Annotated in this window: 47 protein-coding genes (2 of these 47 running past the window's edge); 26 read left to right on the top strand and 21 right to left on the bottom strand. The window is 68.2% G+C overall.

All coding sequences use genetic code 11. The features are described from left to right. Positions 1 to 738: the start of a TerC family protein gene (locus tag NGK62_RS20635; RefSeq protein ID WP_059376066.1), read on the bottom strand. Its footprint begins 840 nt before the window's first position; the window shows 738 of its 1,578 coding nt (coding positions 1-738); the start codon lies at positions 736 to 738; the stop codon falls past the left edge of the window. Between the two features lie 737 nt (positions 739 to 1,475). On the opposite strand from NGK62_RS20635, the gene NGK62_RS20630 reads away from it, so the two are divergent. The 5 genes from NGK62_RS20630 (at position 1,476) to NGK62_RS20610 (ending at position 5,824) form a co-directional block, all read left to right on the top strand. Further along, entirely contained in the window at positions 1,476 to 1,823 is a 348-nt protein-coding gene (locus NGK62_RS20630) for a hypothetical protein (protein ID WP_251880088.1), read from the top strand. Between the two features lie 179 nt (positions 1,824 to 2,002). Then, positions 2,003 to 2,716: an MgtC/SapB family protein gene (locus NGK62_RS20625; protein ID WP_119449206.1), complete on the top strand. Its 714-nt coding sequence runs from the start codon at positions 2,003 to 2,005 to the stop codon at positions 2,714 to 2,716. A 122-nt stretch (positions 2,717 to 2,838) separates the two neighbouring features. Beyond that, positions 2,839 to 3,606 (top strand): endonuclease/exonuclease/phosphatase family protein, encoded by a 768-nt coding sequence (locus tag NGK62_RS20620; RefSeq protein ID WP_059376059.1) that lies wholly within the window; start codon positions 2,839 to 2,841, stop codon positions 3,604 to 3,606. Further along, entirely contained in the window at positions 3,603 to 4,796 is a 1,194-nt protein-coding gene (clsB, locus tag NGK62_RS20615; RefSeq protein WP_251880086.1) for a cardiolipin synthase ClsB, read from the top strand. The genes NGK62_RS20620 and clsB overlap by 4 nt, the downstream gene beginning before the upstream one ends. Continuing rightward, positions 4,793 to 5,824, top strand: a complete 1,032-nt coding sequence (locus NGK62_RS20610) for a lysylphosphatidylglycerol synthase domain-containing protein (RefSeq protein ID WP_251880084.1) — start codon at positions 4,793 to 4,795, stop codon at positions 5,822 to 5,824. Before clsB ends, NGK62_RS20610 begins: the two co-directional genes overlap by 4 nt. On the opposite strand, the gene NGK62_RS20605 is transcribed toward NGK62_RS20610, so the two are convergent. The 4 genes from NGK62_RS20605 to NGK62_RS20590 all read right to left on the bottom strand — a co-directional run bounded on the left by NGK62_RS20605 (position 5,814) and on the right by NGK62_RS20590 (position 9,408). Further along, on the bottom strand, positions 5,814 to 6,923 hold the full coding sequence (locus NGK62_RS20605) for a DUF748 domain-containing protein (protein ID WP_059376051.1): 1,110 nt from the start codon (positions 6,921 to 6,923) through the stop codon (positions 5,814 to 5,816). The two genes, NGK62_RS20610 and NGK62_RS20605, sit on opposite strands and share 11 nt — an antisense overlap. Before the next feature lie 82 nt (positions 6,924 to 7,005). After that, positions 7,006 to 7,344, bottom strand: coding sequence for an ElaB/YgaM/YqjD family protein (locus NGK62_RS20600; RefSeq protein WP_251880081.1), 339 nt, complete (start codon positions 7,342 to 7,344; stop codon positions 7,006 to 7,008). A 46-nt stretch (positions 7,345 to 7,390) separates the two neighbouring features. After that, positions 7,391 to 7,591, bottom strand: coding sequence for a hypothetical protein (locus tag NGK62_RS20595; RefSeq protein WP_251880079.1), 201 nt, complete (start codon positions 7,589 to 7,591; stop codon positions 7,391 to 7,393). A 44-nt stretch (positions 7,592 to 7,635) separates the two neighbouring features. After that, positions 7,636 to 9,408 carry a thiamine pyrophosphate-requiring protein gene (locus tag NGK62_RS20590; protein ID WP_251880077.1) on the bottom strand — a complete coding sequence of 591 codons (1,773 nt, stop codon included), beginning with the start codon at positions 9,406 to 9,408 and terminating at the stop codon, positions 7,636 to 7,638. A 160-nt stretch (positions 9,409 to 9,568) separates the two neighbouring features. Between NGK62_RS20590 and glgA the strand changes: the two genes are divergently transcribed. Genes glgA through treY form a run of 8 tightly spaced genes read left to right on the top strand, consistent with a single transcriptional unit; the run spans position 9,569 to position 28,569 of the window. Next, entirely contained in the window at positions 9,569 to 11,125 is a 1,557-nt protein-coding gene (gene glgA / locus NGK62_RS20585) for a glycogen synthase GlgA (protein ID WP_251880075.1), read from the top strand. 24 nt (positions 11,126 to 11,149) lie between these two features. Next, a complete protein-coding gene (locus NGK62_RS20580) occupies positions 11,150 to 14,332 on the top strand; it encodes an alpha-1,4-glucan--maltose-1-phosphate maltosyltransferase (RefSeq protein WP_251880073.1) in 3,183 nt (1,060 codons plus the stop codon). Between the two features lie 18 nt (positions 14,333 to 14,350). Further along, the gene (treS, locus tag NGK62_RS20575; protein ID WP_251880071.1) at positions 14,351 to 17,704 is read left to right on the top strand and encodes a maltose alpha-D-glucosyltransferase; all 3,354 of its coding nucleotides are present in this window, start codon (positions 14,351 to 14,353) and stop codon (positions 17,702 to 17,704) included. Continuing rightward, complete coding sequence (glgB, locus tag NGK62_RS20570; protein WP_251880069.1) at positions 17,701 to 19,899, top strand: 1,4-alpha-glucan branching protein GlgB; 2,199 nt, start codon at positions 17,701 to 17,703, stop codon at positions 19,897 to 19,899. Before treS ends, glgB begins: the two co-directional genes overlap by 4 nt. Positions 19,900 to 19,905: 6 nt before the next feature. Next, a complete protein-coding gene (gene glgX / locus NGK62_RS20565; RefSeq protein WP_251880068.1) occupies positions 19,906 to 22,014 on the top strand; it encodes a glycogen debranching protein GlgX in 2,109 nt (702 codons plus the stop codon). Next, on the top strand, positions 22,011 to 23,789 hold the full coding sequence (treZ, locus tag NGK62_RS20560) for a malto-oligosyltrehalose trehalohydrolase (RefSeq protein ID WP_251880066.1): 1,779 nt from the start codon (positions 22,011 to 22,013) through the stop codon (positions 23,787 to 23,789). The genes glgX and treZ overlap by 4 nt, the downstream gene beginning before the upstream one ends. After that, complete coding sequence (gene malQ / locus NGK62_RS20555) at positions 23,786 to 25,879, top strand: 4-alpha-glucanotransferase (RefSeq protein ID WP_251880063.1); 2,094 nt, start codon at positions 23,786 to 23,788, stop codon at positions 25,877 to 25,879. Before treZ ends, malQ begins: the two co-directional genes overlap by 4 nt. Before the next feature lie 2 nt (positions 25,880 to 25,881). Then, entirely contained in the window at positions 25,882 to 28,569 is a 2,688-nt protein-coding gene (treY, locus tag NGK62_RS20550) for a malto-oligosyltrehalose synthase (RefSeq protein WP_251880911.1), read from the top strand. A 114-nt stretch (positions 28,570 to 28,683) separates the two neighbouring features. Here the strand turns inward: treY and NGK62_RS20545 are convergent, their stop codons facing one another. Both NGK62_RS20545 and NGK62_RS20540 read right to left on the bottom strand, forming a co-directional pair. Next, entirely contained in the window at positions 28,684 to 28,863 is a 180-nt protein-coding gene (locus NGK62_RS20545) for a hypothetical protein (RefSeq protein ID WP_059376020.1), read from the bottom strand. 158 nt (positions 28,864 to 29,021) lie between these two features. Next, the gene (locus NGK62_RS20540; RefSeq protein WP_251880061.1) at positions 29,022 to 29,936 is read right to left on the bottom strand and encodes an EAL domain-containing protein; all 915 of its coding nucleotides are present in this window, start codon (positions 29,934 to 29,936) and stop codon (positions 29,022 to 29,024) included. A 310-nt stretch (positions 29,937 to 30,246) separates the two neighbouring features. On the opposite strand from NGK62_RS20540, the gene NGK62_RS20535 reads away from it, so the two are divergent. Both NGK62_RS20535 and NGK62_RS20530 read left to right on the top strand, forming a co-directional pair. Next, positions 30,247 to 32,373, top strand: coding sequence for an FUSC family protein (locus tag NGK62_RS20535; RefSeq protein WP_251880059.1), 2,127 nt, complete (start codon positions 30,247 to 30,249; stop codon positions 32,371 to 32,373). Between the two features lie 113 nt (positions 32,374 to 32,486). Continuing rightward, entirely contained in the window at positions 32,487 to 33,320 is an 834-nt protein-coding gene (locus NGK62_RS20530) for a universal stress protein (protein ID WP_251880057.1), read from the top strand. A gap of 10 nt (positions 33,321 to 33,330) precedes the next feature. On the opposite strand, the gene NGK62_RS20525 is transcribed toward NGK62_RS20530, so the two are convergent. The 3 genes from NGK62_RS20525 to NGK62_RS20515 form a co-directional block, all read right to left on the bottom strand. Beyond that, entirely contained in the window at positions 33,331 to 34,272 is a 942-nt protein-coding gene (locus NGK62_RS20525; RefSeq protein ID WP_251880055.1) for a 2-hydroxyacid dehydrogenase, read from the bottom strand. A 164-nt stretch (positions 34,273 to 34,436) separates the two neighbouring features. Next, positions 34,437 to 34,589: a DUF3309 family protein gene (locus NGK62_RS20520; RefSeq protein ID WP_013393887.1), complete on the bottom strand. Its 153-nt coding sequence runs from the start codon at positions 34,587 to 34,589 to the stop codon at positions 34,437 to 34,439. Positions 34,590 to 34,637: 48 nt separating this feature from the next. Further along, positions 34,638 to 34,805, bottom strand: coding sequence for a hypothetical protein (locus NGK62_RS20515; RefSeq protein ID WP_013393888.1), 168 nt, complete (start codon positions 34,803 to 34,805; stop codon positions 34,638 to 34,640). A 124-nt stretch (positions 34,806 to 34,929) separates the two neighbouring features. Between NGK62_RS20515 and NGK62_RS20510 the strand changes: the two genes are divergently transcribed. Next, complete coding sequence (locus NGK62_RS20510) at positions 34,930 to 36,000, top strand: DNA topoisomerase IB (RefSeq protein ID WP_251880053.1); 1,071 nt, start codon at positions 34,930 to 34,932, stop codon at positions 35,998 to 36,000. Here the strand turns inward: NGK62_RS20510 and NGK62_RS20505 are convergent. Further along, positions 35,986 to 36,237: a hypothetical protein gene (locus tag NGK62_RS20505; protein ID WP_118932438.1), complete on the bottom strand. Its 252-nt coding sequence runs from the start codon at positions 36,235 to 36,237 to the stop codon at positions 35,986 to 35,988. The genes NGK62_RS20510 and NGK62_RS20505 overlap by 15 nt on opposite strands. A 160-nt stretch (positions 36,238 to 36,397) precedes the next feature. Between NGK62_RS20505 and NGK62_RS20500 the strand changes: the two genes are divergently transcribed. From NGK62_RS20500 to NGK62_RS20490, 3 genes are all read left to right on the top strand, one after another. Next, positions 36,398 to 36,727, top strand: coding sequence for a four-helix bundle copper-binding protein (locus NGK62_RS20500; protein ID WP_059376006.1), 330 nt, complete (start codon positions 36,398 to 36,400; stop codon positions 36,725 to 36,727). A 77-nt stretch (positions 36,728 to 36,804) separates the two neighbouring features. Continuing rightward, positions 36,805 to 37,146, top strand: coding sequence for an ElaB/YgaM/YqjD family protein (locus tag NGK62_RS20495; protein WP_054454257.1), 342 nt, complete (start codon positions 36,805 to 36,807; stop codon positions 37,144 to 37,146). An 83-nt stretch (positions 37,147 to 37,229) separates the two neighbouring features. After that, on the top strand, positions 37,230 to 38,117 hold the full coding sequence (locus NGK62_RS20490) for an SDR family oxidoreductase (RefSeq protein ID WP_251880051.1): 888 nt from the start codon (positions 37,230 to 37,232) through the stop codon (positions 38,115 to 38,117). Between the two features lie 15 nt (positions 38,118 to 38,132). On the opposite strand, the gene NGK62_RS20485 is transcribed toward NGK62_RS20490, so the two are convergent. Both NGK62_RS20485 and NGK62_RS20480 read right to left on the bottom strand, forming a co-directional pair. After that, a complete protein-coding gene (locus NGK62_RS20485; RefSeq protein ID WP_059376001.1) occupies positions 38,133 to 38,753 on the bottom strand; it encodes a DUF4142 domain-containing protein in 621 nt (206 codons plus the stop codon). A 16-nt stretch (positions 38,754 to 38,769) separates the two neighbouring features. After that, positions 38,770 to 39,360, bottom strand: coding sequence for a hypothetical protein (locus tag NGK62_RS20480; RefSeq protein ID WP_251880049.1), 591 nt, complete (start codon positions 39,358 to 39,360; stop codon positions 38,770 to 38,772). Between the two features lie 160 nt (positions 39,361 to 39,520). Between NGK62_RS20480 and NGK62_RS20475 the strand changes: the two genes are divergently transcribed. Then, complete coding sequence (locus tag NGK62_RS20475; RefSeq protein WP_059375997.1) at positions 39,521 to 39,844, top strand: DUF378 domain-containing protein; 324 nt, start codon at positions 39,521 to 39,523, stop codon at positions 39,842 to 39,844. A 15-nt stretch (positions 39,845 to 39,859) separates the two neighbouring features. On the opposite strand, the gene NGK62_RS20470 is transcribed toward NGK62_RS20475, so the two are convergent. Further along, positions 39,860 to 40,093, bottom strand: a complete 234-nt coding sequence (locus NGK62_RS20470) for a hypothetical protein (protein ID WP_251880047.1) — start codon at positions 40,091 to 40,093, stop codon at positions 39,860 to 39,862. A 166-nt stretch (positions 40,094 to 40,259) separates the two neighbouring features. Here NGK62_RS20470 and NGK62_RS20465 point away from each other — a divergent pair, with 166 nt between their 5' ends. After that, entirely contained in the window at positions 40,260 to 40,643 is a 384-nt protein-coding gene (locus tag NGK62_RS20465; RefSeq protein WP_059375993.1) for a hypothetical protein, read from the top strand. 2 nt (positions 40,644 to 40,645) lie between these two features. Here the strand turns inward: NGK62_RS20465 and NGK62_RS20460 are convergent, their stop codons facing one another. Beyond that, positions 40,646 to 42,022, bottom strand: a complete 1,377-nt coding sequence (locus NGK62_RS20460; protein WP_059375991.1) for a sigma-54-dependent transcriptional regulator — start codon at positions 42,020 to 42,022, stop codon at positions 40,646 to 40,648. 273 nt (positions 42,023 to 42,295) lie between these two features. On the opposite strand from NGK62_RS20460, the gene NGK62_RS20455 reads away from it, so the two are divergent. Further along, positions 42,296 to 43,198, top strand: coding sequence for a sigma-54 interaction domain-containing protein (locus NGK62_RS20455; protein WP_251880909.1), 903 nt, complete (start codon positions 42,296 to 42,298; stop codon positions 43,196 to 43,198). Between the two features lie 184 nt (positions 43,199 to 43,382). Next, complete coding sequence (locus NGK62_RS20450) at positions 43,383 to 44,822, top strand: RNA polymerase factor sigma-54 (protein ID WP_444861181.1); 1,440 nt, start codon at positions 43,383 to 43,385, stop codon at positions 44,820 to 44,822. 11 nt (positions 44,823 to 44,833) lie between these two features. Here the strand turns inward: NGK62_RS20450 and NGK62_RS20445 are convergent, their stop codons facing one another. From NGK62_RS20445 to NGK62_RS20435, 3 genes are all read right to left on the bottom strand, one after another. Continuing rightward, a complete protein-coding gene (locus NGK62_RS20445) occupies positions 44,834 to 47,842 on the bottom strand; it encodes a GAF domain-containing protein (protein ID WP_059375986.1) in 3,009 nt (1,002 codons plus the stop codon). 84 nt (positions 47,843 to 47,926) lie between these two features. Next, on the bottom strand, positions 47,927 to 48,637 hold the full coding sequence (locus NGK62_RS20440; protein WP_251880043.1) for a DUF2325 domain-containing protein: 711 nt from the start codon (positions 48,635 to 48,637) through the stop codon (positions 47,927 to 47,929). 82 nt (positions 48,638 to 48,719) lie between these two features. Then, positions 48,720 to 50,027, bottom strand: coding sequence for an MFS transporter (locus tag NGK62_RS20435; protein WP_251880041.1), 1,308 nt, complete (start codon positions 50,025 to 50,027; stop codon positions 48,720 to 48,722). Positions 50,028 to 50,131: 104 nt separating this feature from the next. Here NGK62_RS20435 and NGK62_RS20430 point away from each other — a divergent pair, with 104 nt between their 5' ends. After that, complete coding sequence (locus tag NGK62_RS20430; protein WP_118932446.1) at positions 50,132 to 51,022, top strand: LysR family transcriptional regulator; 891 nt, start codon at positions 50,132 to 50,134, stop codon at positions 51,020 to 51,022. Positions 51,023 to 51,167: 145 nt separating this feature from the next. Further along, positions 51,168 to 52,823, top strand: coding sequence for a mucoidy inhibitor MuiA family protein (locus NGK62_RS20425; RefSeq protein ID WP_251880039.1), 1,656 nt, complete (start codon positions 51,168 to 51,170; stop codon positions 52,821 to 52,823). Positions 52,824 to 52,828: 5 nt separating this feature from the next. On the opposite strand, the gene NGK62_RS20420 is transcribed toward NGK62_RS20425, so the two are convergent. Next, a complete protein-coding gene (locus tag NGK62_RS20420; RefSeq protein ID WP_118932448.1) occupies positions 52,829 to 54,139 on the bottom strand; it encodes a ferredoxin reductase family protein in 1,311 nt (436 codons plus the stop codon). A 189-nt stretch (positions 54,140 to 54,328) separates the two neighbouring features. Beyond that, entirely contained in the window at positions 54,329 to 55,555 is a 1,227-nt protein-coding gene (locus tag NGK62_RS20415) for an EAL domain-containing response regulator (RefSeq protein WP_059375971.1), read from the bottom strand. Positions 55,556 to 55,796: 241 nt separating this feature from the next. Between NGK62_RS20415 and NGK62_RS20410 the strand changes: the two genes are divergently transcribed. Next, positions 55,797 to 56,930 (top strand): 3-deoxy-7-phosphoheptulonate synthase, encoded by a 1,134-nt coding sequence (locus NGK62_RS20410; RefSeq protein ID WP_059375968.1) that lies wholly within the window; start codon positions 55,797 to 55,799, stop codon positions 56,928 to 56,930. 36 nt (positions 56,931 to 56,966) lie between these two features. Here the strand turns inward: NGK62_RS20410 and NGK62_RS20405 are convergent, their stop codons facing one another. Beyond that, positions 56,967 to 57,545, bottom strand: the 3' portion of a protein-coding gene (locus NGK62_RS20405) for an NAD(P)/FAD-dependent oxidoreductase (protein WP_251880037.1). 654 nt of this gene lie beyond the right edge of the window; 579 of the gene's 1,233 nt are visible here — the last part of the coding sequence; its start codon lies off the right edge, out of view — the gene reads right to left on this strand; the stop codon is at positions 56,967 to 56,969.

Below are 57,545 nucleotides of genomic sequence, written 5' to 3'. Positions count from 1 at the left end.
GCCCAGGGCGTGCGTGCCTTTGACGCGGTTGCGGCGCGCCAGCTGATTGAACAGCTCGATCAGGATCGAGAAGCCGATCGCGGCGTACAGATAACCCTTGGGCACGTGGAAGCCCAGGCCTTCCGCCACCAGGCTGAAGCCGATCATCAGCAGCAGGCCCAGGCACAGGATCACCACCGTCGGGTGGCGGCCCACGAAAGCCATCAGCGGGCGGCTGGCCAGCATCATCACGGCCATGGCCACGATCACCGCGATCATCATGATGCTGAGGTCCTGCACCATGCCCACGGCCGTAATCACCGAGTCCAGCGAGAACACCGCATCCAGCACCACGATCTGCAGGATCACCTGCCAGAACACGGCATGCTGCGGCTTCTGGCCCTGCTCGTGGCCGGCGCTGCCTTCCACGCGCTCATGCAGCTCCATGGTGCCCTTGAAGAGCAGGAACAGGCCGCCCAGGATCAGGATCAGGTCGCGTCCGGAGATCTCCGCGCCCAGCAGCGTGAACATGGGTTCGGTCAGCGTGACCACCCAGGCGATGCTCGCCAACAGGCCCAGGCGCATCACCATCGCCAGCGTCAGGCCGATCAGGCGCGCGCGGTTGCGCTGCTCGGGCGGCAGCTTGTCGGCCAGGATGGCGATGAACACCAGGTTGTCGATACCCAGCACAATTTCAAGCACGACCAGGGTCGCCAGGCCCAGCCAGGCGGTGGGGTCGGACATCCAATCGAAAATCATCGAGGTTCCATGCAAATCGGGACCGGGCGCCATGCGGCGCCGGCCAGGATCAAGGGGAATGCGCCGCGGATGCGGGCATGAGGCTCAGTGCGGGCGCGAACGGCCCCAAGGACGGCCGGCGGAGCGCGACCGCCCAGGCGCGGCGTGGCCGCGGCGGCGAACATGGAGTCGGCTTGCGGGCTGCGCGCCCGGGCCGTGGCGGGAAGATGGGGCATCGGGCGCCGGCTTGCTTGCGGCGCCCTGCTAGGGGGTGGGTCTTCAGTCATAGATGGCGGACGGCTCAGGCTGCCGGGGCAGCAAACGGATAGAGCGCCCGCCTTGCTCTCTTTCTTACGGGAAACTGAATACTACATGAATCCGTTCTCTCCCGCATCCGACGAAGCCCAGGCAGGCCATGCCGCGGACGCCCTTCTTTCGCGGCATTTTTACTGGTGTTTACCCTAGGTCGGCGATATACTGCGGGCACCTTCAACTCACCAGAGATCAATGTGGACAACGACGGATGTAGTCGGAACACGACTGCAAGCGCCGCTTGACGCAGGATCCGCGGAAATAGTCCGCGCCGGTCCTGTCTGACAGCCAGGACCCGGCTCTTCGGTACCCGACACGGGACCGCCAGCCCTCTCCCCTACTGCTTGCCGACGCGATGCGTTGCGCCTTGTTGCGCGCGCCTGCGCACCGGCCTGGCGGCGCATGCACGTGGACCTGCCACCGTACTCCCCGCTAAGGAGACGATCATGCGTATCAAGCAATTCCTGCCCTTCCTGGACCGGAGCGGCGCGGCCGCGTCCAAGACGGCCCCTACCACCTATCAATTCACCATCGTGAGCCTGGGCGACACGCTCAACGCGCTGCGCAAGCAGCTCTACTACGAACTGCGCGACCTGGACTTGCGCGTGCTGGCGGTGCGGATTTCGCGCGCCGAATCGGACCAGCTCGCATCCACCGTCGTCACGCTGCATTGCCCGCCGCATCTGCGCAATCTGTTGGGCGCGGTGGCCTTGCGGCTGGGCCAGAGCCCGGACGTGCGCCGGGTGCACTGGGAATGCGAGTCCGGCGCGGCCATTGCCGTGCTGCCCGCCTGACGCCAACTCGCGGCCAGGAGGCTGTCATGAAAGATCCGTACAAAACCCTGATGATTGCGCGCGTCGTCCTGCTGGCGCTGATCTGGCTGGCGGGACTGCTGCTGGTCCTGGCGTCGGTCTGGCGCCTGCCCTGAGCCCGCCCGCGCCCATCCATAACATGCTGAAGAAGAGAGAAGAAGATGAAGAACTTCGAAAACATCCAATTCATCACGCTGGCCAATACCCTGGTCAGCCTGCTGACCGCGTTCGTGCTGGGCTCGGTGGTCGGCTTTGAGCGCCAGTTCCGCCAACGCACGGCCGGCCTGCGCACCAATGTGCTGGTGGCGGTGGGCGCCGCCATCTTCGTGGACCTGGCGTTCCGCGTGGGCGGCGCCGATGGCGGCTCGCGCGTCATTTCCTACGTGGTCTCGGGCGTGGGCTTCCTGGGCGCCGGCGCCATCATGCGCGAAGGCGGCAGCATCCGCGGCCTGAACACCGCCGCCACGTTGTGGGGCTCCGCCGCCATCGGCGCCTGCGCGGGCGCATCGTTGATCCTGGAAGCGGTTGCCGCCACCGCCTTCGTGCTGGCGGCGAACACCTTGCTGCGTCCGGTGGTCAGCTACGTCAACCGCCAGCCGGTCGACTCGCAGACCACCGAAGTCACGACCGTGATACATGTAATCGCGAACGTGGAGCAGCGGCAGGCGGCCATGACGGTGCTGGAAGACGTGCTCGAAACCGAACAGCTGCCCCTGTCCGAACTGAAGATCGACCAGTTCGGCGAGAACGAAGTCGAAATCGAGGCGGCGTTGAGCGAGGCCTCGGTCGACGAGCTGGACCTGGACCGCGTGACCGCCAGCATCGCGGCCTCGCCCGCCGTGCGCACTGCCTTCTGGGCCGCCCGCACCGTGTAGCGCCGCCCGCCTGGCGCAACGCCGCCGAGGCCGGATCCCAGCGCCGCCCCGGCAGTTACGCCTCTTTACGTTTTGGGAACGCGGATTGCTCCGCTGTCCGGATCGACCCATCCGGAGCGTCCATGCCCTCCTCCCGCTACATCGATGCCACCACGCTGACCGTGCTGACCGTGAACACGCACAAGGGTTTCACCAGCTTCAACCGCCGCTTCATGCTGCATGAACTGCGCGAAGCCTTGCGGATGGCGAGCCCCGACATCGTGTTCCTGCAGGAAGTGCTGGGAGAACACCAGGGGCACGCCGAACGGCATCAGGCCTGGCCTGCCCTGTCCCAGTACGAATTCCTGGCGGACTCGCTGTGGACCGATTTCGCCTACGGCCGCAACGCGGTCTACCCGGCGGGACACCATGGCAATGCGCTCCTGTCGAGATATCCCATCGAACGCCACGAAAACCATGACGTCACCGTACATGGGCATGAGGGCCGCGGACTCCTGCACTGCGTGTTGCGGGTGCCCTCGCTGGATACGCCGGTGCATGCGATATGCGTGCACCTGGGCCTGCTGGAAGGCCACCGGGGCAAGCAGTTGCGCCGCCTGTGCGAACTGGTGGCGCAAGGCGTGCCCGCCAGCGAACCGCTGCTGATCGCAGGCGACTTCAACGACTGGCGCCTGCGCGCCGACTCGCTGATGCGGGATTGCGGCACGCGCGAGGTCTACACGTCGCGCCTGGGCCGCCCCGCCCGCACGTTTCCCGCGCGCTGGCCCTTGTTGCGGCTGGACCGCATCTACGTGCGCAACGTCCGGGACTGGCAGCCGGTGCCGCTGGCCTCGCGGATCTGGTCGCGCCTGTCCGACCATGTGCCGATCTGCGCGGAGATCGCGCTATGAACCTGCGCTGGCGCGAGAACAACCGCTACACGCTGCTGGAGAATGGCACCGGGTATTTTCCGGCCGTGCTCGATGCGATTGCCGCGGCGCGCGGCGAAGTGCTGGTGGAAACCTTCATCCTGTTCGACGACGCCGTGGGGCAGGAGTTCCAGCGCGCCCTGATCGCCGCCGCCCGTCGCGGCGTCAGCGTGGACCTGACGGTGGACGGCTATGGCTCGGACGAGCTGGACGGCGCCTTTGTCGGCGCCATGACCGAAAGCGGCATCCGTGTGCATGTATTCGATCCGCGTCCGCGCTTGCTCGGCGTGCGCACCAATGTGTTCAGGCGCATGCACCGCAAGATCGTGGCGGTCGACCGCCGGGTCGCCTTTGTCGGGGGTATCAATCTTTCCGCCGACCACCTGCCCGACTACGGGCCGCAAGCCAAGCAGGACTATGCGGTGCGGCTGGAAGGCCCGCTGGCCGCGGACGTCGCGGACTTCGCGCGCGAGGCGCTAGCGGTGGACGCGTGGACCCGCAAGCGGCGGCGGCCGGCGCGCATGGATCCCATGCCGGAAGGCGACGGCGGCGGCCGCCTGGTGGTGCGCGACAACATCGAGCATCAGACGGACATCGAACGCTACTACCGGGCCGGCGTGCGCGCCGCGCGCGAGGACGTGCTGATCGCCAACGCCTATTTCTTCCCCGGATATCAGTTGCTGCACGACCTGGCCAACGCCGCCCGTCGCGGCGTGCGCGTGCGGCTGCTGCTGCAAGGCGAACCCGATGTGCTGGTCGCCCGCCTGGCGGCGTCCATGCTGTATGACTACCTGATCGATGCGGGCGTGGAGATCTACGAGTACTGCAAGCGCCCGCTGCACGGCAAGGTTGCCTGCGTGGACCGAGACTGGAGCACCATCGGATCCAGCAATCTGGACCCGCTCAGCCTGGCGCTCAATCTGGAAGCCAACGTGGTGGCGCGCGACGCCGGTTTGAACGCCGCGCTGCGCCGCAGCCTTGACCGGCTCATCGAACAGGATTGCCGGCGCATCGAGCTGCCCGAGGGGTCCAGGCGGCGCTTGCGGCGGCTGTGGATCGGCGTGGTGGTATTCCATTTCCTGCGGCGCTTTCCCGCCTGGGCCGGCAGCCTGCCCGCGCACAAGCCCCGCCTGAAGTCGCTGCCTATCCAGGCGCAACAGGAGTCGGCATGAGAGTGTTCCGCTCCACGTTGACGCGCGCGTGGAGGCACCGCTGGCCGCGGGTCAAGCGTGCCTTGCCGGTGATCGTGTTGGCGTTGGTGGCGGCGCTGCTGTACTACTTCGGCCGCTCGGTAGACTGGGCGCAGGTCTGGATCGCCATGCGCAGGATACCGCCGGGGACCATAGCCGCTGCCGCCGCACTGGTCGTGGCGGGCTACCTGACCTACGGCGGCATGGATCTCCTGAGCAAGCGCTACACCCGGCATACCCTGCCCTGGCCCAAGGTGTTGGGCGTAGCCATGATGAGCTATGCCCTGAATCTGAACCTGGGCGTGCTGCTCGGCGGCCTGGGCGCGCGCCTCAGGCTGTACGCGCGGCTGGGCTGCCGCAAGTCGGTGGCGACGCGCGTCACGCTGTTTTCGGCTGTGTCGAACTGGATAGGCTACGCGTGGATCGCGGGCGCGCTGTTCGCGGCGGGCGCGGTGTCCGTGCCGCAGGGTTGGGCCATCGGGTCACACCTGCTGCGTGCACTCGGCGTCGCGTTGCTGTTGCTGGCGGCAGGCTACGTGGCTGTGTGCGCACGGGCGAAGCGGCGCACCTGGACCTGGATGGGACAGCATGCGGTGCTGCCCGGCGCCGGCATGGCGGTGGCGCAAAGCGTGGTCGCGGCCCTGTCGTGGGCCATCATGGGGGCCATCATCTATCTGCTGCTGCAAGGCAAGGCCAGCTATTTTGCGGTGCTCGGCATCCTGCTTTGCGCCAGCTTCGCGGCCCTGGTGATCCGCGTGCCGGGCGGACTGGGCACCACGGAAGCCATCTTCGTGGCCACGCTCGCGCCCGGGATCCCTGCTGCCGAGGTGCTGGGCGCGGCGCTGGCCTACCGGGCGCTCTATGCGTTCGCGCCCTTGTTCCTGGCCCTGGCGGCCTTTGCCGCGTTGGAGGTGAAACTGAGGCACAGGCGCGCGCAACCGGAAGTTGAGCCCAGGCCGGCTGCGGCTGACAGGCGCCGCAACGACGCCGGCCACTCGTTCAAGGCTTAGGCGTGAGCAGGTCCGACAAGGCGTTGCCCAGTTCCTTCACGGCGCCGGTAACGCCTTCGGCCGCACCTTCGGCGCCCACGCCGATTGCATGGCTGAAGCCCTGGGCCACCTGGGCGGTAAAGCCGCGCGCGACGGAGAACTTGGGATTGTCGAGGTCGCCTGCCAGGGAAAAATCGAAACGCAGCGTGCCGCTCTGGTCCTTCAACGCCGCCAGCACCGCCTTGCGCGGCAGTGAAAACAGGTCGCCGTTGCCGCCGAAGCGCAAGCCTCGCAGGGCCACGGTGCCCGTGGCCTGCAGCCGTCGCTTGGTGATGGCGGTGCGCATGTCCAGGTCCATGGCGCCCGCGGCCAAGGACGTGGCGCCGTTGTCGGCCAGGTACGGCGCGGCATGCTGGATGTCCATGTTGCGCACCGCCACCTTGATGTCGGCATCCGTGCCGCCCAGCACCAGCCAACCCTGCGCGCGCACCGTGGCGGCCCCGTTGCGGTTGCCTTCGACATTGCCGGAGAATTCCATCTCGCTGCGCGAGCCGTCGCCGGGGATGGTCAGCGGACGCAGACTCGCCTCGACGCCCGAAAACGGGATCCTATGCGCGGGCCGCGAGACTGCGGCGTCCTCGAAATCCAGCCGGCCGTCGCGCAGTATCAATTCCGCGATGCGGATAGGCGTGTTGCGGCGCGGCTGGCCGTCGCCGCCTTCGCCCGCCCGCATCGAGGCCTGCAACGCGGGCGCAATGTCCATATCGCCATTGGCCCGGCGCACCACGGTGAAGTCGAAGCCTTCGATGATGACGGTCTTGAAGACCGTCTCATGGCGCAGGAAGGCAGACCAGTCCGGCTCCAGGATCACGTGCCGCGCGCGGGCTCCTGCCTGGCCCGTGCCGCCGGATATCGTCACGTCCTTGAGGATCACCTGCCGATAGCCGATGTCGACCTGCCCCACCTCGCCGCGCGGACCCAGCATGTTGGCGATGCGCTGCTCGGCGATGCGCAAGGCGGCGAACGCCAGCACGACGCCCACCGCCGCAACCAGGGTCACGACCGCCAAGGCTTTCCCCCATGGCGATTTGCGGCGTGGCGCGGTTGGGTCGAGGTTCATCGTGGATTCCGGTGTTGCGGCGCAATCCGAGCATGGTCCTGGAAACGCCCCGCCCTATCAATGGGCAAAAAGGATTAGGCGCTCAGCGGCGTTTATGGTCGGCCATGAGGCACACGCCCGCCAGCACGCCGATCAGCGCCGCGCCCGCCAGGCTCTTCCAGGCGTTTTCATGGACGTACTCGTCGGCGGCATGGGAAGCATGCCGGGCGCGCTCCCAGGCCGCACGCTCCCAGCCCTTGGCGTGCTCGCGCGCGGCTTCGAGCTGCTGCTTGAGGCTGTCGCGCGCAGCTTCGATCTCGGAACCGCTATAGCTCGCGGTGCTGCGCAAGAGCGCCTCGGTGCCAGCGATCAGTTCGCGCACCGTGCGCGTGTTGTTGTCGGTGGGTTGAAACATGTCCCGCAATCCGTGGTGCTTGTTCATACATGCTCCTTGTGAAAAAACGTGTGCGGCAGAAGGCCGCGGTTCCTCAAAGCCTGTCGATCCCCGGCGTCTGCTGGGGATCCAGTCCGGGCATGGGGTTGGGCAGGCTGTCGGGCGGCCAACGGCCGTGCCGGTCGGTCTCGTGCCGGCCTGGGTCGGGGGTGGGCTGTTCGGCGGGATGCTGCTGCGGACCCGGCGGTTTGGGGTCCGCGGGCCGGGAGGGTCCGGAAGGTCTGGTCTTGGTCATGGCATGCTCCTGAACGACAGAATGCGATCGATGCGGCCGCGGCCTCATCCCGCCCACCATTGCTTGATGGTCGCGCGCAAGGCCGCGCCTGCCGCGCCGCCCTCTTCCTTGCGCAGCGCCTGGAAGTACGCGGCCACCTGCTTGGCCGGAATGTGCGGCGGCAAGGGTGGCACCTCGGGGTCGGTCACCATTTCCAGCACGACCGGACGGGTCGCCGCCAGGGCTTGATCCCAGGCATCTCCCACGGCGTCCGGGCTGTCCACCCGTATGCCTTCCAGGCCTAACAGGCGGCCATACTCCGCGTACGAAAACCGGGGCAGCCATTGCGAATCCGCGAACCTGGGGTCGCCTCCCATGACGCGCTGCTCCCAGGTGACCAGATTGAGGTCGCCGTTGTTCAGGACCATGACGATCAAGGTCGGGTTGGCCCAGTCCTTCCAGCGGTGGGCGATGGTGATCAGCTCGTTCATGCCCAGCATCTGCATGGCGCCGTCTCCGACCAGCGCAATGACGGGCCGCTCCGGATGCGCCAGCTTGGCGGCAAGCGCATAAGGCACGCCGCAGCCCATGGTGGCCAGGCCACCCGATACCGAGCCCATCATTCCATCGCGCATGGCGATGTCGCGCGCATACCAGTTCGCCGCCGAGCCCGAGTCGCAGGTCAGGATGCTGCGCGGCGGCAGCCGTTTGGACAGTTCCAGGAAGGGACGTTGCGGATTCAGCGGCCGGGCCTGCACCATTGCGCGCGCCTCCACGGTTTCGTGCCAGCGCGCGACCTTGCCCTCGATGCGTTCGCGCCAGCGGCGCGCGGTCTTGGGCTGCAACAAGGGAATCAGGGCCTGCAGGGTCAACCGGCTGTCGCCGACCAAGCCAAGTTCAACGGGATAGCGCAGGCTGAGCTTGCGGCCGTCCAGATCGATCTGCACCGCCCTCGCCTGTCCTGGCGGCGGCAGGAATTCCGAGTACGGAAACGACGTGCCCACCATCAGCAGGGTGTCGCACTCGTTCATCATGTCCCAGCTGGGCTGCGTGCCCAACAAGCCGATGCAGCCCGTGACGTACGGCAGGCTGTCGGGTACCGCCGCCTTGCCCAGCAGCGCCTTGGCCACGCCGGCGCCCAGCAGTTCAGCGGTCTGGCGCACTTCCGCGCCGGCCTGCAACGCGCCCGCCCCGACCAGCATGGCGACCCGTTCGCCGCGGTTGAGGATGTCTGCGGCATTGCGCAAGGCGGCCTCGCCCGGCACGCCGGCATGCGAGGTCAAGCCTATGCCCGTCGGCACGGTCCCATGTTCGCGGGCGGGCGTCTCCACCGCCGGCAAATCCTGCACATCGTTTGGAAAAATGACGCAGGTCACGCTGCGCCGCTCCAGGGCGATGCGCATGGCGCGGTCGATCATGTGGCGCGCCTGTTCGGCGGTCGCGGCCATCTGCACGTAATCGTGCGCCACGTCCTTGAACAGGCTGATCAGGTCGACTTCCTGCTGGTAGTCGCCGCCCAGGGCGCTGCGGGCCTGCTGGCCGACCAGGGCCACGACGGGCTGATGGTCCAGCTTGGCGTCGTACAGGCCATTCAGCAGATGGATGGCGCCGGGACCGGAGGTCGCCAGGCAGACCCCGGCCTGCCCGGTGAACTTTGCGTGGGCGCAGGCCATGAACGCCGCGGCTTCTTCGTGGCGGGCCTGGACGAACTCCAACGGCTCACGGGTGCGGCCGAAGGCGCCGATCAGGCCGTTGATACCGTCTCCGGGGTAGCCGTAGATCCTTCTGACCCCCCATTGCGACAGCCGTTCCAACACAAAGTCCGCCACAGTCTTCATTCGATGCTCCGCGTTTTCCCGCAATTCGACAGAACGCCCAGACCAGCAATTACCGTTCCCGGCCGTGTCCGCCTGCGCCGGTGCCGGCGCAGGCACGGCGCTTGCGGATGAAAGCCCCAGCGGCGGACGCGCTCGACGATCCGCCTGAACGGGAGTTGGCATGACAAAGATTCGAACCCTGGTAGTGGCGGGTGAAGCGTTTCCCCTGGCCAAGACGGGCGGCCTGGGGGACGCCATCACGGGCATGGCGCGCGGGCTGTGCGAAGCCGGCGTGCCCGTGACGGTGCTGCTTCCGGCCTACCGCGGCGTGCGCCAGCGGCTGGAGCGCTTGCGGGTGGTGGCGCCACTGCACAATCTGCCGGGAGGGGAAGCCCGGCTCCTCGCCGGGCATTGCGCCCAGTCGGGGCTGGACTTCCTGCTGCTCGAGAACGACGCGCTTTATGACCGGCCTGGCATCTATCTGGACGAAAACAGTTGCGAGCACGCCGACAATGCGCTGCGCTACGCGGCGCTGGCCCATGCGGCGGTGCGCGTGGCGGGCGGCTTGCCCGGCATCGCGCGGCCGCAATTGCTGCATGCGCACGACTGGCACGCCGGACTCGTGCCGCTGCTGCTGCGGGAATACGGCCCGGGCGACGTCAAAAGCATCATGACCATCCACAACCTGGCGTTCCAGGGACAGTTCCCGATGGAATGCGCCGCCTCCCTGGGCATACCTGAACGCTACCGCAACGACGAAGCCGCCGGCGCCTGGGGCCGCTTGAATTTTCTCAAGGCCGGTATCCGCTACGCCGACCGCGTCACCACCGTCAGCCATACCTATGCCCGGGAAATCCTGACGCCCGCCTTTGGCTGCGGACTGGAGGGACTGCTGCGGCGGCGCGCCGCGGATCTGGTGGCCATCCCCAACGGCATCGACAACATGGTGTGGAATCCGGTGCGCGATCCGCATCTGGGCTCATTGCGGTTTTCGGCGCGCGACCTGGGCCGCAAGGCGCGCAGCAAGGCGGCCCTGCAGCGGGAGTTCGGCTTGCATGAGGATGCCGAAGCCGTGCTCCTGGCGATGGGCAGCCGCCTGACGGAACAGAAGATGGCGGACGTCGCCGCGCAGGCCTTGCCCGAGGCGCTGGATCGCCACCCGCGCCTGCAGGTCGCGATCCTCGGCCAGGGCGACCGCCGCCTGGAAGAAGCTCTCAAACGACTGTGCGCGCGCTTTCCCGGGCGTTGCTCCACCCGCATCGGCTATGACGAGGCGGTGGCCCACCGGCTGCACGCGGGCTCCGACATGCTGCTGCACGGCAGCCGCTTCGAGCCCTTCGGCCTGACGCCGCTGTATGCAATGCGCTACGGATCCATCCCGATAGGTTCGCGGGTGGGCGGCATGGCCGATACGATCGACGATCCCGGGCCGCGCGCGCCGCTCTCGGCAATGGCCGGCGCCAATGGCTTGCTGTTCGACGGCGACGACCCCGCGGCCATGAATGCGGCCATCGCCCGCGCCCTGCGCCTGCGCGAGGACGCCATGCTCTGGCGCACCATGCAGCGCAATGCCATGAACGCGGATTTCAGCTGGCGCGCCGCCGCGGCGCCCTACGCCGAGCTCTATCGCGCGCTGGCCGATACCGGCAGAAGGCCCCGCGTGCCGGCCGTGGCCGAGGTGGCTGCCCTACGCGCCGGACAGCGTTCTGGCGGGCCGTTTCCCGCGCCCGCCGTCTAGGCGCCCCGACAGGAGGAACCGCAGGTGCCCACATCCCCGCCAGCCCATCCGCACGCTCCCTTGCGCCTCTACCACGCCCGTGGCGGCGCAAGCGGGGACGCCTGCGCCCGTGGCGGCGAAATCGGGCCGCGCCTTTATTCACACTTGCGGCAACGCGGATTCAATGCCCTGCTGCTGCCGGCGCCCTGGCTGCAGGGGCCGGAAAGCGCCTCGCCCGCCCCGCTGGATGCCGACAGCGCGCAGCTGGCAGGCGGGCGCGTGCCCATGGCCGACTGGATCGAGCAGGCCGCAGGGCAGCTCGCCGAACACGGCCTGGCCCTGTACCTCGATATCGTCATGGACCGCTGCGCCGTCGGCGCCGTAGCCGACACGGCTGGCCCCGGCTGGTACCAACCGCCTGCCGAAAACCCCGCGCGCGATCCGCGCATGAGCGCCGACGTGCGCGAGGCGCTGCACTTGCGTCCGGGGCCGCCGCCGCCCGGCTTTGTGGAGACCTGGAGCAAACGGCTGCGGCGCTGGTTCGAACGCGGCGCCGCAGGCTACGTCTTCCATGCGCCGCAATGCCTGCCGGCCCAGGACTGGGCGGCATTGGCGGCGGCGTTGCGCGGTCCGGATCGCGCCGCGCAACTGTTTGCCTGGGCGCAGGGACTGACGCCCGAGTCGCTGACGGCCTTGCGCGGCGCGGGCCTGGACGGCCTGTGCTCGTCCTTGCCCTGGTGGGACTGCAAATCCGGCTGGCTGGCGGAGGAAGACCGCAGGCTGCGCGCCATTGCACCCGTCATTGCCGCGCCGCCGCGCGACGTCTCGGACAAGCGCGGCGCCTGGGCCGCGGCGCTATGCGCGGATGTCCTGATGTTCGATGGCGAGGACGATGCCCGCCTGCCCGACGTAGCCGAGGCCAATCGCTGGTTTGCGCAAGCCGGATTGCGCGGCCCGCTGCGTCTGGCCGGCGGGCGCGACGGCCACTGCACCATGCTGCTGCGCGAATGCGCGGCCGGCACCGCCGTCCTGGCGCTCAACCCGTCGGATACGGAGGAAGCAAGCGTGGATTGGGACGCGCTGGCGCCGCTGCTGCCGCCGGCCGATTTCCTGTCCGAAGGCGTGCCGGACGGCCTGGCGCCGCAAGGCAATGCCATTGCGCCCGCGGGCTGCGCCATGTATCTGCTCGAACCCACGCATCCCGTGCGCGAAGCTTCGCGGCATGTGGCGCGCCGCCAGGACGGCGCCGCCAGCCAGCGCATCGTGGTCGAGCAGGTCAGCCCCACCGTGGATGGCGGCGCCTTCCCCATCAAGAGCATCCCGCATGAGCGGATTCCGGTGCGCGCCGACATCTACATGGACGGCCATGAACTGCTGGCCGCCGAACTGCGCTGGCGCGCGGCCGACGAAAGTTCGTGGCGCGCAGCGCCCTTCACGCGCGGCTTGAACGACCGCTGGGAAGCCTCGTTCCGTCCGCGCCGCATCGGGCCGCACGAGTTCGTGGTGCATGCCTGGCTGGACGCCTGGCAGACCTTCCGCCATGACTTCGAGGTGAAACACCAGGCCGGCGTGGACCTGCGCCTGGAAGTGGAGGAAGGCCTGCTGATGCTGCGCGCGGCGCTGGCGCGCGCCCGCAACGCCTCGCACCCCGGCGCCATGACGTTGCGCAACACGCTGCAGAGATTCGCCAAGGCCGCCGAAGACGAACCGGCTCCGCCCACACCGCAACAGATCGATGCGCTGCTGGACGAGGATCTGGCCGGCACCATGCGCGAACTGGACGACCGCCCTTTCGAATACGTCAGCCCCGCGCCCTATCCGGTCTGGGTGGATCGCGGCCAGGCCTGCCACGCCAGCTGGTATGAGCTGTTTCCGCGTTCGCAATCCGCGCTGCCCGGTCAGCATGGCACCTTCGACGACGTCATTGCGCGGCTGCCGGACGTGCGCGAGATGGGATTCGACGTGCTCTATCTCCCGCCCATCCATCCCATCGGGCAACGCAACCGCAAGGGACGCAACAATAGCCTGCGCGCCGAGCCCGGCGACGTAGGCAGTCCCTATGCCATCGGTTCTGCCGACGGCGGGCACGATGCGGTTGAACCGCTGCTGGGCGGGCTGGACGGCTTCCTGCGGCTGGTGGACGCGGCCCGCGCCCACGGCATGGAAGTGGCGCTGGACTTCGCGATCCAGTGCTCCCCGGACCATCCCTGGCTGGCGCGGCACGCGGACTGGTTCTCCTGGCGTCCGGACGGTTCGCTGCGCTATGCCGAGAATCCGCCGAAGAAGTACCAGGACATTGTCAATGTCGCCTTCTACGGCGCCGTCGCCCGCCGCGCGCGCAAGCTGACCCTGTGGCGCGGGCTGCGCGACGTGGTGCTGTTCTGGGTGCAGCATGGCGTGCGCACCTTCCGGGTCGACAACCCACATACCAAGCCGCTGCCGTTCTGGCAGTGGCTGATCGCGGAGGTCCACGCGCAGCATCCCGACGTGATCTTCCTGTCGGAAGCCTTTACCCGGCCCAAGATGATGTACCGGCTGGCGAAGATCGGCTTCACCCAGTCCTACACCTACTTCACCTGGCGCAATGACAAGGCGGAATTGGAGGCCTATCTGGAGGAAGTCTCCACGCCGCCCGCCGCCGATTTCTTCCGGCCGCACTTCTTCGTCAACACGCCGGACATCAACCCCTACTTCCTGCAGTCCTCGGGCCGCCCGGGCTTTCTGATACGCGCTGCGCTGGCGGCGCTGGGGTCCGGCCTGTGGGGCATGTACAGCGGCTTCGAACTGTGCGAGTCGGCCGCCTTGCCGGGCAAGGAAGAGTACCTGGACTCCGAGAAGTACGAGTTGCGCCAGCGCGACTGGTTTGCGCCGGGCAACATCCGCGCGGAGATCACCCGCCTGAACCAGATCCGGCGCGCCAACCCGGCCCTGCAGAGCCATCGGGGCCTGACCCTGGCGAATAGCGGCAACGACCGCGTGCTGGCGTTCTGCAAGTCCACGCCAGGCCGCGGCAATTTCATCCTCGCGGTCATCAGCCTGGATCCCTTCCAGCCGCAGACGGCGCGCATCGAGGCGCCATTCTGGCTGTTCGGCGAGGCCGACACGGGCCGGCTGATCGCAGAAGACCTGCTGGCTGAACGCAGCGAGCCATGGCAGGGGCAGATCCGCGAACTGACGCTGCATCCCGATCAACCCTATCGCGTGTGGCGCTTGTCGCTGCATGGATGACGCCGCGCGCCCATTGCCATGATCAGTGAAACCCAACCTCTCCAGGACGACGGCCTTTGGTACAAGGATGCGGTCATCTATCAGCTGCACGTCAAGTCATTCTTCGACTCGAACGGCGACGGCGTGGGCGATCTGCCCGGCCTGATCTCCAAGCTGGACTACATCTCCAGCCTGGGCGTCAACACGATCTGGCTGCTGCCCTTCTATCCGTCGCCGCGCCGCGACGACGGCTACGACATCGCCGACTACCGTGGGGTGCATGCGGATTACGGCACCGTGGCCGACGTGAGGAAGCTGATCCGCGCGGCCCACGCCCGTGGCCTGCGCGTCATCACCGAACTGGTGGTCAACCATACTTCCGATCAGCACCCCTGGTTCCGCCGCGCGCGGGCGGCCAAACCCGGATCGGCCGCGCGCAACTTCTACGTCTGGTCGGACAACGACAAGGCCTATGCGGGTACGCGCGTCATCTTCTGCGACACCGAGAAATCCAACTGGACCTGGGACCCCGAGGCCGGCGCCTATTTCTGGCACCGCTTCTACTCGCACCAGCCCGACCTGAACTACGACAATCCGCAGGTGCTCAAGGAAGTGCTGGCCGTGATGCGCTATTGGCTGGACATGGGCGTGGACGGCTTGCGCCTGGACGCGGTGCCGTACCTGGTCGAACGTGAAGGCACCAACAACGAAAACCTGCCCGAAACGCACGAGGTGCTCAAGCGCATCCGGGCCGTGATCGACGCCGAGTATCCCAACCGGCTGCTGCTGGCCGAGGCCAACCAGTGGCCGGAGGACGCGCAGGAATACTTCGGCGCCGGCGACGAATGCCATATGTCCTTCCATTTCCCGCTGATGCCGCGCATGTACATGGCGATCGCGCAGGAGGACCGCTTCCCCATCATCGACATCATGCGCCAGACGCCGGACATTCCCGCGTCCTGCCAATGGGCGATCTTCCTGCGCAACCATGATGAGCTGACGCTGGAAATGGTCACCAGCCGCGAACGCGACTATCTGTGGAACGTGTACGCGGCGGACCCGCGCGCCCGCATCAACCTGGGCATCCGGCGCCGGTTGGCGCCGCTGCTGGAACGCGACCGGCGCAGGGTCGAGCTGATGAACAGCCTGCTGCTGTCCATGCCGGGCACGCCCGTGCTGTATTACGGCGACGAGCTGGGCATGGGCGACAACGTGCACCTGGGCGACCGCGACGGCGTGCGCACGCCGATGCAATGGTCGCCCGACCGCAACGGCGGCTTCTCGCGCGCCGACCCCGAACAGCTGCCGCTGCCGGTGCTCATGGGCCCGCTGTACGGCTATGAAGCGGTGAACGTGGAGGCGCAACAGCGCGATCCGCATTCCCTGTTGAACTGGACCCGGCGCCTGCTGGCGCAGCGCCGACAAAGCCATGCGTTCGGACGCGGCGCCTTGCGCTTCATCTTCGCGGGCAACCGGAAGATCCTGGCCTATCTGCGCCAATGGCAGGACACCACCATCCTGTGCGTGGCCAACCTGTCCAAGGCCGCGCAGCCGGTGGAACTGCAACTGCAGGAGTTCAACGGCCGCGTGCCGGTGGAAATGCTGGGCGGCACGCCGTTCCCCGCGGTAGGCGAGCTGCCCTACCTCCTGACCCTGCCGCCTTACGCCTTTTATTGGCTGGACCTGAGCAACCAGGCTGCCCCGCCCGACTGGCATGCCAGCACGCCCGAACAGATGCCGGAGCTGACCACCCTGGTGCTGCGCGCGCATGGCGGCGCGGCCTTGACGGACGCGTCCCGCGCCACGCTGGAGCGAGAAGTGCTGCCCCAGTACCTGGCGCGCCAGCGCTGGTATCCGGGCAAGCAGCCGCCGGCGCGCGCACGCCTTGCCTACGCCACGCCATTCACCGGCGCGGATGGCGAGTACTACTGGGCCGAGGTCGAGCCCGAAGACGGCGTCGACGGCCTGCGCGCGCAGGCGCCTTTCGTGCTGGTCTGGGACGAGGCCGCCGCCGTGCAGTATGCGATCGCCCGGGTGCGGCGCGGCGCGGAAGTCGGCGTGCTGGCGGACGCTTTCCTGCAGCCCGGCTTCGTGCGCACGGTCGTTCAGGCCATGCAGCAGGGCCGCGAGCTCGACGGCCGCAGCGGCGGCAAGCCCGGCGACAAGCCGGGGGTCATCCGCTTCCTGCCCGAAGCAGGCCTGGCCGACCTGAACGTCGCCGGGGACGGCGAACTGCAATGGCTGACAGGAGAACAGTCCAACAGCTCGGTCGTTGTCGATGGCAAGCTGATACTGAAGCTGATCCGCGCCGTCCAGCCCGGCGGATCGCCCGAGTTGGAGATGACCCGCTACCTGACGCGCGCCGGCTACGCCAACATGCCGGCGCTGCTGGGCGAGGTGCAACGGGAGGACGCCGACGGCGTGGTCCATACGCTGGCGGTGGCGCACCGCTATGTCGCCAACGAGGGCGACGCCTGGAACTGGACGCTGGATCTGCTCAAGCGCACGCTGGACAATGCGCTGCTGGTGAACCAGAGTCCTGACGAGTTCGCCCAGGACCTGCAAGGCTACGCCGCAATGGCCGCCACCATGGGCGAGCGCCTGGCGCAGATGCACAACCTGTTGTCGCAGGCCACCGACGACCCCGCGTTCCAGCCGCGCGCTGCCCGCCAGGCGGATGCCGATGCGCACGCGCGGCACGTCCAGGGCCTGCTGGAACGCGCGGAAAAGAACTTGCGCGCGCAACTTGGCGAACTGGAGGCCCCTTCGCGCGCCTGCGCCGAATGGTACTTCGAGCACCGCTCCCGGCTGGCGGCGCGCGTGGCGGCGATGGCGCAGGCCGAGACCGGCGCCTTGCGCCTGCGCGTGCACGGCGACTTCCATCTTGGGCAGGTGCTGGTGGCGCAGGCGGACGCCTATCTGATCGACTTCGAGGGCGAACCCGTCAGCAGCGTGCAGGCGCGCCGCGCCCTCGCCTTGCCCTGCAAGGATGTGGCGGGCATGCTGCGTTCGTTCGACTATGCCGCCGCCTCGATCGCCCGCAGCGACATCATCGGCGGCGCGCCGACCGACGCCAATGCCGGCGCGGGCGAAACGCCGGGCGCGCCTGTCGCGCCAGCGGAACTGCGCGACCTGCTGTTGGCGCGCTTTCGCCAGACCGCCAGCCAGGCCTTCCTGCAAGGCTACCGCGATGCGCGCACCTCGGCGCTTGTCCCGCCTGCGGCCGACGACGCGCTGCTGGCCCTGGCGCAACTGGAGAAGGCCGCCTATGAAGTGAGCTACGAGGCCGCGCATCGCCCCGACTGGATTTCGATACCGCTGTGCGCCCTGGTGGAGCTGGCGCGCGGCCTGCTGCTGTCGGCCGCGGTGGATGAGGAGGACGCGTCATCATGAGCCAGGACATGCCCGCAGGCGGCAGCCTCAGCGCCACCTCACCCGTCGAACTGGCTGCGCTGGCCTGCGGCCTGCACAGCGATCCTTATGCCTTCCTGGGGCCACACGAGGGAGAAGTGCGCGTGTATGTCCCCGGCGCGCGGGCTGTCGCGGCGCTGGACGGCGCCGGTGCGCGCATCCCCTTGCGCGAACAGGGCCAGGGACTGTTTCTTGGACGCGTTCCTCAAGCCCGCTCCGGCGACGGCGGCTCGTACCGTCTGGCGATCCAGTGGCCCGATGCCGAACAGATCACCGCCGACCCCTATGCCTTCGGCACCCTGCTGGAAGACGGCACGCTGGAGGAGCTGGCGCAAGGCGCATGGCGCAGCGTCGGCACAGCCCTGGGCGCGCGGCTGATGGAAATCGACGGCGTGGCAGGACTGCGCTGCGCGGTATGGGCGCCGAACGCCCAACGCGTGGCGGTGGTGGGCGATTTCAACGCCTGGGACAGCCGCCGGCACGGCATGCGCCTGCGGCACCGCGCCGGCGTTTGGGAGATCTTCATCCCGGGCGTGCAGGCCGGCGAACGCTACAAGTTCGCCATCACCGACCGCGCCGGCAATCAGCGCCTCAAGGCCGATCCGCTGGCGCGGCGCAGCGAAGCGCCGCCGGCCACGGCCTCGGTGGTGGAGGACGGCGCCGGCTATCCGTGGGAAGACCAGGCCTGGATGGCGCAACGGCGCTCGCGCCAATCCTCGGACGCGCCGCTGTCCATCTACGAAGTGCATGCGGGCTCCTGGCTGCCAGACGACCCGGACTCGCGCGCCTGCATCTGGGACCGGCTGGCCGACAAGCTGCCGGCCTACGCCCGCGCCATGGGTTTCAGCCATGTGGAGTTGCTGCCCGTCATGGAGCATCCCTTCGGCGGGTCCTGGGGTTATCAGCCGCTGGGCATGTTCGCGCCCGCGGCCCGCTATGGTCCGCCCGCCGCCTTCGCCCGTTTCGTCGACCGCTGCCACCACGCGGGCATCGGCGTGATCCTGGACTGGGTGCCGGCGCACTTCCCGGACGACGCGCACGGCCTGGCCCGCTTTGACGGCACCGCGCTGTACGAGTACGAGGATCCGCGCGAAGGCTATCACCCGGACTGGCACACCATGGTCTACAACCTGGGCCGCACGGAGGTGCAGGCTTTCATGATCGCCAGCGCGCTGCATTGGTTGCAGCGCTTCCATGTCGACGGCCTGAGGGTGGACGCGGTCGCGTCCATGCTCTACCGCGACTACAGCCGCCAGCCCGGCCAATGGATCCCCAACCGCTACGGCGGCCGCGAAAACCTGGAGGCGGTGCAGTTCCTGCAGGCGCTCAACGGCATCGTGCGACATGAAGTGCCGGACGCCATCATGATCGCCGAGGAATCGACGGCCTGGCCCGGCGTCACCGCGCCGGTCAGCGACGGCGGGCTGGGCTTTCACTACAAATGGAACATGGGCTGGATGCACGACACCTTGCGCTACCTGTCCGAGGACCCCGTGCACCGCAAGCATCACCACCATGACATCACCTTCAGCATGGTGTATGCGTACAGCGAGCGCTTCATCCTGCCTCTATCGCACGACGAGGTGGTGCACGGCAAGGGCTCGCTGCTGGCCAAGATGCCGGGCGACGCGGCCGCCAGGCTCGCCAACCTGCGCGCCTACCTCGGCTTCATGTGGGCCCATCCGGGCAAGAAGCTGCTCTTCATGGGCGGCGAAATGGCACAGCCCAGGGAATGGAACCATGACGTCCCGCTGGATTGGGACCTGCTGGACCGCCCCGGCCACCTGGGCATACAGCGGCTGGTTGCCGACCTGAATGGCCTGTACCGCGGAGTGCCGGCGCTGCATGCGCTGGATGCCGATCCGGCGGGCTTCGCCTGGACGATCCTGGACGACCGGGACAACAGCGTGGTCGCATTCATCCGCAGCGACGGCGTCCATCATGTGCTCGCGGTCGCCAATTTCACGCCGGTGGCGCGGCATGACTACCGCATCGGCGTGCCTCGGGCCGGCCGCTGGGCGGAAAGGCTGAATACCGACTCCACGCACTACGGCGGATCCGGCCAGGGCAACCAGGGCGGCGCCAGCACCGGCCTCAGCGCGTCCCATGGGCAGCCCCAGGCCTTGTCCTTGACCTTGCCGCCGCTGTCCACCCTGTTTCTGCTCTACGAAGGTTGAACGCATATGGATCCCTCCCAATTCACGCGCATCGCCGGCGGCCAGCCCCATCCGCTGGGCGCGGTCAGCGACGGCCTGGGCGTGAACTTCGCGGTGTTCTCGGCCAACGCCACGCGTATCGAGCTGTGCCTGTTCGATCCCAAGGGCCGCAAGGAACTGCGCCGCTTCGACCTGCCGGAATGCACCGACGAGATCTGGCACGGCTACCTGCCCGACGCGCATCCCGGGCTGGTGTACGGCTATCGCGCCCACGGCCCTCACGATCCGCGCAACGGGCACCGTTTCAATCCCCACAAGCTGCTGCTCGATCCCTACGCGCGCCAGTTGACCGGGCCGCTGCATTGGAGCGATGCGCTGTTCGGCTATCGCATGAAGCATGCGCGCGCCGACCTCAGCATCGACCGGCGCGATAGCGCGCCCGCCATGCCCAAGGCCATCGTGGCCGAGGAAACGCCCTTCACCTGGGGCAACAGCCGGCCGCCGGCCACGGCCTGGAACGATACCGTGATCTACGAGGTGCACGTGCGCGGCGCCTCCATGCTGCGCGAAGACCTGCGCCAGCCCTTGCGCGGCACCTGCTCCGCGCTGGCCGACCCGCGCTTCATCGAACACCTGCAACGGCTGGGCGTGACGGCCGTGGAGCTGCTGCCCGTCCATGCGTTCCTGCAGGACCGCTTCCTGACCGAACGCGGCCTGCGCAACTACTGGGGCTACAGCACGCTATCGTATTTTGCGCCGGAGCCCGCCTACCTGCAGCACAACCCGAACGAACTGCGCCAGGCTATCCGCCGGCTGCATGCCGCCGGCATCGAAGTGATCCTGGACGTGGTCTACAACCACACGTGCGAGGGCAGCGAGCTGGGGCCCACGCTGTCCTGGCGCGGACTGGATAACGCCAGCTACTACCGCCTGGTGCCGGGCGATGAACGCTACTACATCAACGACACCGGCTGCGGCAACACCGTCAACCTGTCGCATCCGCGCGTCCTGCAAATGGTCACGGATTCGCTGCGCTATTGGGCGCAATCCTATGGCGTTGACGGCTTCCGCTTCGACCTGGGCGTCACCCTGGGCCGCGAAGGCACCGGCTATGACCCGGGTTCGGGCTTCTTCGACGCCGTGCTGCAGGACCCTGCCCTTGCCCGCCTGAAACTGATTTCCGAACCCTGGGACGTGGGCCCGGATGGCTACCAACTGGGTAACCATCCGCCCGGATTCGCCGAGTGGAACGACAAGTTCCGCGACGCCACCCGCCGCTATTGGCGCGGGGATCCCGCCATGCGCGGCGAGATGGCGGCGCGCTTGTGCGGATCGCGCGACCTGTTCGACCGCCGCCACCGGCGCCCCTGGAGCAGCGTCAACTACGTGGCCTCGCACGACGGCTTCACGCTGGCCGACATCGTCAGCTACGACGGCAGCCACAACCAGGCCAACGGAGAAGGCGGCAACGACGGCCACGGCGAGAACTACAGCCATAACTGGGGCGCCGAAGGCCCGACCGGGGACGCCGCCATCCTGGACATCCGGAAACGGGTGCAGCGGGCTCAGCTGGCCTGCGTGTTCCTGGCCGATGGCACGCCGATGCTGCTGGCGGGCGACGAATTCGGCAACAGCCAGGAAGGCAATAACAATGCCTATTGCCAGGACAACGCACTGTCGTGGCTGGACTGGACGCAAGCGCAGGCTGACGACGGTCGTGAGCTATCCCGCTACGCGGCGCGCCTGATCGCATTGCGCCGCGCCCACCCCAGCACGCGCGCCGCGCGCTACGGCGACGCGGGCCAGCAGCTCGCGCCTGGCGTGAAAGCCATCTCCTGGTTCGATCCAGCAGGCGCCGAACTGGACGCCGCCGCCTGGGAGTCGGAGGCCAATGCCCTGGTCCTGCGCCGCGCCGCCTGCCGCGAAGACGGCAGCGTCGACGTAACGTTGCTGTTGCTGAATCCAGGCGCGGAGGACGCGGTTTTTCAGATGCCGCCGCCCGAGCTGGCCTGGATCCGCGAGCTGGATTCCGCCACGCAGGCGCCTGCCGCGCCCTTGTCGGAGCCCGCCGTCACGGTGGCCGCGCGCAGCGTGGTGTTGCTGGCGGCGACCTACGTGCCGGGAGATCCGCCATGACATACGACTATGCATCCGGCGCAATCCCGCTGGAGAGCGGCGTCACGCGCTTTCGGCTGTGGGCGCCGACCGCGCCCGCCGGCTTCGCGCTCGAGGTCGAAGGGCATCCTGCAATCGCCCTGCGTCCCGGCCCGGACGGCTACGTGCAGGCCGACGTGGACTGCCCCGTCGGCGCCCGCTATCGCTACCGCCTCGACGCGGACACGGTCGCGCCCGATCCGGCCTCGCGCCTGCAGTACGGCGACGTGCATGGCGACAGCATCGTAGTCGCGCCGGATGCCTACCCCTGGCGCTACGGCAGCTGGCGCGGACGGCCCTGGGAGGATGCCGTGCTGTACGAAACCCATGCCGGCCTGGAGGGAGGCTATGCGGGCCTGCTGGCGCGGCTGCCGGAGCTGGCGGCGCTGGGCGTGACCTTGCTGGAGTTGATGCCCATTGCCGACTTCCCCGGGCCGCGCAACTGGGGCTATGACGGCGTGCTGCCCTATGCGCCCGACGCGGCCTACGGCACGCCCGACGAGCTCAAGCGCCTGATCGACGAGGCCCATGGGCTGGAAATGGGCGTGATGCTGGACGTGGTCTACAACCATTTCGGACCCGACGGCAATTACCTGCCGCGCTATGCCGCGCCGTTCTTCAGGCAAGACGTCGCCACGCCCTGGGGCGACGCCATCGACTTCCGTCAGCCGGCGGTCAGCCAGTTCTTCAAGGACAACGCGCTGTACTGGCTGACCGAGTACCGCTTCGACGGGCTGCGCCTGGACGCCGTGCATGCGATCGCGGGCCAAGAATGGCTGCATGAGCTGGCCCAGCACCTGCGACAGCATATTCCGCCCGAACGCTACGTGCATCTGGTGCTGGAGAACGACGACAACCGCGCCAGCCTGCTGCAAGGCGATTTCGATGCGCAATGGAATGACGACGCGCATCATGCCCTGCATTGCCTCCTGACCGGCGAAAGCCACGGCTATTACGCCGACTACAGCGCCCTGCCGGCCCAGGCGCTGGCGCGCTGCCTGGCCGAAGGCTGGCTGTACCAGGGGCAGCGTTCACCCTACCGCGGCGGACAGCCGCGGGGCGAACCCAGCGCGGAACTGCCGCCGACCGCCTTCGTGCTGTTCCTGCAGAACCATGACCAGACCGGCAACCGTGCGGGCGGCGAACGCCTGGCCAGCCTGGTGGACAGTCCCGCCCGGCTGCGCGCCGCGGTCGCGTTGCAGTTGCTGTCGCCGCAGATCCCGCTGATCTTCATGGGCGAGGAACGCGGCGCGCGCACGCCGTTCCACTACTTCACCAGCCATGCCGACCCGGCCCTGGCGCAAGCGGTGCGCGACGGCCGGCGGCGCGAGTTCTCGCGCTTTCCCGAATTCCAGGGCGCGGGCGCGCTGTCCGACCCGAACGATCCCGCGACCTACCTGGCCAGCAAACCGCGCGCCAGCGCCGCGGACGCGCATGCCTGGATGCGGGACTACGCGGTCCTGCTGCATCTGCGCGCCCGCCTGATCGCGCCGCGGCTGGCTGGCGCGGTCAGCCTGGGCGCGGCCGCCATCGGCGAACGCGGCGTGTACGCGCGCTGGCAACTGGCGGGCGGCGCGCGCCTGACGGTCTATGCGAACTTCGGCCCCGATCGCCTGGCGCTGCCCGAGGCCTTGCAGGCGGGCGTCGAGGCCTATGCCACGCTGCTCTTCGAATCCGTGGCCGGCGCGCGCGACGCGCTGGTCCAGGGCGAGGTGTGCGGCGACAGCACCGTGTGGCTGCTGGAGGAGCCGGCATGACCACCACGCCCGCCGGCGATCCGGCCTTGTCCGCGCTGGCCGCCAAAGCCGGCATCGCCGAACATTGGACCGACGCGCGCCAGCGTCCGCGGCAGGTGTCGCCGGATACATTACGGCTGCTGCTGGAGGGCATGGGCCTGCCGGCGGGCAACGCCCATGACATCCGCGATAGCGACCATCGCCTGGGCGTGGAGCTCGGGGCCCGGCTGCCGCCCCTGCTGGTCGCGCGCAGCGGCATGCCTGCCTCCCTGCCCGCTTGCGCGCGCGGCCGCTACCGCATCGTGTGCGAGTCCGGGCTGACCTGCGACGGCGAGGTCGCAGAAGACGGCAGCCTGATCGCGCCGCAGGAGCCGGGATATCACTCGCTGCATTTGGCATGCGGCCAGACCGTGCTCGCGGTGGCTCCCCGGCAAGCGCCCAGCCTGGACGATCTGACCGATGGCATGCGACCGCGCGCCTGGGGACTATGCGCGCAGGTCTACAGTCTCAGGCGCGATGCCGGCCAAGCTGGCGAAGGCGGCTTCGGCGGCTTTGGCGCGGTGCGCGAGCTGGCCGCCGCTGCCGCGGCCGAGGGCGCCGACGCGCTCGCCATCAGCCCGGTGCACGCCATGTTTGCCGCGCAACCGCAGCGCTGCAGTCCCTACGCGCCATCCAGCCGCTTGTTCCTGAACACCCTGTACGCGGATCCCGCCGCCGTCCTCGGTGACGATGCCTTGCACCGGGCGCTGGCCGAGTTGGCCGCCCAGCCGCCCGTAACCGACTTGATAGATTGGCCATCGGCCGGGATATGGCGGCAGCGCCTGCTGCGCGCGCTACACCGCCAGTTCCGCACAATCGGACCAGAGGATGCCCGCCAGCGCTACGAAGCGTTCTGCGTCCGCCGCGGCAAGGCGCTGCGCGACCACGCCGTATTCGAAGCCTTGCATGCCGCCCAGGCAGCGCATGGCGCACACCACCTGCCCTGGACGCAATGGGCCGCGGGCCTGCGCGATCCGGACTCGCCGGAAGTCGAGCGATATGCGCGGCAGCATCCGGTCGAGGTCGACTTCCATCGCTACGCCCAATGGCTGGCCGCCGAAAGCCTGGGCCACGCGCAGAAGGCGGCGCGCCGCGCCGGCATGCGCGTGGGGCTGATCTCCGACCTGGCCGTGGGCGACAGTCCGGACGGCAGCCACGCCTGGAGCCGCCAGACCGACCTGATGCCAGGACTGTCCATAGGCGCGCCGCCCGACATCCACAATCCGCAAGGACAGAACTGGAATCTGGCCGCGTTCTCGCCGCGCGCGATGCATGCCCAAGGCTACGCGGCCTACATCGACATGTTGCGCGCCGCGCTGGCTCACGCTGGCGGCCTGCGCATCGATCACATCCTGGGCATGGCGCGGCTGTGGCTGGTACCGGATGGACTGGCCGCCGATGCGGGCGCCTATCTGCGTTATCCGTTGCGCGAACTGCTGGCGCTGACGGCGCTGGAAGCCTGGCGCCACCGCGCGCTTGCCATCGGCGAAAACCTGGGCACGGTGCCTGAAGGCTTCAACCGCGAACTGGCGGATCACGGCATCCTGGGCATGAATGTGCTGTGGTTCATGCGGCAGGAGCCTGACATGACCGCGCCGCCGTCTGAGCCGCCCAAGCCGGCGCCTTTTCTTGCCGCCGAAGACTGGCCCGTCCAGGCCGTGGCCATGACCTCGACCCACGACCTGCCGACCTTGCGCGGCTGGTGGGCCGAGCGCGACATCGACGTGCGCGCCGAACTGAACCTGCTGGGCGGCGGCGATGACGAGGCCACGCTGCGGCACAACCGGCGCATGGACCGCAGCTTGCTTGCGCAAGCCCTGGGCTGCGCCGTCGACCCCGCGCGGCCACCGCTGGAGGACATGCTGCGCTTCGTGTCTTCCAGCCCTTGTCCCCTGCTGCTGGTGCCCATGGAAGACCTGGCGGGCGAACTGGAACAGCCCAACCTTCCCGGCACAGTGGATCAGCATCCCAACTGGCGTCGACGCCTGGCCGCAAGCAGCGCGGCGTGCTTCGCCGACCCAGCCGTGCAAGGCCGGCTGCAAGCCCTGCGCACGGGGCGGAGTCGGCCATGACCATGCCGCGCGCCACGGTCCGCCTGCAACTGCATGCCGGCTACACGCTGCACGACGCCCACGCCTGCGTGGACTACTACGCGGACCTCGGGGTCAGCCACCTCTACCTGTCGCCCATCACCTGCGCCCGCCCCGGCTCGACGCATGGCTATGACGTCATCGACCATGGCGCGGTCAATCCGGAGCTGGGCGGAGAGTCCGCGCTGAGGGACCTGGCCCGGGCGGCCCGCCGGCGCGGGCTGGGCCTCATCGCGGACATCGTGCCCAACCACATGGCGGCACACCCCGCCAATGCCTGGTGGCGCGATGTGCTCGAACACGGCGCCGCAAGCGCGCATGCGCGCTGCTTCGACATCGACTGGAACGCGCCGGATCCCGCGCTGCGCGGCAAAGTCCTGCTGCCCATCCTGCCCGACTCCTACGGCGAGTCGCTGAATCAAGGCGTAATGGCGCTGCGCCACGACGCCACTACCGGGCGCGTCGAACTGGAGGTCTCGGGCCAGCGTTATCCCGTGGCGCCGGAATCGCTTGCGCGCGGGCTCGATCCGCAAACCCTGCTGCGCCGCTGCGACCCGGCGCGCGCATCCGGCCGCGAACGCCTGCACCGGCTGCTGCAGAGCCAGCATTACCGGCTGGCCTGGTGGCGTTGCGCTGCCGATCAGATCAATTGGCGGCGCTTCTTCGAGATCAGCGAGCTCGTGGGCGTACGGGTCGAGGACGAAGCCGTCTTCGATGCCGTGCATGCGCTGCCGCTGCGCCTGTACGCGCAAGGCCTGCTCGACGGACTGCGCATCGACCACATCGACGGACTGGCCGCGCCGGGCGCCTATCTGCGCAGGCTGAATCGATGCCTGGCCGAAGCCGGAGCCAGCCGTCCGCCGGCTTGCGCCCAATCGCAAGCCTATCTGGTGGCGGAGAAGATCCTGGCGTCGGACGAAGCGCCCGATGGGCGCTGGCAGCTGCATGGCACCACCGGCTACGACTTCATGGATCAGGTCGGCGCCTTGCTGCACGACCCGCAGGCCGAAGCGCCGCTGCGGGCGTTCTGGCAGATGCTCACGGGCGATCTGCGCACGCCGCAGCGCCAGCTGGAAGCGGCGCGCACGCGCATGCTGCAGCGGCACTTTTCCGCGGAACGCCTGGCGCTGGTCCGCTGCCTGGAACGTTTGGCGCGGCACGACCGCCGCACCCGCGACTGGTCCGCACCGGCCATGGACCGCGTGCTGTCCGCGTGGCTGGCGGCCTTTCCGGTGTACCGGACCTATGCCGAGGACGGCGGGCGCAGCGACGCGGACCGCGACCGCTGCGATGCAGCCGCGCAACGCGCCGCAACCCTCCTGCGCGCCCTTCCCGGCTCGGCTGACGCCGCCTTGCTGGCGCAATTGGATCGTTGGCTGAGCGGACTCCCCGCCGACCCCGCAACGGCGGATCATGCCGCCGCGCCGCTCGCGCAAGGTGAAACGGAAGCTGCGCAATCCCTGCGCCGGTTCCAGCAACTGACGCCGCCGCTGGCCGCCAAAGCGCTGGAAGACACGCTGTTCTATCGCTACGGCCCGCTGCTGTCGCGCAATGAAGTCGGCGCATCGCCGCAGCGGTTCGCGCTGGCGCCCGAGGCTTTCCATGCTCTGGTCGAAGCGCGGGCGCGCGAATTCCCCCACGCCATGCTGGCCACGGCCACGCATGACCACAAACGCGGGGAGGACGCGCGCGCGCGGCTGGCGGTGCTATCGGAAATGCCGCAAGCCTGGCGCAAGACCGCGTATCGCTGGATCCATGCCCTGCCCGACGCCGGGCAACTCACCTTGGCGGACCGCTACCTGCTGGTGCAGACGCTGATCGGGGCTTGGCCCGCCGGCTGGGATGCCGACATCATCGAACAGCGGCCGGCAAGCGTGGCCGCATGGATCGAGCGCGTGGCGCAGTGGCAGCTCAAGGCGCTGCGCGAAGCCAAGCTCCATACCAGTTGGACGGATCCTGACTCCGCTTATGAAGCCGCCGGGCTTGGCGCACTGGAGTTTCTGCGGGACGCGGCCCCCGGCCGGCGCCTGCTGGCCGAAATCGCCGCATACGCCCTGGAGCTGGCCCCCGCCGGCATGATCAACAGCCTGGCGCAGACGCTGTTGCGCAACACGTTGCCGGGCGTGCCGGATCTGTACCAGGGTACGGAGTTCTGGGACGTAAGCCTGGTCGACCCTGATAACCGGCGCGCGGTCGACTATCCGCCGCGGATAGCCATGCTGGCCCGCGCTCGCGCCAGCGCCGCCGTCCGACCCAGCGCAGCGGACTGGCGTAGCGGCGCGGTGAAGCAGGCCCTGATCCAGCGCCTGCTGTCGGCGCGGCTGCGCCACTCTGCATTGTTCGGCCAGGGCGAGTGCATCCCCCTGGCTGCAACCGGGACGCATGCACGGCACGTCGTCGCCTGGCTGCGGTGTCATGAAGACGAGTGTGCCGTGATCGCCGCGCCGCGGCTGTGCGCCCTGCGCCTGTCCGGCTACGCTCGCGGCGAGCCGCGGGCGGCGCGGGAATTCTGGGCCGACACCGCGCTGTGCCTGCCCGATGCGGTCAGGGACCTGGCGTGGCGCGATGCAATGGGCGACGAAAAGGCGCGGCGCGGCGCCGACGGTGCGCTGCCCTTGCCCGATCTGCTGTGCGAACTGCCGGTAGCACTGTGGCTGTCACCGGCGGCTTGACGCTTCAATGACGATGCATGAAGCACAAACGGCCTTGTCCGCCCACAGCGGGACAAGGCCGTCCTTACCGCGATACCCGCCCGACTACAGGGCCCGGAACACGCGGTCTATGAGTCAGCGCGGCATCTTGCTTTGCTGGCCCGGGTTCTGGCCAGGTTGCTGCCGATCCTTGTCGGCATGCTGGCCGGATTGGCCGGGCTGCTGCTGCCCGGGCTGATTGCGGTCCCTGGGGTTTTCCTGGGCCTGTTGCTTCTGTTGCTGCTTTTGCTGGTCGGGCTGGTTCTGATTGGGCATTGCAAGTCTCCTGGAAGACGGAAAAAGCTCCGCCGCATTCCATACAGCAACCCGCGTGCCCAAACCCGCGCGGCGGTCAGCCCGCAGCCCCGCGTACGAGGGGACGCAAGGACCGCCGGTAAAGTCCGGCCAGATTGGTAAAAAATACGCTGCGCGCCCTATTGCGTGGCCGCGTGGCGTTTGCCGCGCGCTGACTGCGGTTCCTGGGCGGAAGCGTCGTAGGCGTCGAGCCAGGATGACGCATAGGCGGCGGGCGCGGCCAACGGTTCGCCCTGGTCGCGTTGCGTGCGCAGCCGCACCGTCAATTCGTCCAGCGGCATGGGGCGGCCCAGCGCAAAGCCCTGGCCGTAGCGGCAGCCGGCCGCGCGCAAGGCGGGAATGTCCGCCACGTTTTCGACGCCTTCGGCCACCACCCGGCGGCCGAGCCGGTTCGCCAGTTCCGCGGCGGTGCGCAACACTTCGAAGGCGACCGCGCTGCGGCGCATGCGCGTTACGAAATACTGGTCGATCTTGACCTCGGACAGCGGCAGCGCCGACAGCAGCTTCAGCGAAGCGTGGCCGGTGCCGAAATCGTCCAGGCTGACCTCGCAGCCGGCATTCTCGAGCTTGAGCAGCGTGGCGCGCAGCACGTCGAGTTCGCGGATGGGCTGGTCTTCCGTCAGTTCCACGCGCACCAGCGACGCGGGCAGCTCAGCCGCATAGATGCGGTCCAGCAGGAAATCCACCGCGGCCTCGTCCGACAAGGTGGAGGCAGGCGCGTTGATGGCCACGGGAATGGCGATGCCGGCGCGCCGCATCGTCAGCAGCATGTCTATGGCACGCAGGCAGACGCGCTCGAAAAGCACCTTGTCCAGGCCCAGGCGGTTGACGGCGGGAATGAAGTCGGAAGGCATGATGATGCCCAGGCGGCGATGCCGCCAGCGAGCCAGCGCTTCGGCCGACACGATCCGGCCTGTCAGCAGGTCCACCTGCGGTTGCAACAGCATGCGCAGGCCATCCTTGCCGGTGATCATGGCGGCGATCTCGTCGTCGCTCGCCACCGAGTCTGTGGAAGCCTCTTGATTCGACATCATGTCGATACTCCTTGCGCGCCCCTGGGCGAAAACCTGCGCTGTCCGGGCGCAGAAAGAGGCACATTGGACTGAGTATTCCCAGCTACAGCGCTTTTTGTATGCCATTTCCAGACTTTCTTCCAGGCAATTCTGCGCCGCTGCGGCGGCAAAGTCACATATATGTATCCATACGTATTAAGCTGCTCGGATTCATGAATGAAACGGCCTTTCCGGCCCCGGCCGCCGCCCTCGTCGGAAAGCCTTGTCGACATGGTAGGGTTTGCGACTACCGCCCTGCCGGGCCCACCGCCGCTGCTGCTGTATTCCTAGCGTGAAGAACCTGTATTTCCGTTGGCGCGCCTCCTTGCGCAACGTCCTCTGGCTGGACGCCCTCCAAGCCGCGGCCATCAGCGCCGCGCCCGTCATCCTGGCCGTGCTGGCGCACGAGCCGCGCCTGGGCTGGAGCGCCATCGCCGCGTTCTGGGCCTGCTTCGGGGATCCGGGCGGTCCCCTGCGCCAGCGCGCGGGCGCAATGCTCGCGCTGGGGCTGATAGGCGCGCTGTTCTGCTTTCTGGCCAGCGTCAGCGCGGCCCATCTATGGCTGCTGCTGCCCCTGACCTTCGTGTGCTGCACATTCGGCGGGCTGTTGCGCGTGCTGGGGCCGGCCGCGGCCATCGTCGGCACCTTGCTGTCCGCGGGCTTCGTGGTGGCGGCCGAACTGCCCGCCCCGACCTGGGCGGAAAGCCTCTCATACACGCTGTTTTTCCTGGCCGGCGCGGCCTGGGCCATCCTGATGACGGCGCTGGTATGGCGCCGGCGTCCCTGGAAGGACGCCACCCATGCGGTCGCGCACTGCTACCGCGGCCTGGCGGACTTCGCCGACGCGCTGGCCCGCATGTACTCGGGCTTGACGCCCGCCGCCAGCCCCCAGGCCTGGAGCGCGGTTACGCGGCCGCAGCGCAGCGCCCAGCGTGCGGCGCTCGAAGCCGCCCGCACCCGCATCCGCGAAGTGCAGGACGCGCGACCCTCGCGCCGCGCCCGCGCGCATCAGCTGCTGTACTTGCTGGACAATGCGGAGGACAGCTTCATCGCGCTGGTGGCCGCGGCCGATCTGCTGGAATCGAATGCGCCGCGCTGGCTCGGGCGCGGCGCCGGCGCCCATCTGTCGCATGCGCTGCACCGCTACGCCAGCCTGTGCAATGCCATCGCCAGCACTTCGGATGTCAACGACGCCAAGCAAACGCAGTGCCTGCGCGAACGCCTGGCCCATTACAGCGCCGGCCTGCATGAGCTGCGCGGCAGCGCCCTGGCCCACGCACCCGAACTCGCCACCATGGCGCCGGTGCTGGACCGGTTGTTGCACACGGCGCAGGCCGTCACGCAGTCCCTGTTCGACCAGGGGCAAGCCCCGGCGGCGCCCACACGCGACCGCCGCGCAGCCAACCCTGCGCAAGACGCCTGGCGCGCACTGCGCCAGAACCTGAGCTTCGAATCCGACGCCTTCCGCCATGCGCTCCGGGTAGGCGTGGGCGCCACCATCGCCGTGGCGTTGTCCAAGACCTTCGCCGTCAACCACGGCTACTGGATGTCGCTGACGCTGGTCTTCATCCTGCAGCCTTACTTCGCGACCACCTGGCAGCGCACGCTGGAACGCGTTGCCGGCAGCGTGGCCGGCGCCATCGGCGCTTCGTTGCTGGGCCTGTTCCTGAGCACGCCCTTGTCCGTGGCCCTGGCGGTCCTGCCCATCGCGCTGGGCACCTTCGCCGCGCGCACGATTCATTACGCGCTGTTCACGTTCTTCCTGACTTCGCAGTTCGTGCTGGTCACCCACATCCAGCAGCCCGAGATCCAGGAGCCGATGCTCGCGGCCCTGCGCGCGTTCAACAGCGTGCTGGGCGGCGTCCTGGCCCTGCTGGTGGGCTTTCTGGTCTGGCCCGAAAAGGAGCCGCGGCAACTGGCCGGCGCCCTCAGCCTGGCGCTGGAGCGTCACGCCGCCTATGCGCGCGCCCTGTTGCGGGCCAAGAGCGGCGATGCCGGCGATGGGCAGGACCTGGTGGCGCTGCGCCGCATGGCCTGCCTTTCCGCCGACAATGCGCAGGCGTCCTTGCAGCGGCTGCAGCAGAATCCGGTGCATCGCGACCGCAATGTCGGTACGGCGGAAAACCTGCTCAACGCCATGCGCCGCGTCACGGCGGCGGGTACGGTGCTGGAGCTGCAGCCGGCCCCGCCCGCCGGATCGCCCGCCGCCCAAGCGCTCTCCGAGTACGGTCCGGCCCTGGCGCATGCGCTGCATCCGCAGCAGCCCGCACCCCGCGCAAGCGACCGCCAACTGGCCGTGCCGCCTGCGGTGGCCGCGGGCTATCCGGAACTGGCAGCCCCGCTGGACCGCATCGCGCAACAGGCGCGCCAATTGCGCCAATTGCGCGAACGCGTGGAACGGACTCCCCCCACGCCATAGCCTGCCGTTTGCGCTCGCCCCGGCGAACTGCCGCGGGCTTGACGCGCATCAAGGGCGAGAAGGCCGGAAAGCGTAACCATATGCACATGGCACGCTTAAACAAGGAGGCCTTCATGTACCGCCGCATTTCCGTCCACCTGGACCACGGATTCGACTGCAAACGCCGCATTGAAGCTGCCCTGGCCCTGGCCAAGCGGCACAAGGCCGAGCTGGTCGGCATCTACGCCAACGCCGCGCCGCCGCAGTATTACTACGGCGAGTCCGTGCTCATGTCGCGTTCGCTGGGCATCATCAAGGAGTTGCAGGCGCAAAGCCGCGACGCGGTGGAAACCGCCTTTCTGGAGGCCGCGGCCGAAGCGGACGTGCCCGCATTCATGCGCGCGGGTACCTCCTCGCCCAGCGAGACCGTGGCGCTGCTGGGCCGCACCACCGACCTGATCGTGGTCAGCCAGGAAAACCGCGAGGACGTCGAGGCCGCGCACGAGATCGAGTTCGTCGAACAGACCCTGCTGACGGCGGGCCGGCCGGTGCTGGCGATTCCGTCCAGCGGCGAATTCCCGGTCATCGGCGACCGCGTGCTGTGCTGCTGGGACGGCAGCCGCGAAGCCGCCCGCGCGCTGGCCGATGCGGCACCGATATTGCGCCTGGCCTCGCACATGGTCGTGCTGACCATGGAGGAAGGCGCCGCCAGCCCCAAGCATGAAGCGCCGTTCGAGGACCTGGCCACCTATTGCGTGGCGCAGGGCATGCCGGCGCCCGAGCATGTGCGCCGCGACATCAAGGGCGTAGGCGTGGGCAGCACCATCCTGAACGCCGCCGCCGACCATAGCGCGGACCTGATCGTCATGGGCGCCTATGGCCACAGCAAGCTGCGCCAGTGGGCGCTGGGCGGGGCGACGGCGTCCATCCTGAAGAGCATGACCGTGCCGGTCATGTTCTCGCACTAGCCTTGGCCTGCTAGCCCCGGCGCACCGGGGTCAGCACCGGCCTGCCGCCGAAGTGCGCCGTGGCGTTGTCCAGGAACAGCGCCACGGTGGCATGCACCGCTTCCGGCGAGCGCCCCGCGCTGTGCGGGGTCAACACCACATTGTCGAGCTCGATCAGTGCCTTGGGTACGTCGGGCTCGCCGTCCACCACGTCCAGGCCCGCGCCCGCAATGCGGCGCTCGGCCAAGGCCGCGATCAGCGCCTGCGTGTCTACCACGCTGCCGCGCGCGATGTTCACCAGATAGCCTTCCGGCCCCAGCGCTTCCAATACCTGCGCGTCCACCAGGTGGCGCGTGTCCGATCCGCCCGGCGTCGCCACCACCAGGAAATCCGATGCCGCGGCCAGCGCGCGCGGGCTGTCGAAGTAGGCATAGCCCGATTCCGGGCGAACGCTGCGGCTGTAATAGCCCACGCTCATGCCGAAGCCGTTGGCGCCGCGCCGCGCGATTTCCAATCCGATGGTGCCCAGGCCCAGGATCCCCAGCCGCTTGCCGGTGACCTGCGGTCCCATGAAGCCGCTCCAATGGCCCTGGCGCACCGACGCATCCGCTTGCGGCAGGCGCCGCGCCGCGCCCAGCAGCAGGGCCATGGCATGGTCCGCCACCGATACCGCGTTCGCGCCCGGACCATGGGTCACGACGATCCCGCGCTCGGCCGCAGCGGCCAGATCGATGTTTTCGTAGCCCACGCCCAGCGAGCAGGCGATTTCCAGCTTGGGCATCGCCGCCATTTCCTGCGCGTACAAGCCGGTGGCGCCGCGCGTGAGCACGATGCGGATCTCCGGGCCGTGATCACGGATCGCCTGCGCGCGTGAATCGGCGGTAGGCGCAAAAATCGCGCGAAAGCCGCGCGCTTCGATTTCGGGCAGGTAATCCTGCACGCTTTCTATCAAGACAAGCAAGGGGATGGTCATGTCGGGAATGCCGCGGATGGCGGAGGGCTGCACAAAAACCCGGCGATCTTACGCCTGGGCGCAAGCCCGCGCCACCCGCCGGTCCGCCAGACGGCCGCCCGGCGCTCGGACCGATGCGCGAGCCGTCCGACACGGCTCGCGCCTTCATGACCGCATTGGACCTGCTAGAGCCGGCCGGTCAACAGCATCACAATCAGGACGATCAGCAATATGCCCAGTATGCCGCTGGGGTAATAGCCCCAACCGCGGCTATGGGGCCAGGCCGGCACGGCGCCGACCAGGAGCAGGATAAGAATAATCAGCAGGATGGTCGACATGGCGACTCCTCGGTTCTTGTTGGGATCAGGGAAAAGCCACAGCCCGCGTCAGGGGCTGGGCGGCGTGATCTCCTTGCCGGGCGGCGACAAGGGCGGCAGGTCCACGTCCGGCTCGTCGGTATCCGGATCAACAGGCAGGTCGCCGGGCGGCGAACCTGGCGGGATCGGATCTGGCTTGGGCGGAACGTGCAGGTAGTACGAGTACGCGATGTGCATGGCTGTCTCCGGGGAAAATCCACTCCTCCGTCAGCAAGCCGCGTGCCCAGCCCCTTCGTCGAGGATCGCGGGCACGCCGCATGCTGATGGCAGCGTCCCTGTCCCCCTGTTTGCCGCAGACGACATGAACCCAAGTTCCCGAATGGCGCCCGCCCGCGGCGGCGCAGCGCTGGTCTACTACGACGACAGCCAGGCAGGCTATGCCCGGGTCCGTGTCAACGGCAGCGCCTTCCACTACCTGGACGCCCAAGGCAGACGCATACGCAGCGCGCGGGAAATCAAGCGCATCGACGCCCTGGCAATACCGCCGGCATACGAAGAAGTGTGGATCTGCCCTACCCCGCTCGGGCATCTGCAGGCCACCGGGCGCGATGCCCGAGGACGCAAGCAGTACCGCTACCACTCCGATTGGACCGCAGTGCGCGATGCGAGCAAGTACCAAAGCCTTGCAGCCTTCGGCCAGACGCTCCCGCGCATACGGCGGCAGGTCGAGCGCGATCTCCGTACCGCCGGGTTGTCCCAGAACAAGGTGATAGCCGTACTGGTACGTTTGCTGGAGACGACGCTGGTGCGCATCGGCGCGCGCGAGTACGCCCGAACCAACAAGTCCTATGGCCTGACCACGCTCAAGCGGCGGCACGCCAGCGTGACGGGCGACAAGTTCCGCTTCCGCTTCCAGGGCAAGAGCGGCGTGACCCACGACGTCAGCGCCGCGGACCGGCGCGTGGCGCGCATCATCAAGCGCTGCCTGGACATACCCGGCCAGCAACTGTTCCAGTATCTGGACGCGGACGGCGGCAGCCATCCCGTCGATTCGGGCGCGGTCAACGGCTATCTGCGCGCAGCCGGCGCGGGCGACTTCACGGCGAAACACTACCGTACCTGGGCGGGCTCCGTCATGGCCTATGCCGCCCTTCAGGCGAACCCGCACGAGAGCGCCGCCCAGGCGCAGAAGATGGTGGTGGAAGTGGTCAAGCAGGTCGCCCGGCGCCTGGCCAATACGCCAGCCGTATGCCGCGCCTGCTATGTGCATCCGGCCATTCTGGCCGCCTATCTGGACGGCACGCTACCCGCGCGCTCAGCGGCGCCGCGGGGGCCCCGTGGACTGAGTGCGGACGAACGCCGCCTGCTTGCCTTCCTGGGCGGAGAGGCCGCTGCGGCGGCGAACGCCAAGCAGGCTTCAAAGGATCGATGAGCGCGCGTTCTTGGCCCGCGGTTGCGGCGCGGAACCGTCCGCCCAGTTCGACTCGGTGCGCGTGTCGGCCACGACGCGCTTGTCGCGCGCGGCCTCGTCCGGGGTCGAGGCGTCTGGTTTATCCGGTCTGCGCGGCACATCGACGAGAGCGCGCGGCGGCAGTATCTTAGCGTTGTCTTCCGCCCGCTTGCCGGCTTGCGCCGGCTTCGCGGATCCGGGTATGGATGCTGGCTTCATGCGTGGCTCCTGCTGTGGCCCCCCGTAGGGAATACGGTTCCCATGCTAGGGCTCCAGGCCGCTGCGGTCATCGCAGCGCGGCATCAAATTGCAAGCGGATGTGGCCCGACCCCCAGGCATGCCCGTTGCTGCGCGTACCGGGCACACACAAGGAGATGCAATGCGAGACCAAAATTTCGAGCAATGTGTGCAAGCCTGCTATGAATGCGCCGTCGCCTGCGATGTTTGCGCGTCCGCCTGCCTGCGCGAGAACCCGGCGCACATGCGGCGATGCATTGCGCTGTGCACCGATTGCGGCGCGGTTTGCCGGCTTTGCGCGGCCATGCTGGCACGCGACGGCGAGTTCGCCAATGCGCTTTGCACCTTGTGCGCATTGATATGCGATGCGTGCGCGCGCGAATGCTCATCGCACGAGGCAGAGCATTGCCAGGTGTGCGCAGGCGCGTGCCTGAGCTGCACCCTGGCCTGCCGCGACATGCTGGAGGCCTGAAACCTTCCGATCCGCTGCGCGGCCGCCCGGGCCGGTCCGCGCAGGCGCATTTCCCGCCCGACAGCCAGGAGCTACCGATGGCCTCTACCAACACCCCCCTGCCCTCAGACTTTCCGGAAAACGGCCCGGACAACCGCGGCGCGCACAGGCGAGCACGGCATCCCGAGGCCTGGATCGACGATCTGGAAGCCACGCTCAGCGATGCCTCGGCGACCGATCTTGAGGCGCTCAAGGCGCGCTTGTCCGAACAGTTGCACGCCACGCGGCGCAGCTTGCGAGACGCTTCCGACCATGCCGGCGACCTGATGCGCGAGACCATAGACTGCACCGAGGAGTACATCCACGCCCGGCCCTGGCAGGCCATCGGCCTGGTGGCCGGCGCAGCTTTCCTTTTTGGCGTGGTGGTGGGACGGCAGTAGCCCCGGCGCGCGCGGCGGGCCAGGCATGGCATTTGCTCGGCAATGGGGAGGCGCCTGTCGCGCCTGCCCACCAGGAGGCCCAAATGAGCAAGCCCGATCAAGCCGACACCGGCGCCCGCCCGCATCCCAAACCGCCCATGCCGGCCCAGCACCTGGAAAAGCCGGGGCAGGAAGCCGACATGGAGCTCAAGCCACAGTACCAGGCGCCGCAGTACAAGGGCAGCGGCAAGCTCGAGGGCATGGTTGCGCTGGTGACAGGCGGCGATTCCGGCATAGGCCGCGCGGTCTGCCTGCTGTATGCGCGCGAAGGCGCCGACGTAGCGGTCGTCTATCTCAACGAGCAAGAGGACGCTGAAGACACCCGGCGCGCCGTGGAAAGCGAAGGCCGCCGTTGCCTGCTGATCGCAGGCGACGTACAGGAACCCGCGTTTTGCGAACAGGCGGTGGCACAGACGATCGGGGCGTACGGCAAGCTCGACGTCCTGGTGAACAACGCCGCCTATCAGCAGCACACGGACACGCTGCCCGAGATCAGCGACGAAAAGTGGGACAAGACGCTGCGCACCAATATCACCGCCTACTTCCAGATGGCGCGCGCGGCGCTGCCGCATCTGCGCGCGGGCGCCTCCATCATCAATACCGGATCGGTCACGGGCCTGCGCGGCAGCGCCAGGCTGTTGGACTACTCCACCACCAAGGGCGCGATCCATGCCTTTACGCGATCGCTGGCCGCCAACCTCGCCGCCAAGGGTGTTCGTGTGAACGCAGTGGCGCCGGGACCCGTATGGACGCCGCTGAATCCTGCGGATCAAAGTCCGGAGAAAATCACGGAATTCGGCAAGCACGCGGACTTGGGGCGGCCGGCGCAGCCCGAGGAAATCTCTCCGGCCTATGTCTTCCTGGCCTCGCCCGTGTGCGCCAGCTACAGCACCGGCATCGTCCTGCCCATTACCGGCAGCGCGGGCGATTGAGGCCTGCGCTGCCCGTTACTTTGCCGGCGCGATCGATGCGGGCGCTTCGCGCGACGCGGGTGAAACCGCCGGCGCTTCGCCCTTTGTTGCCGGCTGGATCTTGTCCGCATCGGCGGGCGGCGTGCGTTGCAGCTTGCGGCCCATTGCCAGATGTTCGGCCAGCATGGGCAGCGCGCGCACGGCGAAATCGCGCACCTGCGGATCCTTGGACTCGCGCGCCGCCGTCTCGAACAGGCGGTTGGCGGTAGTATGCGCGTCCACGGCCGCCTTTTCGATATAGAGCGCGTCGAAGTCGGGGCCGGTCCTGTTGCCCAGCTGTTGCAGGGTGTCGCGGTCGGGTTCGGACGGTTCCGCTGGCAGCTTCACCTGCTTGCGTCCGGCCAGGGTCTTCAGCTGGGCGTTCATGGCGCCATGCTGCTCCAGCATCCGCGCGGCGTATGCTTTCACGTCGCGGTCCCCCGCAAGCTTCTTCGCCAGCTCCGCCGCCTCCACCTCGAACATGCCTGAGCCCGCCGCCGCCTGCAGGAAGCGCGCTTCCGGCTCCGCCAGCTCCTGCGCCTGCACCCCGCCCAGCACGCCGGGCGCGGCCAGCAGGCATAGCGCGACGACGCCGCAGAGCCATAAGGTCTTTTTCATGTCCGTCTCCCTCGGCCTAGTTCGCCATCGTCGACGCTTCCACATGCCGCGGCGGCGTCAAGGGGTCGAAGTCTTCCCATTTGCCATTCAACCAGCGGCCCTGTGCGCGCTCGATGTCCGTGCCGCCAGCCTGCGTCAGCACGGTTCTTGCCAACGCATCGCGGTCCGGTGATATGTGCAGCGCCAGCATCACGCCCGCCTGGCGTACGGCGGGATGCGCGTCACGGGCGACGGACGCCGCCGGATGTCTGCGCCGTCCGCGCCCGATCACCCATAGCGCGCCGGCCAGCGCGCCGAGATAAGCGCCTACCCCCGCAGCGGCAATGACGATCAAGACCGAAGCCCCGACCCGGGCGGCGATCAAGCCGCCCAGCAGCGCAAACACCAGACCCAGCGCGGAAGCGCCCGCCACCGCGCCGAAATGGCCGCCCCGGGCGTCGGGGTCGGCCACGCGGTCGCCGCCTATCGGAAAGCGCGCGTGTTCACCCGCCGTGTTGATGTAGAAGGTATGGATGTCGTCTTCGGTGAATCCTTCGGCGCACAGCTTGCGCGCCGCCTCGGCGGCGTGGTCGAAAGTGTCGAAACGGCCGGCAACGATCAGGGACATTGTGCTCTCCATCGGGAATCATTCCCTCGTTGCCAGCAACCGCCGTGCCCGCCCTCGGGCATGGCAGTTGCTGTGGCGCTGGCGAGCGGCCTGGTCCGGCAGGTTCAGAGGCCGTCCGCCCGCAGTCCCGCCTACCCGCATTCTGCGTAAGGACTTCCACATGGACATGCCCGGCAACCAAGAAGATTTTTCCGAACTGGAAGAAGATCCTGCTCCTCCCCCGGTTCCTCCCGAGGCCCGCGGCCTCTCCCTCCTGGACTGGTCGGCGTTGATCGCGGTGGTCGCGGGGGGGCTGAACTGCGGCCTGATCGCGGCGGTGAACCTGGATGTCTTCGCGAAGGTGCTGCCGTCGGCCGCCGCGACGCGCGGCGTCTACGGCCTGATCGGACTGGCCGCGCTATACAGCGTGGTGCTGCTGTTCCGGCTGGGCGAACAAGAGACGAACGTAAACGCGGACGAACAGCCGGAACAAGCGGCGGACTGAAACCGCCGCGAACGGCTACTTTGAGCCGGGCCGCTTGCCCGGATACTGGCCGCCTTCCTCGTACTCGGCGCCCTTGTCATTGGGCTTCTTGTCCGACTCGCGTTTGGGCGCCGCGGGCGGCTTGCCGAAGTCCGGCTTGTCCGTCCCGAACTGGCCGCTGCGATGCGCGGCTTCAGTTCGCGTGCGCGGCGCATTGGCCTTGCCTTGCTCCGTGTCCGCCTTTTCGTGATCTGCGCGCTTGGTTTGCATGTTCGTATTCCCGTGGTCGTTCAATGAATGCTTGCAGCGTGCGCATGGGCAGCGCCTGCGGCAAGGTGCCGGAGCAAGCGGCGTGCCCGGCAGGCCCGGGAACGCCGCTTGCTTGCACATGCGGCCAGGCCCGGGCGATGCCGGGTCCCCACCCTAGGAGTCAGCCATGAATCTGTCCCGAGTCGTTTTCCCCGCCGTCGCCCTGAGCCTTTCCGCCCTGGCGTTTCAGGCCCAGGCGCAAACCGCGCAAACCAGCGCCGGCCCCGTGCGCAGCAACGCCCAGATCGATGACCAGTACAAGCTGGACAAAAAACACTGCGACGGCATGAAAGGCAACCAGAAGGACGTCTGCCAGCAGCAGGCCGAAGCCACGCGCGACAAGGCCCGGGCCGACGCCAAGGCAGGCAAGGAGAAAGCCGAGGCCTCGCACGACGCGGCGAAGGTGCGCAACGACGCCGACTACAAGGTTGGCAAGGAGAAGTGCGACGCCATGTCCGGCAACGCCAAGGACGCGTGCATGGCCGACCTGAAGACCCGGTACGGCAAATGAAGTCAGGGCCGGTCCTGTTTCCGGCCAGGCGCCGCGGCGGCGCCTTCCGCGTCCGCTGCGGCGTACTCCTCGAGCCGGTTGTACAGCGTCTTGGGGCTGATGCCGAGTACCGCCGCGGCCTGCTTTTTCACGCCGTTGCAGCGCTCCAGCGTTGCCAGGATCAGGCGGCGGTCCGCTTCCGCCAAGGTTTCTCCCACAGGCACGCTGACCTGGCCACCCTCGCCCTCGCCCGCCGGCGACACCCGCGGCGTCAGCATGTCCACTTCCAGCGTGTCGCCGTCCGCCATGATGAAGGCGCGGCGCACGTAGTTCTTGAGTTCGCGCACATTCCCCGGCCATGCATACTGCTGCAGCGCGGCCAGCGCGCGCGGCGAGAATTCCTTGCTCTTGCCGGATTCCTGGTTCAAGCCTTGCAGGAAGCGATTCGCAAGGAACAGGATGTCGTCGCCGCGCTCGCGCAGCGCCGGCAACTTGATGGGGAAGACGCTCAGCCGGTAATAAAGATCCTCGCGCAGTTTGCCTTCCTTCACTGCTTGCTCGGGATCGCGGTTGGTCGCGGCGACGATCCGGATATCGCAGGCGATCTCCCGATTGGTGCCCACGCGCATGAACTGCCCGGTCTCCAGGACCCGCAAGAGCTTGACCTGCAGGTCAAGCGGCATTTCGGTCACTTCGTCCAGGAACAGGGTGCCGCCGTCGGCGCGCTCGAAGTAGCCCTTGTGCTGGCGGTCCGCGCCGGTAAAGCTGCCGCGCTCGTGCCCGAACATTTCGCTTTCGATCAGGTTAGGCGAGATTGCGCCGCAGTTCACCGCAATCAGCGGCCGCTGGCGGCGCGCGCTGAGTTCATGGATGGCGTGCGCGGCCAGTTCCTTGCCCGTGCCGCTTTCGCCGATCAGCAAGGTCGTCACATTGGTCTTGGCCACGCGGCCGAGCTGCCGATAGAGCTCTTGCATGCAGTCCGACGCACCGTACATCTTGCCGTAGCGTCCCGGCTCTTCGAATGGGGCGCCCGAAAGCTCGCTGCCCGAATTCGCATTCACTCGCGCGAAGATGCCGTTCAAGCGCTCCATGCAGATCGGCTTGACCAGGTAATCGGTGGCCCCAAGTCGCAAGGCCTGCACCGCGTTGTCGACGGTGCCGTGCCCCGTCATCACGACGACCTCCGCGCTGGCGGCGGCCTCGCTCTTGAAAATCTCCATGCCGCTGCCCTCGGGCAGGCGGATGTCGGTCAACACCAAGTCGGGCGCATGGCGCTCCAGCTGGATCAGCGCATCCTTGACGCTCGCTGCCAAGGCCACGGAAAAACCGCTTTCGCGTCCGATCTCGGCCAGCGTTTCGCGTATCGTGGGGTCGTCATCAACGATCAGCAGATGAGGCATGCTTGCTCCGTATCGCGGATGTTGTTGTAAGTCCTTCAGCATAGCGACTACAGGTGGGCCGGGGGTAAATGTTCGATACTTTCCACCAAGATTTTCGAATACTTGCAAATCGTCGCATCCTGCCCTGGTCCAGTTCACTAGCATGGGTTGTGACGTTCACGGTCCGTGCAGGACCCAGGAATCAGCATGCCGAATCGCACCCCGAACGCCGCGCGCGCGCCGGCGCAGGCGTCCCCGGACGTACTGACCGACGCGTCGGGCCTGTCGCCCGTGATGCAAAAGCTCGGCGTCCAACTGCAGTTGGCTGCGGCCACCGACGCCAGCGTCTTCATCGTGGGCGAAAGCGGAACTGGCAAGGAAATCGTGGCGCGCGCCATCCATGACGCCAGCGAACGCCGGGAACAGCCCTTTGTGGCCGTGAACTGCGGCGCCATCAGCGGCAGCCTGGCGCATGCCGAATTGTTCGGCCATGAAAAAGGCAGCTTCACCGGCGCTGTGGCACAGAGCGCCGGCTACTTCGAGTACGCCAGCGGCGGCACGCTGTTCCTGGACGAAGTGACCGAAATGCCGCCGGACCTGCAGGTCAACTTCCTGCGCGTGCTGGAGGCCGGCACTTATCAGCGCGTGGGCGGCTCGGACCTGCTGCGCGCCAATGTCCGCATCATCTGTGCCAGCAACCGCGATCCCTTCGCCTCCGTCGCGCAAGGCCGCCTGCGCCAGGACTTCCTGCACCGGCTGCTGGTGATTCCGTTGCGCGTGCCGCCGTTGCGCGAGCGCGGCGACGATGCGCTGGTGCTGGCGCACTGGTTCCTGAATACCCTGAACACCGCCAACGGTACGCAGAAGACCTTCTCCGCGCAGATGCTGGATGCGATCTCCCTGCATGATTGGCCAGGCAATGTCCGCGAGCTGCGCAACGCCGTGCAGCGCGCGTTCATCCTGGCCGACGGCGAGCTCGAGGACGAGCTGTTGCCGCGGAACCGCGGCGGGCAGCATGCCATGCTGCGCGACGGCGCGTTGACACTGCCCATCGGCATGTCGCTGGGCCAGGCACAGCGCGCATTCATCCTGGCGACGCTGGCCCATCACGCGGGCGACAAGCGCAGCGCCGCCGAGACTCTGGGCTTGAGTCTGAAGACGCTCTACAACCGGCTCGACGACTACGAGAAGGACTAGCGGGATCCCGCCGGCACGTGAGCATCCGGACCCCGCGGGGGAGCATTTCTTACCGCTTCCTTGTAATACTGGGCCGGCGCCGCCCGCGCGCCGGACGCCCCCCGCCCGCTGCAGCACCTGGCATGGTCTTTGCTTGAGTTTCAGGATGAGCTGCCCGTCGGCAGCCGCTGTCCAGGAGACTCGATTGGTCTACCCCTCGCAAGAATTGCGCCTGCGTCAGCAGATGACGCTGGCGCCCCGCCTGCAGCAATCCGTCAAGCTGCTGCAGATGACCGCCCTGGAGTTCACCACCGCGGTCGAGCAGGCCCTGGCCAGCAATCCCTTCCTGGAAGACGTCGATGAGCAGGAGGCCGAAGCAGGCCCCGCCGTTGCGGTCTTTCCTCCTTTGGCGGACGGCGCCGATCCGGCTCCGCCGGAACCCGTCCCGCAGGAAGAACCGCCGCTGCCGGACGCGCCGGCCTACTCCGGCGACTATCCGACACGCGGCCAGGGCGACGGCCCCGAGCGTGACCAGGGCCTATGGGCCGCGTCCACGCTGTCCATGAGCCAACGGCTGTCGCTGGAGCTGGGCAACTATCAGTTGGCGCCGCGCGACCGGCTGTTGGCGGAGTACATCATCGATGCTCTGGATGACGACGGCTACCTGCGGGTGCCGCTCGCCAGCCTGTGGGGCGATGCGCGCCGCGGCGCCGAAGCCGTCCCCGACGAAGGCGAATGGATGACCGCGCTGCGCCTGGTCCAACAGCTGGATGCGCCTGGACTGGCTGCGCGCGACCTGGCCGAATGCCTGTTGCTGCAATTGGCGGCAGCGACCGGCATCGGCGACGCGCTACGCGCCCTGTCCATGCGCATCGTGGCCGAGCAGCTCGAGCGGCTGGCCCGCAACGACTGCGCCGGCCTGCGCCAGCAGCTGGGCTGTTCTGAAGAGGCCTTGCGCGAGGCTTGCGCGCTGATCCGCAGCCTGGACCCGAAACCGGGAGGCCGCTACAGCGCCGAAGCGCCCGTCTACGTCGTGCCCGACGTGTTCGTCGACAAATGGCAATCGCGCTGGCGCGTGCTGCCCAACCGCAACGCCATGCCCCAGGCGAGGCTGCACCAGACCTATGCCGAACTGTTCCGGCGCGCCCGCCTGGACGATCGCAGCCCCATGGCCCAGGAGCTGCAGGAAGCCCGCTGGCTGGTGCGCAACGTCGAACAGCGCTACATCACGATCCAGCGCGTGGCCGAAGCCATCGTCAAGCGCCAGCAGACCTTTTTCGAATATGGCGACGTGGCCTTGCGGCCGTTGATGCTGCGCGAGGTCGCCGATGACCTGGACATGCACGAATCCACGGTGTCGCGCGCCACTGTCGGCAAGTACATGGTGACGCCGCGCGGGGTGTTCGAATTCCGTCACTTCTTTTCCCGCGAACTGGCCACCGACACTGGCGGGTCCTGTTCCGCCACGGCGGTGCGGGCCCTGATCAAGGAAATGGTCGAGGCCGAGGACCCGGCGATGCCGCTGTCGGATGTGGCCTTGACCCAGCAACTGGCGGCCAACGGCATCCTGCTGGCGCGGCGAACGGTCTCGAAGTACCGCGGGCAATTGCGCATGCCGCCCGCGGAATTGCGCCGCCGCCATTAGGCCGTCGCAGGTCAGGGCCGGGCCTGCTGCCCCGGCCTGCCCGGCGCACTGTCCAGCATGCCTTGCACGCGTTCGGACAGCTTGTCGAGCTGGAAGGGTTTGACGATCAGCTCCAGCCCCTGTTCAAGAAAGCCCTGGCCGCGCGCCGCGCTTTCCGCGTATCCGGTCATCAGGAGTACGCGCAGGCCGGGACGCGCCACGCGCGCGGCGTCGGCCAATTGCCTGCCATTGAGCCCCGGCAGCCCCACATCGGTCACCAGCAGGTCGATGCTGCGCGCGGACTGCAACACCTCCAGTCCGGCCTCGCCGTCCACGGCGGTCAACACCTCCAGGCCGAGTTCGGCCAGGCATTCGCGCACCATCTCGCGCACGTTCGCATCGTCTTCCACCACCAGCACGACTTCCTTGCGCGCCGCGCCGCGCGTAGCGGCCGCCGGGAGTTCGCCGTGCTGCACGCTTTCGGGCGCGCCGTCATGGCGCGGCAGGAACAGCCTGACCGTAGTGCCCACGTCCACCGTGCTCTCCAGGCTGGCCGCGCCGCCAGCCTGCTTGGCGAAGCCATAGATCATGGACAGGCCCAGCCCAGTGCCCTGGCCCAAGGGCTTGGTGGTGAAGAACGGGTCGAACGCGTGCGCCAGCACGTCCGGCGGCATGCCGCAGCCCACGTCCTTCACCGATACTTCCACGTAGCGTCCCGCATGCTCCCCGGCGCATTGCGACAGGAGCGGATCATCCGGCTCCACGTTGCGCGCGGCAACCGTCAGCGCGCCGCCGTTGGGCATGGCGTCGCAGGCGTTGATCACCAGGTTCAACATGGCGTTCTCGAACTGGTTCTTGTCACAGCAGACCGTCCACAGTTCCGGCTGCAGGTCCAGTCGCAGCGCCACGCGTTCGCCGGTATAGCGGTGGAACAGCGCCACCATGGATTGCAGTGCGGACGCCGCGCAGAACGGCTTGGGGTCGATGGGCTGGCGGCGCGAGAACGTCAGGAGCCGCTGCGTCAGGTGCGCGGCCCGGTTCGCGGAATCCATGGCGACGTCGACGAAGCGCAGCGCCTGTTCCGGCGCGCCCGCCGTGATCTTGCGCTCCACCAGGTAGAGCGCGCCCGAGATCCCCTGCAGCATGTTGTTGAAATCATGGGCGATGCCGCCCGTCAGGCGCCCCACCGCTTCCATTTTCTGCGACTGCCGCAGCGCGTTCTCGGTGTCGTGCAAGGCCTCGGCCTGCAGCTTGAGGTCGGTATCGTCCCGGCCGGTCATGTACAGGCTGTCCTGGGTCCAGGACATGCTCCAGGTTATCCAGCAATAGCCACCCTCGCGCTTGAGCAGGCGGTTCTCGAGATGCTTCGCACCAGGACGCGGGCCGGCGTCGCCGGACGCCCAGCTCCACGCCGCGAGCGTCGCCGCCAAATCCTCCGGATGGATCAGGTCGCGCAGCGCCATCGACATGAATTGCTCGGGAGTCCAGCCCAGGATGGGCCGCACCGCGGGGTTGACGCTGGCGAAGCGCCCTTGGCGGTCGATCACCGCGAGCAGCTCCGGGGAAAGACGCCAAATGCGGTCACGCTCCGCGATCGCATCCTCGACGCGCTGTTCCAGCGTCCGTGCGTACTGCGAGCGCTCGACCGCGGCGCACATGCGCTCGGCCACTTCCTCGATGAACGCGATGTCGCTGCTCTTGAGCCTGCTGCCCGACCCGGGACATGCCAGCATCGCGCCTGCATGCCGGCCCCAGCGCCGCAGCGGCACGACGATGGCCCATGGGCGGATCTCGCCGCCCGCTTCCCCAAGCAGCGGCGCCAGGTAGGTCGTGCGTCCCAGCCGCAAGGCCGCATGATAGTCGTCGCCCAAGGCATCCAGCGTATGCGGCGGCTGGCCGAGGAGCGCGGACCCCGGGGGCCAGACCGAGGAAATGACCGGGGTATGATCCTCGCCCCGCGTATCCAGCACCGCCATCTGCCCAAGCGCCAGATGCTGGCACAGCCCTTCGCAGGCGGCCTGCTCTATCTCTTCCTCGCGATGCAGTTCGCGCATGCGGTCGCCCAGCGCAGCCAGGTAATTCTTGCGGTGCTGCCCTTCCCACAGTTCAGCCTCGGCCGATTTGCGCGCGGTCACGTCCAGGAACAGCGCCATCATCCGGCCGGCGCCATCCTTGCGCGCGCGCGCCTCGTACCAGGCTTCCTTGGGCGCCGGCACCATGAACTCGAACTGGATAGGCTCGCCGGTCTCGACCACCTGGGCGAAGGTGTCCATGATCTGCCCGGGCACGCCCGGGATCATCTCGCGCAGCGTGTGGCCCAGCGTATCGCCTTCCTTCATGCCGGTCTGGCGCTCGAACGCGGGGTTCACCTCCAGGAAGCGGAAATCGACGATGCGGCCGACATCGTCGCGCAGCGCCTCGCTGAGAAAGAACGCCTCCTGCATGCCGGCGAACATCGCACGCCAGCGTTCGCCGCTTTGGCGCAGCGCCAGTTCCGTCAGATGCCGTTCGATCGCCAGGGCGGCGCTGCGCGTCACCAGCGCGATCGCGTCGATATCGTGCGCCGATGGCGAGCGCACCACCGCGTAGTAATTGGAAAACACGCCCAGCAGGCGGCCATCGGGCGCCTTGATCGGCGTGGACCAGCAGGCCCGCAAACCGTGCGACAGGGCCAGGTCGCGCCAGCGCTCCCAGCCCGGATTCAGGGCGATGTCTTCCACATAGACCGGGCTGCCGGTGTAGGCCGCCTCGCCCCAGGATGCGCTGCCGGGGCCGATGACGGCCTTATGCACCGCGGTGTTGTAGGCCACCGGCAGGCTGGGCGCTGCGCCGTGCAGCAGGAAGCCGCCAGTTTCGTCCACCAGTGCGATGGATGTGCGCAGCTCCACGCTGGATTGCGCCTCAATGGCATGCAGCACGTGCTCCAGCACTTCGGCCAATGGCATGCCGGCGGCTATGCGCTGCAACATGATGCGCTCGTCTTCCAGGCGGGCAAGCGTGTCCGTCCAGGGTAGCGCCACTCGGTCCCGCTTGGTCAGCATGTCGGCCCCCCTTGCCCCTCGACTGTATTGCGCCTGTGGGCGCGCAGCCGAAACGCTAGGTAACGCGACGCTACGGTTCCCGGCTCAGTTGCCCGTCTTCAGCGGCTGACGTTCCAGCCGCAGCGCCTGCAAGGCTTCGGGCTTGTCGACCAGCACGCACTGTTTACCGGTGCGGGTGCAATGGTCCTTGACGCGCCAGTAGGCGCCGTGGCTGACGCAGCCGGTCTGGCAGATCACCAGGTCCGCGGCCACCAGGCTGGCTTCCAGCGTTTCGCCATCGGCATCCGCGCCGCCGTCATGGCCGAGATAGCGCCCGCCGGCCAGTTCGACCATTTTTCGGGTCAGCGCCAGTGCCACCGCGTCCTCGCCCACGCACAGCACCGCCTTCTCGCGCAGCACCACCGCGGACGGCGCGGGACGCCAGGCAGGCGGTTCCGCAAGCGTCTCGAGTTCACGCGCGCCAGCGCCGGCCCGGCCCTGCCAGGCCAAGCGCTCGCGCATGAGCGTCTGCACGCGCTCCATCAACTGGGCGACGCGGCGCGCCAGCGCCACGCGTTTGGGCAGCCCTGGAATGGAAGTCTCCAGCGTATTGCGGTCTTCAAGCGCCCAGGCCAGCGCCGTGTCGCGCTGGATGACGGCTGCGCGCAGGCGCATGGCCTCGCTCTCCAGATACAGGATGTGCGCGGCCTGGGCCGCCAGGAGCCGGCTGCAATGCGCTTGCGCCTGTCCGTAGGCGGCAAGCAGCGCGGCATGCTCGCGCTGCAGGTTCTGGCTGTCGGGAGAAATAGGATTCATCGCGGCCCTCGGATCTGGATGGGATGGCGCTCACCGAGCGTGCCGCAGATTATAAATGAGAATTAATATCTTTTATGGCATTCTAGGAGACGCCCCGCCCCACCGCGGCCGATGCCGGCACGCGGCCAGTGCGCTTGTACAGGCCCGCGCTGATGGCCAGCGCCAAAGTCAGCAGTCCGCCCGCCATCGCGGCCACGCCGGCCCACTGGCCCGTGGTCCAGAAGTGTCCGCCCAGGGATCCGAGCACGCTGGAACCCACGTAGTACACCAGCAGATAGAGCGACGCCGCCAACGCCTTGTAGCCGCGCGCCATCTGTCCGACCCAGCCGCTGGCGACGGCATGGGCCGCGAAAAAGCCGAAAGTGAACACCACGATCCCGGCGATCAGCAGCGGCAGCCAGTTGGACAGCGTCAGCAGCAGCCCCGCCAGCGCCATTCCGGTGGCGGCCGACAGCATCGCGCCGCGCCCATGGCGGTCGGCCAGGCGGCCGAACCAGGTCGACGCGAAGATGCCGACCAGATAGACCACGAAGATGAAGCCGATGAAGGTCTGGCTCAGCGAAAATGGTGGCAGCAGCAGGCGAAAGCCCACGTAGTTGTAGACCGTGACGAACGCGCCCATCAGCAGGCCGCCCAGCGCGAACAGCCCGCACAGGGGACCATTCTTCAGGTGCGAGGCGGCGCCTGCGCGCACATCGCCCCACACGCCCGCCCAGCCCCTGCCCCGCTGCGGCGCAAACCGGCGCGACGCGGGCAGCAGCCACACGAACAGCACCGCCGCCACGATGCCCAGGAGGCCCAGCGTGCCCAGCGCGGCGCGCCAGCCGAAATGATCCGACACCAGGCCGGTGATGACGCGGCCGGACAGGCCGCCGAACGCGCTGCCGCCGATGTACAGGCCCATGGCGAAGCCCAGGGTGCCGGGTTCGACCTCCTCGGCCAGGTAGGCCATGGCCAGCGCCGGCACGCCGCCCATCGCCAGCCCTTGCAACGCGCGCAGCGCCAGCAGGCTGTGCCAGTCGGGCGCGGCGGCGGCGATGGTGCCCAGCAAGGCGGACGCGAACAGCGACAGCGCCATCGCGCGCTTGCGCGGCACGGCTTGCGAAAACAAGCCCACGAAGAAGATGGCGACAGCCAGGAAGCCGGTACACAGCGATAGCACCAGGCTGCTCTGCGCGGGCGACACGCCGAACGCATGGGTGAACAGGGGCATCAGCGGCTGCACGCAATACAGCAGGGAAAAAGTGGAAAAGCCGGCCGCGAACAAGGCCCACTGGGCGCGCCGCAACCCGGGGGTGCCGCGGGCGAGATGATCGATAGGCGCAGAGACGGGTTCCGCCGGCGCGGACGCGGCGATTGGGGACGAGGGACTGGCTAAGGGGGCAGACATCGGGATTCTCGAAAACGGCGGGCATGCAGCCCACGTAATCAAAGTAGACTTTTCCCCTGCATATGTCCAATATATGAAAGTCACCCCGACCATATGTAATAACGATGGAATTGCGCCACCTGCGGTATTTCACCGCCGTCGCCGAAGAGCTGCACTTCACGCGCGCCGCCGCCAGGCTGGGCATAGGCCAGCCGCCGCTGAGCCAGCAGATCCAGCAGCTGGAACGCGAAATCGGCACCCCGCTGTTCCTGCGCCTGCCGCGGGGCATCGCGCTGACCGAGGCCGGCGCCCAGTTCCTGGAGGACGCCCGCGCCATCCTCGCCAGCGCCGATCGCGCCATCGACACGGCCCGCCGGCTGGGCCGCGGCGAGCGCGGGGCGATCACCGTGGGGTTCACGGCGTCGGCGGTGTTCCACCCCTACCTGCCACGGGCCATCCGCGCGTACCGGGACCGCTATCCCGACGTGCGCGTCACGCTTACCGAGAGCAATACGGTCACGCTGCTGCGCGGCCTGCGCGCGGGCGACGTCGACGTCGCCTTCGTGCGGCCGCCCTACGTACTGGACCCGGAGTTCGAGTCCGAGCGCGTGCTGGACGAACCCATGCTGGTGGCGCTGCCGCCAGACCATGCGTTGAGCCGCAAGCGCAGCGTGCCCATCGCCGCGTTGGCGGACGAGGACTTCGTGCTGTATCCGCGCCCCATCGGGGCCGGCTTGTACGACGCCATCATGTCGGCCTGCCAACGCGCCGGCTTCGTGCCTCGGGTCATCCAGGAAGCGCCGCAGATGGCTTCCATCGTCAGCCTGGTGGCGGCCGGCGTGGGTATTTCCATCGTGCCGGCGGCGATGCGGCACATGGGCGCGCAAGGCATAGAATACCGGCCCATCAAGGGCGACGCGCCGCATGCCTTGCTGGACATGGCCTACCGCCGCCACGACCGCTCGACGGCGGCGGGCAACGCCGTGGACATGCTGCGCGCGCTGGCCCATCCCTGAGGGCCGCGCGGTATCGCCCTGTCGCGTTTGTCATCTTCTGTAAAACCAGCGCCCAGGCCGCAATGTAAATTTGGCGCGCGCGGCGGGCCGTCCCTGTCCAAAGGACACGGCGCCGCGCGATTCCAACCTGTCTAAAGGTGAAATAGTGCGACGTACCCTTCTGGCCTTGGCCATTGCGACGATCCCCGGCCTGGCCGCAGCCGCCGGGCTGCCTTCCTCCATCGGTTCCGTGACCGTCTACCAGGACCGCGCGGTCGTGACGCGCGCCGCCAGCAGCGAGCTGGCCGCGGGCGAACACGAACTGGTGCTGGAGAAGCTGCCGGCCAGCCTGCAGGAGAATTCGCTGCAAGTCTCTGCCAAGAGCACCGGCCAGGCGACGTTGCTGGATGTGAAGGTGCGCGACGCCTATCAGGCCGACACCGCCAACGAACGCGTCAAGCAGCTGGAGGAACAGGTACGCAAGCTGCAGGGCCAGCAAGCGCTGCTGGACGACGAAGCGGCAGTGCTGGACAACCAGCGTGAGCTGGTGCTGATGATGCAGCGCGGCGCCACCGAGCCCTCCAAGGACGGCGTGCGCCTGACGCTGGACGAACTGAAGGCGATCCAGTCCCTGAGCGCGGACTCCCTGGCCAAGTCGCTGGCCGGACTGCGCCGGGTGGCCGAACAGAAAGAGGCGCTGGAGCGCGAACTGACCGCATTGCAAGACCAACTGGGCCAGCTGCAAAGTTCGCTCAACCGCCGCACCAAGACCGTCACCCTGCGCGTCAACCTGGCGCGCGCGGGCAAGCTGGATCTGAACGTTTCCTACGCCGTGGCCGGCGCCCGCTGGACGCCCGCCTACGATGCGCGCCTGCGCCCTGCCGACCGCAGCGTGGACCTGGGCTACTTCGGCGTCATCCGCCAGAACACCGGCGAAGACTGGAATAACGTCAAGCTCACGCTGTCCACCGCGCGGCCCTCGCTGGGCGGCGGCGCGCCCGCGCTGCAGCCCTGGATCGTCGACGTGGCCGCCCCGCCTCCTCCGCCCCGTCCGCGCCCCAGCCCGGCGCCGGTCGCCGCGGCCAGGCAAGAAGCCGAAGCCAAGATGTCGCGCCAGCGCGTCCAGTCCTTCGAGGACGCCGCCGCGCCGGTTGCCGAGATGAGGCCGGAACCGCTGGAGCAGGCGACCGCCGAGGTGCAGGCCGAAGCGACCAGCGCATCGTTCCAGATCAAGAATCCGGCCACGCTGCTGTCCGACAATTCTTCGCAACGCGTGGCCATTGCCACGGCCAAGCTGCCTGCCACGCTGCAGTACCAGTCCACGCCGGCCCTGCGCGAAGCCATGTTCCTGACCGCGCACGCCAGCAACAACACGGACTTCCCCTTCCTGGCCGGTTCGCTGAACACCTTCCTGGACGACGCCTTCGTCGCGGCCAGCTCCATGAAGGCGGTGATGCCCGGCGAGAAGCTCGAGTTGGCGCTGGGCGCCGACGATGGCATCTCGATCAAGCGCCAGCTGGTCAACCGCTATACCGAAAGCACCGGCTTTTCGGGCAGCGGCAAGCGCGTGACCTACGAGTACAAGATCACGGTCAAGAACAGCAAGGCCACCAAGGAGCAGGTGTCGTTCAAGGACCGCCTGCCCATTTCGCGCAACGAGAAGATCGTGGTCAAGCTGCTGTCGCCCGCAGACCGCGAGATCAAGCGCGAGGAAGACGGCAAGCTGGTGTGGGACTGGGAAATGGAGCCCGGCAAGTCGCGCGAAACGGTGTTGAAGTTTTCGGTCGACTATCCGGGCGACATCGAGGTGTCCGGCATCTGATGCGCTCAGCGCATCTGGAACGCCTCCTGGTGAAACAGCTCGCTCACCGGCATGCCGCGCCGGTGCAAGCCGTCCTTCAAGGCATCGGCGAATCCCGTCGGGCCGCAGAACCACACGCTGGGCCATCGCGCGCCCGGCTTGTGGTCCGCGGCTAGCTCGGCGGCTGTCAGCGGCCGCTGGGTATCGCTGTAGCGCACCTGCAGCGTCACGTTCGGCACGCGCGCGCATAGCGCTTTCAGATGGTCCGCGAACGGCGCGTCGCCGGCATTGCGGGCGCAGTAGTACAGGGTCGCGACCGGCGCGGTGTCCGGGTCCGTCTGCAGGGATTCCATCCATGAAATGAACGGCGTGACGCCGATGCCCGCAGCCACCCAGATCTGCGGCCGCCCATCGCCGCGCTGGAAGTCGAAGCAGCCATAAGGGCCTTCGATGATGACGTCCTGCCCCACTTGCAGGCTGCGCTGCAGACGCCGCGTGTAGTCGCCGAGCGCCTTGATGGAGAACTGCACCCGGCCGGTGCCGTCGTCCGCGCCGGACACCGTAAAGGGATGCGCGCCCTCGCGCCGGTCCGCCGTCAGGAACGCGAACTGCCCGGCGCGATGGTGCCAGTTGCCCTCCACCCTACAGGTCAGCGCCAGGATGTCGTCGGAAAGATGATCGATGGCCAGCACCTGCCCCCGGTAGCGGCGGCCGCGTCCGATATTGCCGGTCAGCGCCATGACGGCGCAAACCGTCCCCACGGCCGTGCACAGCGCCACCAGCCAGCCGGCGGGCTGCCACCACCAGGCGGCCGGCGTCAGCACCACGCCATGGAAGGCGACCACCAGGAAGATCACCGCGGCGATGCGGTGGACCTGGCGCCAGATGTGGTACGGAAAGCGCCGCCACAGCGTGAGCAACACCATCGCCGCCAGGATCCACACGGCCCATTCGCCGATGTCCTTGGCGGATCCGCGGAACATGTCCAGCAAGGCGGCCGCGCGCGGCGTCTTGGGCACGGGGTCGAACAGCGCCAGCAGCAGCGGTTTGCCCAATTTGATCAGGTAATGCGCCGCCGCCAGCACGGCGGCCAGGATGCCGCTCCACTTGTGCAGCCGGTACATCTTGTCCAGCCCGCCTATGCGCGTTTCCAGCCACATGGGACGCACCGCCAGCAGCATGATCAAGGCCATGAGGGCGTACGCGCCCAGGCCTGTCAGCAGGATGAGCTGATCGCGCGCGGTCCAGACGTTAAGTTCGGCCGGAGGTTGCGCCCAATAGGCGCCGGCCCAGGCCAGCAGGGAAATCAGCAGTACGGCGGCCAGTATGCGTCGCATCGGTTCATCGCTCCATCGAGGGGACCGCGCCACCGTGCGCAGCCCGCATGAAGCCATGGTAAATCCACCCGTGGGGCCAATTTTCCATGCGCGGGCGCAGTCTTGATCGGGGTCAAGTCCGCCGAAAGTCGGGAGGGTCCGGACGGACCCGGCCTGCGCCAGGATACCCCATCGCGCCGGGCGGATGACTCAATGGCTGCGGCAGAATTCGACGAAGGCGTCGGGTTCCAGCGGCACGGAAATGCCGTAGCCTTGCGCCACGTCGCAGCCCAATTCGCGCAGCAACTCCACGTCGCGCTCGTGCTCCACGCCTTCGGCGACCACGCGCCGGCCCAGCACGCGGCCCATCTCGATGGCGGCGGCGACCACCGCGCGCGACGCGGGCTCGCGATGCATATGGACGATGAAGTCGCGGTCGATCTTCAGTTCGGTGAAGGGCATGGCCGAGAACAGGCGCATGGAGGCGATGCCCGCGCCGAAGTCATCCATTGCCAATTCAAAGCCGCGCACGCGCAGCAGGTTCAGCGCCGAGGACAAGGCCAGCCAATCGGTCACCGGCTCATCCTCGGTCAGTTCGACCTTGATCAACCGGGCCGGCAGGCCGGCCTGCGCAACGCGCTGCTCCAGCAGGCCCGGCAGGTCGCGCGAACACAGCGTGGAGGCCGAGGCGTTGATCGCGATGGGCACCGCGATGTCCTCGGCATGCATGCGCTGCTGCAGCTCCAGCACCTTGTCGGTCACCAAGCAGAACAAGGTCCGGTCCAGCCCCAGCCGGTGCGCGGCAGGCACGAAGTCCGCCGCCGGAATCGCGCCCAGTTCGGGGTGATCCCAGCGCGATAGCGCCTCGGCGGCGAGCACGCGGCCCGTCGACAGGCTCATCTGCGGCTGCAGCACCACGCTCATGCCCTGCCCCGTGATCAGCGCATGGCCCAACGCCGCCTCGATGACGTCGCGCCGCAGCGAGCGCGGCCGGGTCGAGGCGGCATCGTCTTCGTCGATGCTGCGCAACGCCGTCTTGATGGCCTGCTGCATGGCGCTGCGGGACACCGGCTTGGACAAGGCCTGCGCGGAGGGACAGCCGGCCTGCAGGGCCAGCCGCACGTGCGACTGCAACAGTTCATCGCTGAGGCTGCTGATCCAGATGATGGGCGGCATGCTCTTGAGCCGTCCGGCGTCCACCAGGCGCCGCAGTTCGTTGGGCAGCCGCGTGCCGTCGCCCTCGCCCGTGACGATGTCGCTGATGACCACGTCGTAGAACTGGCGCGTCAGCGCGCTGACCGCTTCTATGCTGCTGCCCAGGCCGGCGACCCGGCGGAAACCCAGCGCCAGCAGCACGTTCTGCAGATAGGCGCGTTCGACCGGGTGGTCTTCGACGAGGAGTATCCGTCGGGTTCCGCCGGGTTCCGTTTTAGGCATGGTCTACCGTCCTACTCATATAGGGCGGGCCCCCGCAGGCGGCCGCTGGAAAACTGTGTCCCCCATGCTAAGGCATCCGCGCGCGCGCTGTCGTTATCGCTAACGGGTTAATGCAGCCCCATCGCCGATAGTCGTAGTATTCGCGGCATCAGCCAGACGGAGGCAGCCTTCCGTCGCCCCGCGGCGCGGCCGGTGCCATAATAGATGTCTTTCTTCCCGCATCTACGGCACGGAGCTACCCTTGACCCGCATTGACGACCCCCTGCACGACCGCGAGGTCGGCGCGGCCGACTCCACCCAGGACAACACGCGCACCGACGATACCCGCATCAGCGCGGTGCGCCCCTTGATTTCGCCCGCCCTGCTGCAGGACGAACTGCCGGTTTCGGCCGAGATCCAGACTCTGGTCGAGCAAAGCCGCGTCCAGATCGCCGACGTCCTGCACGGCCGCGACGACCGCCTGGTGCTGGTGGTGGGCCCCTGTTCCATCCACGACCATGGCCAGGCCATGGAATACGCGCGCCTGCTGCGCACCGCCGCCGAACAGCACCAGAAAGACCTGCTCATCGTCATGCGCGTGTACTTCGAGAAGCCGCGCACCACCGTGGGCTGGAAGGGCTACATCAACGATCCGCGCCTGGACGGCAGCTTCCGCATCAACGAAGGCCTGCGCCGCGCGCGCGAACTGCTGCTGGACATCAGCGGCCTGGGCTTGCCGATCGCCACCGAATTCCTGGACCTGCTCAGCCCGCAGTACATTGCCGACCTGATCGCGTGGGGCGCCATCGGCGCGCGCACGACCGAAAGCCCCAGCCACCGCCAGCTGAGTTCCGGCCTGAGCTGCCCGCTGGGCTTCAAGAACGGCACCGACGGCGGCGTGCAGATCGCCGCGGACGCCATGGTCGCCGCCAGCGCCAAGCACGCGTTCATGGGCATGACCAAGATGGGCATGGCCGCCATCTTCGAAACCCGCGGCAACCAGGACACCCACGTCATCCTGCGCGGCGGCAAGCAAGGCCCGAACTACGACGCGGCCAGCGTCGACGCCTGCTGCGCCGCCCTGCGCGCCGCCGGCCAGCGCGAACAGGTCATGATCGACTGCTCGCACGCCAATTCCAACAAGTCGCATCTGCGCCAGGTCGACGTGGCCAACGATATCGCCGCCCAGATCTCCCAGGGCGACGGCCGCATCACCGGCGTGATGATCGAAAGCCATCTCGAAGAAGGCCGCCAGGACCTGAAGCCCGGCCTGCCGCTGCGCCGCGGCGTGTCCATCACGGACGCCTGCCTGGGCTGGTCGCAGACCGCGCCGGTGCTGGAAACGCTGGCCCTGGCCGTGCGCCAGCGCCGCGAAAAGGCCGCAAAACCGGCCTGAGAACCGCGCTTCTCGCGTCTCCTGCCGCGTACGGCCTCAGCGGCCGACGCGGTAAGGCGCCGGATCCATGTCCGGCGCCTGGCCCGTGATCATGCAGGCCAGCAGCTTGCCCGTCACCGGACCTAGCGTAAAGCCATGATGCGCATGGCCGAACGCCAGCCACAGGCCGGGATGGCGCGGCGCTGGTCCGATGACCGGCCGCATGTCCGGCATGCAGGGCCGGCAACCCATCCACGGTTCGCGCTCCACGGCCTCGCCCAGCGGCAGCAGCTGCCGCGCCAACGCCCGCGTGCGCTCGATCTGGATCGGTGAAGGCGGCGCATCGCGCGCCGCGAACTCGGCGCCCGTGGTCAGGCGCACGCCCAGGGTCATGGGCGTCACGACGAAACCGCTTTCGATGTCCGCCACCGGATGCGACAAGGTCGCGCCATCCTCCAATGCGTAATGCTGGTGATAGCCGCGCTTGACCGCCATGGGAATGCGATAGCCCAGCGGGCGCAGGATGTCCGGCGACCACGGGCCCAGCGCAACCACCACATCGCGGGCCTCGATCAGCCCTTGTTCTCCCTGCACCTGCCAACCCTGGCCAGATGGCTTGAGGCTGCGCGCGTCGCC

Source organism: Achromobacter sp. Marseille-Q4954, assembly GCF_943737025.1.
In the GTDB taxonomy this organism is placed as follows: Bacteria; Pseudomonadota; Gammaproteobacteria; order Burkholderiales; family Burkholderiaceae_B; genus Achromobacter; species Achromobacter bronchisepticus_A.
This window is presented reverse-complemented; position numbering and strand designations above follow the sequence as displayed.

Bases quoted from the DNA above. Each gene is read 5' to 3' on its own strand.
- NGK62_RS20520 (WP_013393887.1), bottom strand. From the start codon at position 34,589: ATGTCGACCATCCTGCTGATTATTCTTATCCTGCTCCTGGTCGGCGCC.
- treY (WP_251880911.1), top strand. From the start codon at position 25,882: ATGCCGCGCGCCACGGTCCGCCTGCAACTGCATGCCGGCTACACGCTG.
- clsB (WP_251880086.1), top strand. From the start codon at position 3,603: ATGAACCTGCGCTGGCGCGAGAACAACCGCTACACGCTGCTGGAGAAT.
- glgA (WP_251880075.1), top strand. From the start codon at position 9,569: ATGACAAAGATTCGAACCCTGGTAGTGGCGGGTGAAGCGTTTCCCCTG.
- NGK62_RS20605 (WP_059376051.1), bottom strand. From the start codon at position 6,923: ATGAACCTCGACCCAACCGCGCCACGCCGCAAATCGCCATGGGGGAAA.
- NGK62_RS20515 (WP_013393888.1), bottom strand. From the start codon at position 34,805: ATGCACATCGCGTACTCGTACTACCTGCACGTTCCGCCCAAGCCAGAT.
- NGK62_RS20625 (WP_119449206.1), top strand. From the start codon at position 2,003: ATGAAGAACTTCGAAAACATCCAATTCATCACGCTGGCCAATACCCTG.
- NGK62_RS20415 (WP_059375971.1), bottom strand. From the start codon at position 55,555: ATGCCTAAAACGGAACCCGGCGGAACCCGACGGATACTCCTCGTCGAA.
- NGK62_RS20470 (WP_251880047.1), bottom strand. From the start codon at position 40,093: ATGCAAACCAAGCGCGCAGATCACGAAAAGGCGGACACGGAGCAAGGC.
- NGK62_RS20420 (WP_118932448.1), bottom strand. From the start codon at position 54,139: ATGCGACGCATACTGGCCGCCGTACTGCTGATTTCCCTGCTGGCCTGG.
- NGK62_RS20595 (WP_251880079.1), bottom strand. From the start codon at position 7,591: ATGACCAAGACCAGACCTTCCGGACCCTCCCGGCCCGCGGACCCCAAA.
- glgX (WP_251880068.1), top strand. From the start codon at position 19,906: ATGGATCCCTCCCAATTCACGCGCATCGCCGGCGGCCAGCCCCATCCG.
- NGK62_RS20435 (WP_251880041.1), bottom strand. From the start codon at position 50,027: ATGTCTGCCCCCTTAGCCAGTCCCTCGTCCCCAATCGCCGCGTCCGCG.
- NGK62_RS20630 (WP_251880088.1), top strand. From the start codon at position 1,476: ATGCGTATCAAGCAATTCCTGCCCTTCCTGGACCGGAGCGGCGCGGCC.
- NGK62_RS20460 (WP_059375991.1), bottom strand. From the start codon at position 42,022: ATGCCTCATCTGCTGATCGTTGATGACGACCCCACGATACGCGAAACG.
- NGK62_RS20590 (WP_251880077.1), bottom strand. From the start codon at position 9,408: ATGAAGACTGTGGCGGACTTTGTGTTGGAACGGCTGTCGCAATGGGGG.
- NGK62_RS20445 (WP_059375986.1), bottom strand. From the start codon at position 47,842: ATGCTGACCAAGCGGGACCGAGTGGCGCTACCCTGGACGGACACGCTT.
- NGK62_RS20480 (WP_251880049.1), bottom strand. From the start codon at position 39,360: ATGTCCCTGATCGTTGCCGGCCGTTTCGACACTTTCGACCACGCCGCC.
- NGK62_RS20505 (WP_118932438.1), bottom strand. From the start codon at position 36,237: ATGAAGCCAGCATCCATACCCGGATCCGCGAAGCCGGCGCAAGCCGGC.
- NGK62_RS20500 (WP_059376006.1), top strand. From the start codon at position 36,398: ATGCGAGACCAAAATTTCGAGCAATGTGTGCAAGCCTGCTATGAATGC.
- NGK62_RS20490 (WP_251880051.1), top strand. From the start codon at position 37,230: ATGAGCAAGCCCGATCAAGCCGACACCGGCGCCCGCCCGCATCCCAAA.
- NGK62_RS20465 (WP_059375993.1), top strand. From the start codon at position 40,260: ATGAATCTGTCCCGAGTCGTTTTCCCCGCCGTCGCCCTGAGCCTTTCC.
- NGK62_RS20530 (WP_251880057.1), top strand. From the start codon at position 32,487: ATGTACCGCCGCATTTCCGTCCACCTGGACCACGGATTCGACTGCAAA.
- malQ (WP_251880063.1), top strand. From the start codon at position 23,786: ATGACCACCACGCCCGCCGGCGATCCGGCCTTGTCCGCGCTGGCCGCC.
- NGK62_RS20600 (WP_251880081.1), bottom strand. From the start codon at position 7,344: ATGAACAAGCACCACGGATTGCGGGACATGTTTCAACCCACCGACAAC.
- NGK62_RS20540 (WP_251880061.1), bottom strand. From the start codon at position 29,936: ATGATGTCGAATCAAGAGGCTTCCACAGACTCGGTGGCGAGCGACGAC.
- NGK62_RS20485 (WP_059376001.1), bottom strand. From the start codon at position 38,753: ATGAAAAAGACCTTATGGCTCTGCGGCGTCGTCGCGCTATGCCTGCTG.
- glgB (WP_251880069.1), top strand. From the start codon at position 17,701: ATGAGCCAGGACATGCCCGCAGGCGGCAGCCTCAGCGCCACCTCACCC.
- NGK62_RS20440 (WP_251880043.1), bottom strand. From the start codon at position 48,637: ATGAATCCTATTTCTCCCGACAGCCAGAACCTGCAGCGCGAGCATGCC.
- NGK62_RS20525 (WP_251880055.1), bottom strand. From the start codon at position 34,272: ATGACCATCCCCTTGCTTGTCTTGATAGAAAGCGTGCAGGATTACCTG.
- NGK62_RS20430 (WP_118932446.1), top strand. From the start codon at position 50,132: ATGGAATTGCGCCACCTGCGGTATTTCACCGCCGTCGCCGAAGAGCTG.
- NGK62_RS20495 (WP_054454257.1), top strand. From the start codon at position 36,805: ATGGCCTCTACCAACACCCCCCTGCCCTCAGACTTTCCGGAAAACGGC.
- NGK62_RS20610 (WP_251880084.1), top strand. From the start codon at position 4,793: ATGAGAGTGTTCCGCTCCACGTTGACGCGCGCGTGGAGGCACCGCTGG.
- NGK62_RS20510 (WP_251880053.1), top strand. From the start codon at position 34,930: ATGAACCCAAGTTCCCGAATGGCGCCCGCCCGCGGCGGCGCAGCGCTG.
- treZ (WP_251880066.1), top strand. From the start codon at position 22,011: ATGACATACGACTATGCATCCGGCGCAATCCCGCTGGAGAGCGGCGTC.
- NGK62_RS20455 (WP_251880909.1), top strand. From the start codon at position 42,296: ATGCAAAAGCTCGGCGTCCAACTGCAGTTGGCTGCGGCCACCGACGCC.
- treS (WP_251880071.1), top strand. From the start codon at position 14,351: ATGATCAGTGAAACCCAACCTCTCCAGGACGACGGCCTTTGGTACAAG.
- NGK62_RS20545 (WP_059376020.1), bottom strand. From the start codon at position 28,863: ATGCCCAATCAGAACCAGCCCGACCAGCAAAAGCAGCAACAGAAGCAA.
- NGK62_RS20620 (WP_059376059.1), top strand. From the start codon at position 2,839: ATGCCCTCCTCCCGCTACATCGATGCCACCACGCTGACCGTGCTGACC.
- NGK62_RS20475 (WP_059375997.1), top strand. From the start codon at position 39,521: ATGGACATGCCCGGCAACCAAGAAGATTTTTCCGAACTGGAAGAAGAT.